The organism is Kitasatospora sp. NBC_00240 (assembly GCF_026342405.1).
Classification (GTDB): Bacteria; Actinomycetota; Actinomycetes; order Streptomycetales; family Streptomycetaceae; genus Kitasatospora.
Genome location: NZ_JAPEMU010000001.1, coordinates 1,145,562 through 1,203,232, shown reverse-complemented (window position 1 = coordinate 1,203,232; position 57,671 = coordinate 1,145,562). Strand labels below are relative to the sequence as shown.

Here is a 57,671-nt window from a genome sequence, read left to right as displayed (position 1 = left end):
CGCGAACTGGATTGGCTGGCACCATGGGTGTGCTGGTCGACCAGAAGGGGCCCGAACCCGGGCTGCGGAGGTCTGGTCACCGGCTGGGAAGGCTCGGGGCGTCGCTTCCTCCGGCGGAATCTCCTTCTGCGCCCGCATCGAGGACGGGCTTCGTGCTGGTAGCGGCGGAAGACTCGCGCGAGGGGCTGGGAGGAGGAGAAACCGAAGGCGTAGGCGACGCTGGTGGGACTTACTCCGGCGCCGCCGACCCGGCTCCTCGGTGAGGTGTTCGAAGGCGCGCCGCAGTGCGGCGGGGACCCCGCTCCCGGGCTGCCCGGACGCTTGGCCCCGATGCCGCCGGCAGGAGGCCCGTGGCCGAAGTGGTGCGGGCAGCCCGGGAGCGGCGCGGCGGAGCCGGAGGCGAGGGGGCGTTCGACTGCCGGTCCGGGCTGCGTGCTGCTCTCCGGTCCCCCGTGCCGGCCCCGTTGGCCCCCGTCATCGGCTTCCGGCCAGCAGGGTCCGGGTGTGCTCGCGGATGGATGTCATCAGCAGAAGGGCGCGTTCGGCTCCTTGCCTACTGAAGGGCAGCACCGTCAGTGCCGGAACGGTGGCCGCCGTGACGAGCAGGAGCGGGAGGATCGCCAGGGCGACGAGGAGCACTCGCTGCAGGCGCGTCAGCGCGGCGGGGGAGGCGTGGAGCATGGCGTACTGCCTTTCGGTCGACGAGTCGGCCGGTAGCGGCCGGCCCTGTCAACCATCCTTTTGTTCTTGGTTGTTCGGCCCGGGCCGGGCGCTTTCTGCAGATAGGGTTCGGACAATGGCGGGTTGTTCGGGGGTGGGGCTGAACAATGGTCGAGGAATGGGACGGACCGCCACGGCGTGGCAGACCGTGGGGACCTGTCCGTGCCGAGACGCCGGAGGCCCGTGAACTCGCCGAGTTCCTGCGCCGGCAGATCGACCGGCGGGGTCTCCCGCTGGCCAAGGTGGGCGAGCTGATCCACATGAGCAGCTCCCAGATCAGCGTCGGCGTCAACGGCTCCGTCCCGACCGAGCGGTTCGTCCGCCAGCTGCTGCGAGCGACCGCGCCCGAGCCGCAACTGCGCCGGCACCTGCTGGTGGAGGCACTGAACCTCCTGGAGAAGGCCCGCCACCCTCGGGGCCGCACCGGCGTCCCCGGCCTGGCGGGCAGCGGGACGAGCGGCGGTGACCTCGTCCCTCGCGACCTGGTCCAGCAGCTCGTCGACGCCAAGGACCAGGTGAACGAGCTGGCCCAGATTCGTGGTGCGTCCCAGCTCCTGATCGTCACGCTGCTGGGGATGCTGCAGCACCTTCACCGCACGGTGGAGCAGTTGGAGGCCGAACGGGACCACCTGCGCGAAACCCTGCCGGCTCGGACGTCGGAGCATCCACCGGGCCGGCAGCCGGACGATCCGGAGGAGATCGGCCGACGATTGAGCCGCGCCGTGGAGCAGCGGGAGGAGACGGAACGGCGCCTGCGCGTCGCCGAGGGCCGCCGTCGGCGCGCCGAGCGGCTCGCGGCGTATGCCCGTGCGGACGTCGAGCGATTGACCACCCAGCTGAGCGCGTTCCGGCTCCCGGCCACCACCGCCACCGCCCCGCCTGCCGGCGAGCCGCAGGCCGATGAGCACGACCCCGTGGCTGACGACATCGACCAGGCACTTCAGCGGGTGGACCGGCGTCTGGAGACCGACGGCGAGGTCCTCGACCGCATCGAGGCCGGGCGGCGGGCTCTGGACGCCACGACCAGCGCATCCGCCACGACCACGGCCTCGGCCGCGACTCCGGCGATCGAGAAGGCATCGGGCCCTTGGTGGCACCGGGAGGGGCCGCTTCGGTGGACGCGCGGCAGACTCCGCCCCACGGCCCTGGTCGCCGCGTTGATGCTGACCGCCGGCCTGGTCGGCTGGTTCGAGCAGCCCGCCAGCACGCGCTGCACCCACGACGCCGGCGAGCGCGCCTGCGTCGGCCTGACCGACGGCAGCGTCGCCTTCTCCACGGATCTGGCAGCAGTGTCCAAAGCCATTCACGGGGAAAATCTGAGCACGGCCTCAACCGGCAAGCCCTGGGTCACCGTGGTGTACCTACTGAACATGGCTCCCGGGAAACGCGATGACACCGGCGAGTCGGTGCGCCACGAACTCGAGGGCGCGGCCGTCGCCCAACGGGAGGCCAATCGCGAGGCGGGCGACACCCGCCCCCGGATCCGGATCCTGCTCGCGCACACCGGCGCAACCACTGCCCAACGCGACTACACCCTGCGGCAGATCGAGTCCCGGCGGGCCGTGGAGCACATCGTCGCCGTCGCGGGTCTCGGCGCCGGCACCGAGACCACTCGGACGATGATCGGCCTGCTGCCCCGTCAGGCGATGGGCCTCGTGGCAACGGTGATCACTTCGGATGCCATCACCGGTGTCAGCGGCCTCGTGCACGTGGCGCCCTCCGTTTCCGACGAGGCGGCCGCGGCTGCGGGCTACCTGCGACAGACTGCCCCGGACGCGAAGGTGCTCCTGATCCAGGACCGGAACCACGACGATCTGTACAGCAACGCCCTCGGGGACGCGTTCCGCAACATCTACCCGTCCAGCCGATTCCTGGACCGGGTGATCCTTTACGACTCGTCGGCCTCCGATCAGAACGGCTACCTCCAGCAGGTGGACGCCTGCGACTCCGCCCCGGACGCGGTGTTCTTCGCCGGCCGCAGCACCGACCTGCCGAGGCTCTTGGATACGCTCTCACGCCGCCCGTGCACCCTCAGGCCGCTTACCGTGATGACGGGCGACGACGCCTCGCAGACTGTGCAGGACTGGGCCATGGGCGACATCACGGCCGCTTTGCGGCAGGGCAACCTGCGACTGCTCTACACCGCTCTGGCACATCCGGGCGCCTGGTCGGCGCGGCCGCAAGCCTTTGACAGGACCGCCATCGCCGCGTTCGCAGCCGGAGGCGCGTTCATGACCGCCTTTCCCCAGGAGCGGCTCGAAGACGGCCGGGCGGTCATGGGTTACGACGCCATGCGGATCGCGACGGCTGCCGTCAGCGTGGTGTGGCCGGTGGCGGGGGGCGACCTCACAGCCATGGGCCCCACCGTGGCGGCAGCGCTGTCCCTGCTCCATGGGGTTCGAGCGGTTGCGGGCGCCAGCGGCATGATCTCGCCGGATTCCGCCGGTGTTCCGGCGAACAAGGCGATCCCGATCGTCGAGCTCGGCCCGGACGGATCGACCCGCACGCTCACCGTGACCTCCCGTACCGGGACCCCGCCGGACTCCCCCCGATCGGGTAACTGACCCGGTGGCCAACGGTCTGCGGTCGCCACCCTGGACCCCGACGATGTCGGTGCTACGGCTCACCACCCGAGGCCACGTGGTCTGCCTGCGGGGCGGCGGGGGCAGGAGGCGGAGCACGGGTGCCGGCCGTGGCCGGATCTGGTCGGGGAGGCCTGGGGTTGACCGCGGGGCATGGTGGAGGCCGAGTTCGGTGGCCTGCTGGTACAGCTCAGCCCCGTCAACCCCGGACAGGTCCTGTCGGGCCGGCCCACCTCCACCCATGGGCACTCCGACGAACACGGGGGCTCATACGGGCGTGATAAAACGAGTCCAAGCATCCCATTCGCACAGGTGGGACAGGGGAGTCGGAGGGGAGGTACGACATGGCCGTTGCCCGCTATCCGTTGCCGGTGGTCCCGTCGGAGCAGCGACTGCAGGTCGTCCGGCGCCTGGTTGCCGAGGCCACCGCGTCCGACGCCCGCCGCCACGGAGATTGGCGTGAGTCCCTGCACGTCCGGAACGCCGCGATGGTGACGCTCGCGATCACGACCGGCGCCCGGTCCGGGGAGGTCTCGACGATCGACCTGGCCGACTGGCACCGACGGCGCTCCACCGTCACCCTGCTCCGTGACCCGGCCGGCCGCGGACCGGCCTTCCAGGAGGAACAACCGGTGGACGACACCACGGCCGCACTCCTACGGATGTGGCTGCCCCACCGCGCCCGCATCCTGGCGACCCTCGACGGAGGCGACGTTCCGGCACTGTTCGTCTCGCTGCGCCCGAACTCACGCGGCGGCGTACTCTGGCCGGCCGGGATGCGGTTGCACCGGTACGGCGTCCGGGACGCCTGGCGCCGCACCGCGCTCCGCTGGCACACCGATGGCGAACACTGGACCTGGGTACCGACTCGGCTGGAACAGCTGCGCCGCCCCGGGCCCCACTGAATCGACACTGCTCCACCGGCAGCCGGCCTGATCGGACGGGACGTCACCGCCGAGCGTCCGGAAGAGCGATGGTCCGGGCGACTTCGCGTACATCTGAGCCATCGGCGCCCCTGGTTCCCGGCCTGGGTGATCGACCCTTCGCTCGCGTCGAGTGCGGGACGGTCGATGACCCCTGCATACGGGCCGAGCCGGTCGCCGACGCGCTCCTGGCCGCGACGGACGCCCGGAGCGGTGATGTCACCGGAGTGATCTTCCACGCGGTTGGCGGGGCCCGCCGCGGGGCCGCTCTCGCTCGGGCCCGCGGCCGAGGGGCCGCCGCCGCACAAGGGGACGGGGCAGCTCGAGCAACGACAACGTCCAGGACAGCGGTACAGCCCGACGGAGGCGCCTTGGACAATGTCGCGGCGTGCAGGACCGCCATCGGCGACGCCCGTGGATGGGCCACGATGCTGTGTGAACGCCTCGAACGCCCGGGCTGTGGCGTCTCCTGGCGGGTGGAGAATCTCCAGGCGTGTGCCGGGTGCGCCCGCTACACCTGCTACGAATGCGCAGGCATAGATCATCGAGGAGGTTCTGCGAGATCGCGGGACAGCGGACGTCGCCCGGAGGCGGTGGACCCTGGGGCGCGGCTTGAACGGGGCCGGTCGCCTTTCTGGAAGGCCACTGCTGCGAAGGCGAGCGAGCCTGGCGCTTGCAGTTGCGGGCTGCCCCAACACTGATACAGCAGCCCTCCCCGCACTGGATCCTGGACGGCGCCGTCCCGGCCTCCGCCGGCTGAGCGGGGCCGGTCCGGCGACCTCCTCCGCCTTGCCCCGGCCGTGTGGCGAGCGGGGCTCAGGACACGGTGAACAGCTGTCGGGAGGAGCCGTCGAACGGTCGCTGTTCGAACCGGCCTCCCTGGGCCGTGGCAGCCGTCAGGTAGAGGGCGCTGTAGCGGTTGGCGAAGCGGATCCTCCCGTCACCGGCGTCCTCCACCAGCCACTCGTCGTTGGTCTTCGCCCCGCTTGCGTAGACGCACTGGAGGATCCCGGCGCCGGCGTCGCGGGAGGCACCGAGGACGACCAGGTCCTCGCCGCTGCCCTTGTTGACGATCCGGACGTAGCCGTCGCCGAGGGGCCGCAGCTCGAAGTTCCGGGCGTCGCTGCCGTCGCCCGGACGACCGGTACGCCGCAGCCGGCGGGGCCGCCGACGGCGGCGGCGTCGGTGCTCCCCGCGACCGTGAGGGTGTGGTTGCCCGTGGGCAGCACGGCGACCCGGGTGAGGTTGACCACGTGGCCGCCGCGCGTGACGGCCGGAACGCTCAGGGTGTCGCCGGCCCGGATCACCCGTGCGGTGCGGACCAGGCCGTCGGTGCCGTCGGTGGTGATCTCGGCGACCCAGCTGCCGCTGCCGAGGAAGGAGGTCGGGTAGGCGATGGTGCCGGCGTCGCCACCGGTGACGGCGCCGACGAACCAGCGGTCGCCGTCGCGGCGGGCGATCACCGCGCCGCCGACGGGATCGCCCTGGACGAACCGGGTCTCGTCCCAGACGGTGGGGAGCTGCCGCAGCCAGCGCTGGGCCTCGGGCCGGGCCCGGTAGTCGGAGACCTTGGCCCCGGGCAGCATCAGGGCGCTCTCGTACAGGACGCCGAGGGCGAGTTCGGCGCCGTCGCTGTCGGGGCTGGCCCGCTGGAAGCTCATCGGGGAGTAGTCGGCTGCGCCGAGCGCGCCACAGGTGAAGGGGACGGCGGTGACGTGCTCGACTGGTTCCGAATGGCTCCCACGCCTGGGGATCGGTGCTGGATCCGCCTTTCTAGATCATCACCCGCGCGGACCCCGGGGCGCGGCCCCCCGCCCGCCGGCGCCTGTGTTCTGTCCGGGTGTGTCGTCTGTGACTACGCTGATGAGCAGCAGGGTGGCTGGAGCATCATGCTCCAGCCACCCTCGTCTGTCTCTCAGCAGTCATGGACTCCCCGCCGGCGCGGTGGCACCGACTTCTCCAGGATGGCCGCCGTCGCGATCCGAACCTCCCGGTGGGCGGTCCCGAGGTACCGATCCCGCGCATGTCGCGGTTGAACGCCTCCCTCTCCGGCGGCCGTCGTGCGGAGGTCTCGTCGGTGGCGGTCAGCCTGGCCGGTGCACCAGCGGGGAAACAGCATCTACTGCGCTACTGCGGTTGCATCGGCAGCCAGGGGGTGCGTCAGCAGCTGACCGGTGTAATGGTGGAAAGGTAAGACATCGCGCGAGAAAGCGGTCCGTAAGGCCGCGACGCCTGGCTGGAAGAGCGTGATACCAGTGCCTGCTGACTCCAACCTGACTGACGCTCAGAGAAGAATTCTCACCGATCTGGATGAGGCCGAGGCTCGATATCAGGACGTGAACAAGAAGGCACGTGAGCTGTTCGAGCTGGCCGATGGGGCCTGCGTGAAATGCTTTGATCCTGACTATCCCTGCCCTTCCTTCAAGGGATCCGGGCTAACTTGCACTCGCGACACCTGCGGTCATCACTTGCAGCACCACCTCATTTCCTGACCCCCGGTATCTACGGCCTCACCGGCCCCGGCAAGCTGGAGTTCGCGTTCTTCGCTGCGACGGCGGAGACCGAGCGATGGCGGTGACCCTCACCGTCAGCCTTGGGTGAGACTTCCCGCCTTGTCGGGTTAGCGTGAGAGGGCCCGAGTAGGAGCTCCACCCTGGTGACCAGCCTCAAGCCGTCCGCGTCCGTCCCGGTCCCTGGGCCGAGGCACTGTTCCTTCAGCCCCGCGTACAAGCTGCGGATCGTGGCCTGGTACGACGCCGCACCCAAGAACGAGAAGGGTGCGGTCCTGTGCCGTGAGCGCCTGTACCACTCGCATGTCACCGAGTGGCGGGCCGCGCGCGATGCCGGAGCCCTGGAAAAGCTGGTCGACCGGCGAACGAGCCCGGCCCGCCCGAAGAAGTCCGCCGCCGATGCGGAGAACGAGAGGCTGCGCCGCCAGGTGGAGCGAATGGAGAAGGAGCTGGCGCGGAACAGGGCCGCGTCGGAGATCCCGGGAGAAGCTTCGGCGCTCTTGGAAATGATCTCCGAGAGCGCGGACTGAAGCACGCCACCGATCCCGCCGTCGACGAGGCGTTCACCAGCGTCGAGGACGGCCCTCAAGCCCGAAGAGCGGTAATCTGTCGTGGAGTTGATGAACAGCTCCGAGTACGCCGAGCCCCCGCCCGCACAGCTTCGGGCCCGCGAGCCGGACGCCGGGCGCTACCACTGCGCCGTCAGCCCAGGTGGGTAGGAAGAAGGACGTGCCATGACTCGAATCCTTGCACGAAATCGAGTCCCACCGAACCCGAGGCGGTTCACTTTGCTCTGACCGTCACCATGGTCGAGGGCGGCGGTGAGCAGACCGAACGCGAACCGCGCAACCGCGCGCTGTCCCTGGTGCACTGACGCACCTCGCGTTCTGACCCCGCGGGACGGAGAAACGCGAGCCGGCCCGGTCTCCGCGAGGGCGGGCGGAGCACCCTTGTCAGCCTCTGCCTCGCTTCCAGAACGCACCGGCCGCACACACCCCGAGGCCCGCGATCAGATACCAGTAGGCGTCGAAGCGCCAGGCGTGAGCCACCGCGAGTGAGCAGCTGCCGCCTATGAAGGATCCGACCGACGACCCCAGCGCCGTGACCGCCATTCGGCTCTTCACCGAGGAAAGAGTGTCCAGGTCCCCCTTCACCGCCATGAACGACTGGTCGTTCACCGCACCGAGGATCGTCTCGCCGACGGTGAAGATCAGAATCGCCAGTACGAGCCAAGCGATTGCCAGATGGGAGAGCCCCGTCAGGAGAAGGGAGGCCGCCATGCAGGCGGACACCGCCGCGAACATCCGCAATCCACCGCCACTGCGCGCCATCCTCCGTCCGGCCCACCTCCCGACCGGCATCTGCAACAGCACCACGAGCAGCGCGTTGACGAGGAACACCGAACCGGCCACGGCAGGTTGGGCGATGTCGAAGAGGTACAGCGGCATCGCCGAGAAGAGCTGGGAGTACAGGATGAAACACGTGAACGAGGCAAGCGCGACCCGGCGCAGGTCGCGGTTGCGCAGTGCGCCCCGCCACCAGCTCCGGTCCTTGGGGCTGCGGTGAGTCGACAGCGTCAGCCCCTTGGGCACTGCCAGAAGAGTCATCGCGGCGGAGACACCGAAGATCAGGGCGGTGACCAGCATCCACGACCCGGCCGACCGGAAGTACAGCAACGCGCCCAGCATGGGACCGCCGGCCGAGCAGAGATTGGTCACCACCTGCAGGCGTGAGAACGCGCCCACGCGTTCCTCCGCGGCCTCCACGAAATCACCGATGCAGGTGCGCACGGTCACCGAGTTGATACTCATGCAGACGGCCACGCCGAAGATGAGCAGCACGACGGCGGTCCGTACGCCCCTGAGCAGCACCGCTGTGCCCATCAGCCCGGCCGCCACAGCCAACGACATGGTGAGGGTCAGCCTGACCCGGCTGAGATCCAGCCGGTCGACCACGATGAATCCGCAGAACCTCAGGGCGCTGAAGACGAAGAGCACACCGCCCACGGTGACCGGCCCCGAATGCCAGCCCTCCATGAGGACGGGCAGCATCGGGAGCAGTGAGTAGCAGGCGATGCTGGTGATGCCGAAGTTGAGGAACAGGGCGAGGAGCAGGCGACGGACGGTGGCAGCGGGTACGGGGGACTTGCCGGTTGCCTCTGCCTCGGGGAGCTCGAGCGTACTGGTCTCGTCGGTGGTCACTTACGGCTCAGCTGTCACTTCGTGAGGATGCCGCGGCGGCTGCAGGCGGGTTGGCGTCCCGAGGTTCCCGGCGACGCCGCCCCCTCTCATCGGCACGGGACATCTCCACACCGTCGAGGTAGGCGTCCTCCATCGACGCGTCGCCCACGAACGCCGACCACACCTCGGCGCCCCGGAGTGCCGAGCGAGCGAACTCGGCGCCGCGGAAGTCGCTGTGGCTCAGGTCGACCCGCCGCAGATCCGCTTCCCGCAGGTCGGCATCGATGAGGTTCGTCCGCTTCAGTACGGCGCCACGCAGATCGGCACCCTGAAGCAACGCACCCCGCAGGTCGGCGCGTTCGAGGTCGGCACCCCGCAGATCGGCGCCCCGGAGATCGGCGCCGCGCAGATCGGCATGGGCGAGGCCGGCACCCCGCAGATCGGCCCGTCGCAGATCCATGCCCGGGCCGTCACGGCGTATCAGGTTCCAGCCGTCGACGACGGTGTGCAGCACCAGGGTCTGCTGGTCCGCGCCGTCGAATTCCTCCGAGACCAGGGCAAGTGTCCGCAGCCCCAGCCCTGTTCCGCTCAGCTCTCCCGCGCTCCTGCCGGTGACAAGAGGAAGAGTCGGACGGAACGCGGTGTTCTGCAGCCCGGGCGTCACCACGTCCTCGCCCTCGCAGGTGAGCAGCGCCCCGGACAAGGGGATCAGCGCGAGGCTCGGTACCTCTGCGTCCGGAACTTCGGGACGACATCCCCTCGCGACCGACACCAACGAGCGCACTGCGGCCACCTACTTTCCGATTCGGCCGTCATGGAGGGAGACAGGTCCCTGCGACGACACCTCGTTGAAGAAGAAGTTGTGTGTGAGCCGGGCCGTTTCAGGGGAGTTCCCGCAGCCTCCCAGGGAGGCGTGATACAGCTCGCTGCCTCGAAAGAGAATCAGCCTGTTGTAGACCGGAGCCACCCACTCGACGAGTTCCCAGGCAGTCACGTTCGCGTAGTCGGGGATGATGGCCCGTTCCTCGAACGAGAAGGCGTCCCCGTATCCCGCGGCCCGCGCCTCCGCATCGGTCGGCGGACGTTCGAGTCCGGTCGCCCGGTGCCGGAAGAAGCCGGTGCCCGCATTGTCCGGCGCATTCGGCGTCAGGTAGACCATTCCGGCCCAGTCGGCGGCCTGGTCCGCGTGGACGTTCGCGAGCCGCCCGGTCTCCTCCGTGGCCAGTCTGAACCCGCCGAAGGTGAACGAGTCGAAATCCACCACCGCGGCCGCGCCGATGAGTTCCGAAAAGGCCTCGACGAGTGCGGGGCTCTGCACCATCTTCTCGCTCTGCCAGCCCGGATAGTTGAAGGCGGCGGCGCTTCGGTATTTGTGGGAAAGGGCGAAGTCACGGGTCTTGTCAGGGTCGGCGTAGAAGTGGTCCACGACGATGATTCGGTCTCCGCCGCTCATGCCCCAGCACCTTCCGTCCGTGCGCCCCACTGCGGTTCAGGCGAGTCCGGCAGGAGCCCCGGCTTGCCCGGAGGCACGTACGACACGCCGGCATGAGCGCGGTCGCAGAGAACCGTGCGGCCTGGAGAGAGGCGGACCAGCGCCGAACCCGGCGCGTTGAGCACCACCCAACCCGCAGCAGTTTCACCCCTGTTGACCAGGGCGATCCACTCGCCTTCGGCCATCTCGAACTCAACCGGCAGATCGACTGCCACCCGTTGCACGTCGAGACGTTCACCCGTCGCCGCCCGCGTCAGCCGCTCCACGCGGCGGACGACGGAAGCCCTGTCCATGCCCACGATGTCGGAGTCCGGCATCCTGACGCTGAAAACCCCTCCGTCCGGGTTCGGCGCCATATCGGGCCCGTTCATCGAATAGAACGCGCTACGCATTCCGCATACCTCCGCTCCCACTCCCCGGACCACCGGGGCGGACCCTGTGGGCCCGCCCCGGACGGCGTACACAAGTGATTCAGATTCAGCCGATGGCGATGGCCTGCTCGGCCGACGCCTCTTCCGACTGCGTCAGCGGCGCGAAGTCGGTGAACCGCATCATGTTGTTGATCGACGAGTTGTTGAACTCGGTCACGTCGAACTCGGCCAGAATCGTTTCCTGATTCATTCTCTCCACCAATCTTTCGTTGACTGAACTCCTGGACATCCCCAACCGTGAGTACAGCCGGAGAAATCAGCGCCTCACCGGTGCTCGGCGGGCGTTGACGTACGTGGACTCGGGGTGGTGGACGACGAACACGTCGGTGGACTGCTCCGAGTGGAGTCGGCGCGAGCGAGAAGCGGGCGCCGGGGTGCGTGGGGGCGGGCCATGAGCCGGACCATGCGCACTGAGGGTGGCTCAGGATGCAGGGAAACTTCTCATGCGCATTGACCACGCCCCGTTCGTCCATGGCTGCTGTCTCTGAGCTCTTCAGCTCACGGCGCCATTGACGTGAGAACTTCCCAGCCAGGGGCGGACAACCGGATCTGACCGTCCCCCCCGGGACCGTGGAAATGGATCGTAGCGGTGCACCCACCAGCCGTCCATAGCGATATCTCGAGATGCGAGACGGTGATCAGGACGCGAACGGGGTATTTCGGCTGTATTGCAGACGTGTTGAGGGGCTACGCCCTCGGAGCGGAGGCGTTCGCCGGGTTGCGGCCGGAGCGGGCCTGGCTGGCAACTCGAGCAGCTCAGAGGCGATTTGCGCCTCTCCTCCGCGTGGGCCCCGCCTTCCCTCGCAGGCCGGCGGTGTTGGTCCGGCCGGCTGCTCGGAGGGTGCCGCGCACGATGTCGCTCAAGGTGGCCACGACGGCGGGGCGTTGCGGGTGCGGATGGGGTGCGGGCGTCTCTCCGAAGGTGACGTCTCTGATCCAGTGCGCGCGCGGCGCTGCGGCGCAGGACCGGAATCCGTTCCCAGGGAGGGGACTTGAGCTGGCAGGCGAGGTTCTTCTGATTGTCCTTGGGACTGAGCAGGTAGTGCGCCCCGCGCTCCTCGACCAGGTGGCGGGCGTGTTCGCGCCGGGCGTCCAGCGCGTCCGGGGTGATCACCGTTCCCTACCATCCACTGACCGGCCAAGTCCGTTGCCCGGACGAGAAGACCCTGCGTGACGCCTACGGCACAGCCCAGGGCGGACAGGACCGGCTGGTCACAGCGATGCGCCCATTCACCCATGGAGAGAGTGGAGTTGTGGTACGCCGTGGTCAATCGCGCAGTCACCGATCGAGAGCAGGGTGGCCGGCCGGTAGTGCACCCCGCGCGGACCTCGCGGATCAGGGGCCTGAGCGAGAACGTCCAGCAGCCCCTCGGGGACAACCGACTCCCAGGACGCCGGCAGCGCGGTCGGGCAAGGCCCATCCGGCGGCGCCAGAGGGAAGGTTGGAGCGACGAGCACGGCCCTTGCAGATCGTGGCAGCGTAGAGAACTCCGTGATCCACAAGCGCCGTGCTCGTTCTGCGTCCAGGCGCCCACCAAGATCATCAGATCAAACCAGACATCCCGGGACACTCTGGGGTCGTGACTTGATCCTGTTGCAGGAGAGTGTCTATCGTGACCAAACGTCAGCGGGACATGTCACGTTGGCCATTCTGGACGCTGCGATTCCGCAACGAAGCTCACTTGGGACGGCTCTCCGTGTCCACCCCCATCCGATGGGTGGCCACGTACATGCGTGATGGTGCAGCGACGCCAATGACTCTCCTGCCTCAGCCACCGCCGTCTGAGGTCCCTCCAGCGGGCCACTCAGGCCCGGCGTCCGAGCCGGCGCGAACCGGTCGCCCTCCTCGAAGACACCCCCAGCAGCGACGGCGACCGTCGCCTCCGCACGTCCCGTAACAGAACCGACGGAGAGTTGATCATATGGATACGAATCGGTCGTATGTCCTTCTCTTGGGGCTCGGCACGAGCTACTTCCTGCGCGAGCGCTCCTTCTCGGGTGCCAAGGACGCGAGTTCCATGCCCGTGTGGATCACAGCGCTCGATCCGTTGCGATTCCCCCAGCGCTTCTTCGACCGCGTGATAGCGGCGGATGACGGCTACGCCGATTCCGTGCTCGCGGCGGTGGCCGAGTGGAAGCAGCGCGGCTGGGACCTTGCGGCAGTCGTGCCCATCAACGACTGGGGCGTGCCGTCGGGGAGTGCCGTCGCGAAGGAGTACGGACTGCCCGGACTCTCGGCCGATTCGGCACATGTCACACGTGACAAGTACGCGATGAAGGCGCGTTTCGAGGCGGCGGGCCTGCCGACCCCGCGCTCCATCTCCGTCGCCTCCGAGGCGGAGATGCTGGCGGCGACCGAGGAGATCGGGTTCCCGGTCGTCCTGAAGCCCGTCGACTTCAGCGGCAGCGGCGGAGTCAGCCTCGCCCGTACACGTGCCGAGGCGATTACCGCCTTCGCGGCCTCGGTGGAGCACATCGAGCGCTACCGCGACGATTTCCCCATCGACGGCACCCGCTACTTGGTGGAGCAGTACGTGGACTCCCAGGAGGAGGTCTCCGTCGAGGTGCTGTGCCACGGTGATCGGCGCACAACGCTCGCGGTCACCGAGAAGTATCTTTCGCCACCCCCTGTCTTCGCCGAGGTGGGCCACCTCGTGCCCAGCCACCGTACGGGTGACACGGCGTTGACGACCTTGGCGGAGAAGGCGTGCGAGGCCCTCGGAATCGATCGCGGGGTCGCGCACGTCGAGATCAAATTCGACAGCAAGGGCGCTCCGTGGCTCATCGAGGCGGCAGCTCGTCCCGGCGGCGACGGCATCATGGATCAGGTGGAGCGTGCCTACGGGTACAACCCCTACGCCCTGCACGTGGCGTCCTACCTGGGGATCGATCCCTTCCCGCTGGTGCAGCGCGATCCCGTCCGAAGCAGTGCCGTGGCGTTCCTGAAGGCACAGCCGGGGGTGATCGCCTCGGTGGGGATTCCCGAGGACCTTCCCGAGAGCGTGGTCTCCGTCTCCGTGTCCAAGAAGCCCGGCGATGTCGTGAAGCCCGTCGCGGACTGGAGCACCCGGGACGGCGTGGTCGAAATGGTGTGGGACGAAATCTTCACCGAGCGCACCACGATGCCTGTTGAGCTGGCGGAGAAGCTCTCCGCCGAAATCTTTGGGTGATCAGAAATCGGGCACATGAGGAAGGTCTCGGCGGGGCGTTTATGATTCGATATACTATTGTTTCAACCCTGTACCGCTTCTTTGCCGGCACCTTCCTCGTGGTGATCAACTGGCAGATCGCGACTGCTGAGGCCGGCGGTTATTGGCGGCTGGTCATTTCGACGCTCCTGTCGTACGGGCCGGCGCTGGCGGTGCCCCTCGTGATCCGCCGCATAACGATGTCGGGGCAGCGTCTGACCGTGTTTTCCCTGCTCTACGTGGCCGTGGTTTCGCTCGTGGTCAGTTTCTTCGTGGAGAACACCACCGTGCTGGTGGTCGCGAACTTCTTCATGTGGGTCGGTTTCTTCTCGCTGGAGGCGAGCTGGGAAAGCTGGTTCAATGAGGAGAAGCGGCGGCAGGACGTGTCGTGGGCCAGCTCCGTCACCATGTCGGGCAATCAGGCGGCGCTGATGATCGGGCCGCTGTTCGCCCCCGTGATCATCCAAGTGGTGGGCATTCACGGCATTGTGCGGACGCTGACGGCAGGTTTCGTGCTGGTTGCCGCGCTCAGTTGGGCGGGCGGCGCACGTGCCGCTGCGGTCGCCGACACAGCTGTCGAGGCCGAGGCCGGTGTCGCCGCGAAACCTGTGGCTCCGCTGCGTCTGATCGCCACGTTCGCGCTCGTCTGGCCCGTGCTCGGCGCGTTCAATCTGATGCTTCCGCTCCAGGTCAGTGACCGTGGCGCCGGCCTGGTCGCGGTCGGTGTCGTCGACGCCTGCTTGGGCATCGGCGTCATCGTCGCAGGGGTGGTTTCGGCCCGGGCGAAGCTGTCTTCCACGATGCTCTCGACGCTGGTGATCGCCTGCACCCTCGTCGGCGGGGTGTTGTGGGCGCTGCCGGCGGGTGGAGCCTCCGTGGTCGCGATGGCGCTCTCCACCTTCGCGCTGGGGGTCGGCTTCGGCGCGCTGCGCATCGCGCTGCGGGAGTACACCGCCACCCACTACGACGCTGCCGTCACCAGTCAGGCGGTCGCTCTCGGCAATGCCACGGCGATTCCCATTCTGGCCGTCGTCTTCCTCGTCTTCGGTGTTGCGCAACCGCTGGTGTGGGTTGCGCCGTTCCTACTCGTCATCGTTATGTCCTACTCGTTCCAAGGGATCCGGACATGGAAAACATTGTTGAAGACCTCGTAGCCCTCCGCCTCGATCCCCGCACCCTGCGAAGATCCGACCCGTTCCACGGCCTCGTTGTCGCCGCCGAAGGCGTCACCAACATGGAGGCGGAGCGATGTCGTGAGGCAATCGAAATCCTCGAAGCCATTGCGCCTTCCACTCTCGACCCCGAGTTCCGCACCATTCGCGACGCGGTGCTGAGCTGGGCACGTGGGGACCTGCTGAGCGCTCGCGAGATGCTGGCGAGCAGCCTGCGCAACTCCAGAGGAGTACCTGCGCTGCTCACCGGCTTCCTCGCCCACATGGTCGATTTCTCTCTGGGGGACAACGAGGGACTTCTTGAGACGGGCCGGGTTCTCAATGATCTGCGCCCCACGATGTCCCGCCGCGCCACCGGCCTGAGCGACGGTCTCTTCGCCTTCGCCCTGGAGGAATGCGGGCACTATTCCGACGCGATCTCCGCCGCGGAGCGCGCAATGAGCATCAATCACGACGACGTCTACGCGCTGCATGCCAAGGTGCACGTGTTGCAGAGGCTGCGCGAGTACGAGGCGGCGAAAGAATCCATCTCCCGCTACTCCAACGGGTGGGGCGCGGCGGAGCCGATGCGCATCCACATGTGGTGGCACTTCGCCATAGGGCTGCTCGGCGAAGGCGAGTTGGACGAGGCTCTGCGCTGCTACCAGCTGGAGGTCCGCCGCAAGACGAGGGCGGGAGCCTGGGAAGACCTCGATGCGGTCGCACTGCTGTGGCGGCTGGAGATGCTGGGAGGGCCGGATCTCTCCGAGATGCTGGTGCCCCATTGGCAGAAGCTCGCGGAGGCCTGGGCCGCCTATGCGGCAGACCCCAATTACATCTTCAACGACCTGCACGCTGCGATGGCGTTCGCGAAGGCCGAGGACTACCGCCTCTTCGACAGGATCGTGAACTCCTGTCGCGATCGTGAGTCTCCGGAGTTCTTCGACCTGGTGTGCCGGCCGCTCTTCGACGGAATCGCAGCCTTCGCGCGGCGCGACTACGCGACGTCCGCGCGGATGATGCGATCCGCTCTGGAGCGGCAGCAGTTGCGCATCGGCGGCAGCAAGGTGCAGCAAAACATCTTCCACCGGACCCGGGATGCGGCCGACGCCTATCTCCGTGGCAGCACCCCCCGCGACCTCCTCAACACTCACACACGAACGATCGGGGAAACGAATAATGACTCAGAAACTCACGGTTCTCATGGACACGCAGGAATTGGTGCAGCTCGACTATCCGGAGCCGGCGTCGCTGACGGTTAGGCGGGGCAGGATCGGTTTCTACCGGCTGCCTGACGACGGTTATTCTGAGGATGAGTTGCGCGAGGGCGTGACGGTCGTCGGTGTCGGCGAAAAGATCAGCATCGCGGCCGGAGAGAAGCTCTTGCTGACGGCCGTGCATCCGGATACGGAGTACATCAGCGACGCCACGGTGGAGCCGCAGCGATGTACGGTCCCGGCGGACTATCCGATTTTCTCCGCGATGCACAAGTACGTTGCGGAAAAGGGCTACTACTTCGGCTACGAAGACCGCTATGCAAAGGTCTACGAGCATGGTGCGGTGTCCTGGGAGGCCCTTTCCGAGAACGCGAGCCTGCGGGAGATCCTGGTACGTCATCCGGAGGTAATTCAGGGTGACATTCTGGACCTGGGCACAGGTGAAGGGCGCGACAGCCTCTTTCTGCTGCGCGGCCGTATCGGTCGCAGCGTGACCTCTTTCGACGTCTCGCACAGCGCCCTGGAAAGGGCGCGTGGACGGGCGCGGGAGGAGGGGCTTCCCGCCGATGGATTCATCGAGAAGGACATCATCTTCCTGCGCGATGTGGCGGCGGAGTCCTTCGACGTGGCCCTCAACATGGGTGCACTGCACATGCTCGACCGGGCGGAGGACCGGGCGCGTCACATCGCCCGCGTCTTCGAAGTGCTTCGTCCTGGCGGCTACTTCGTAGTCGACCACTGTGCCTCGGAATGGGGCCGTGGCTTCCACACCATCAAGGACTACGACGCCGTCGCTGCCGATCTGGTGCCGGGACGCACCATCACGCGCTACGTCGAGATCGATGGCGAGCGTAAGCCCATCGACCTCGAGGTGTTGAACTACGCCGAGCGTTCCGGGGAATCGCTGCTTTCCGAGCTGACCGCCGCGGGCTTTGAGGAGTTCGCCCGCCTGGACACCGACACGGAAGCCTTCGGCAACTCGACTCTGCAGGTAGTTCGGAAGCCGAAGAAGGGCTAGGTAGATGACACCCGAAAACCCGGGCACCGTATCGGCCAAGACGAGTGTGCTGGCGGTGGTGAACAGCCTGGCTGAGGGCGCGATCGCGCGTGACCTTGCCCGAGAGCTGCCGCGGGAGCAGGTGCGTGCCGTCGCTGAAGCGGGTTTCAGCCGGCTGCGCATACCGAAGGAATTCGGCGGCGACGGGCTCACGATCCCCGAGTGGGGAGACGTGCTCATCGAGCTGGCTGCGGCCGATTCCAACATTCCGCAGATCTTTCGAGCCCACATCGCGTTCGTCGAGGACATAGTGCACCACCCCGACGAGGATTATCGAAAGCTGTGGCTGGGCCGGCTTCTCGACGGAGACATGGTGGGCAACGCCTGGGCAGAGGCGGGGCCGATCACGATGGGGCAGAAGAAGACGTCCTTCACCTGCAAGGACGATGAGCTGACGGTCTCCGGTCGGAAGCAGTACACGACCGGTTCCATCTTTGCGGACTGGGCGGACGTCTCAGGAGTCCACCAGGGGCAGAACGTGGCCGGATTCGTCGCGCTGCATCAAACGGGCGTCACGGTCCAGGACAATTGGGACGGATTCGGCCAGCGCACCACGGGCACGGGCACGTTGTTCCTCAACGAGGCGAGCGTCGACGCTAGCGGTCTCGCCCCCCTCGGGGAGCGCATCCGCTATCAAGCGGCGCTCTACCAGTGGATATTGCTCGTCGTGCAAGCGGGCATTGCGGTTGCCGTTGAGCGAGACATCACCGAAGCGGTGCGAAGTCGCGGGCGCAACTATTCACACAGCTCCGCCGATCTCGCCAAGGACGACCCTAATATCCAATCCGTCGTGGGGGAGATCTCGTCCATAGCCTTTACGGCGCGGGCGCTGGTCCGAGGAGTGGGGGAGGCCTTGCAGCGGGCCTCGGAGACGGGCGTCGCCGGGCGTGATTCGGAGGAGGACCGTGAGGCGAACATCGTGGCGGAAATCCGCTCCGAGCAGGCGCAAGTGATGCTCTCCGAGTTGGTACCGCGCTCGGCGACCCTGCTGTTCAACGCGCTCGGCGCCTCGGCAACGAGTGTCGGCCGCGATCTCGACCGGCACTGGCGCAACTCGAGGACGGTCGCCAGCCACAACCCCGTGATCTTCAAACAGCGGGCCATCGGAGACTGGCTTCTCAACGGCAATCCGCCGCCCGTCGACTGGGAGGTGGGAACCCCCGCCACGACGAAGACGGCGACCGAGTAGGGGACGCCGACGACGGTGACTCCCGACGGGCTTCCCCGGTCGGCCCGTCCGCCGACCTCTACGCCCGAGTTCCGCAGCTCGTGGCCACGGCGTTCCAAGGTGGCGCGGGATGTTCCCGCGGGCCGCGGGATGCCGCAGTGATGCCCCCGGTCGTCGACAGGCCGGCCGCCCCGTGCCTGGTTGGTCAGGCCGTCGCGGCCGGCCTGACCGACGCCGGGGACGGGCCGACTCCCATCGGCACGACGTTGCTGCCCCGTGCCGGCGTGTGAAATCGCGTCGTCCGGTTGAGCGAGGACTCGCGGCGGTATACGAACCGGATCCACCTCCTGCCTCAGAACCTTCGTGCGTCAGGAGGTGCCGTCCTGAGCGTCCACCTGCCGCTTTCCCTGCTCCGGTACACCCCGAAAGGCGAGAAAACCGATGGCCTTCGCACCTTCAGAGTTCACCCGGGCCATGGCTCGTGTCCCCGGTCCGGTCACGGTGGCCACCACGGTCGACGCCACGGGACAGCGCTGGGGCTTCACGGCGAGCTCGTTCCGCTCACTGTCCCTGGACCCGCCTCTGGTGCTGATCTGCCTGGACAAGGCGGCCAGCACCCATGAGGCCTTCACCTCCACCGACCGCTTCATGATCAATGTTTTGCGCGGGGACCAGTCGGACATCGCCCGTCGCTTCGCCACGTCGGGAGTGGACCGGTTCGCCGACGGCGTCACAGCGCCGCTGGAACTCGGACTGCCCGGCATACCCGAAGCCCTGGTCCGGGTGGCCTGTTCACTGCACCAGGTCGTCGACGGCGGCGACCACTCCATCCTCATCGGACGCGTCGAGGCGACGTACACCGGCGACGGCGCACCGCTCGTCCACTGCGACCGCAGCTTCCAAGGCCTGACCGACAACACCCCACGGTTCGCCACCCACTGACCAAGCTGTGGACCTCGTTCGCCCTGACGGTCAGGGGGATCGGGTCGTCCAGCCTGGGCGCACGGTCCGCGCGCTCCGTGGCGAACGCCTCGGTGTCCTGCTCATGCTCGGAATCGGTGGACTGCCGCACTTCCTCCTCTCCGCACCCGGCGGACGTCTGACTCCGCCGCGCTCATCGGTCTCCTCGTCCCCGGCACGGTCCCGCTGTTCGTCACTGTGTCCCCAGTGAAGATCGTCTGGCTGGGTGACCGGGGCGGTGGATGAGGGGTCGGGCGGTCCGGAGAACGATTTCACCAACCGCAACACCACCTTCATGACCTGGAACCCGCTGCACCTGGCCCGGATGCTCAAGGACGCCGGCGGCATCCCGGCGCACCGGTAACCAGCGCTCCGAGTGGGACGCGGGCTGCCGCTTCGACTTCGAGAACCCCGAGCACCGCTGAGCGCGCTTCGGTTCGCCTCCGCCCGCCTTGTCCGTCGCCGCCCGCCGTGTGGTGGGACTTCATCGGCCGATCCGGCGAGGAGGTCGTCCGGTTCACGAGAACGCTGGGAGGAGTGCGGCGGCCGTCGGTCCGACGCGGTGGGCGGCGGTGGGTGGCGGGCTGTCGTGCGGAGCGTCGGTGCGCCGTCAGGGGGTGGCGCGGTGGCCGGTCCCGTCGTCGCCGTTTCCCCGGAGGCGGGCGGTCACGAGGTCGCCGACCACCTTGCTCATGACGGACCGCTGTGCGGTCGGGTCGGCGGCGGCGGCGATGGACACACCGGCCTGGTGGAGCGCGCCGTAGAGCAGGTGGGTGAGGGGCTCGGCCTGTTCGGCCGGCAGGATCCCGGACCGCGCGGCGGCAGCGAGCCCCGCGCGGAGCAACTGGCGTGCACAGTAAGGGTCGTCGAAGCGCACCGACCGCTCCCAGCCGAGGACGAGGGGGCCCTCCAGCAGCAGGATGCGCTGGACGGGCTTCTCCAGGCACGCCGTCAGGAAGGCATCCATGCCGGCCATCATCCGGGTGACCCGGTCGCCGTCCGCGGCTTCCGCGGCCGCCGCGCAACGGGCGTGGACGTCCGCCTGGAGTGCCAGGTAGGCGGCCTCGAAGAGGTGCTCCTTGTCGGGGAAGTGGTGGTACAGCGCGCCCCGGGTGACGCCGGCGGCCTCGACGATCCTGGTGGTGGAGGTGTCCGCGTAGCCGTGCGCGGTGAACAGGGCGATCGCGGCCCCGACGAGCTGCCGGCGCGTCGCGTCGCCCTGTTCCGCCTTCTTCGTCATGGCCTCATCGTACGGAGTACACGTTGAAGCTTTCGTCGAGGCCGAGCAGCGCGGGGTCGAGACGTCCGGTGGCGACGAGGAGGAACTGCAGCGGGTCCCCGCCGACGACCGGGCCGCCGCTGCCGATCTCCAAGGTTTCCAGGCCGGTGAGCTTGAGGGTGGCTGGCCCGCGCTCCAGCCGGTCCAGTTCGGACCTCAGCCAGTGCACGCCCGCGGCGAGGCCGGGGCCGCGGCCGGAGGGCTGCCCGAGGGCGGCGCGGATGTCGTCCGCGTGCACGAAGGTGTCGTACCACAGGGTCAGGACGCCGTTGAGGACCGTCCGGCCGGTGCGGGGGAGCACCGTGGCCCAGCGCGCGTCGTCGAACCCGTCGAACGCCGTGCCGAGGCGGGCCGCCGCCGCCCCCAGTGCGGCGGCGAGCTCCTGGGGCGTGCTGTCGCGCAGTGCCCGGGCCTGCTGGTCCGGGGTGCGCGCGCCGATGGTGCCGTCGGCCGAGTCGATCGCCGTGCCGGTCACGTGCCCGACGACATCGCGGACCTGCCAGCCCGTGCAGCGGGTCGGTGCCGACCACGCGGCCGCATCCAGTTGCGCCACCAGCTCGGCGAACGCCGCGTACTCGGTGGCGAGGCCCTCGGTCACGTGTGCCTTGCCGATCTCTGTCATGTCGTCAACTCCCTTTGCTCCGCTGCTTCTTGTCGGGGCGCTCAAGGCTCGACCATACATACATGCAGTCTGTATGTATAGAAGGAGTCCCTTTCGCGTGCTTGCCTCCCCGCCCGCAGGGATGGCCACCGGTCAGGAAGGGCGGTACTCCGCACGGCCCCATGGGGCCGCCCCGCAGGGTCCTGCGCAGGGGCCGACCGGCCATGGCGCGGCGCGTTGTGCCGCGCTTCGGCCCTCCCGACGGGCAGACTCACGGCAGGAGACCGGCGGATCGCGGACGAGCGGAGGTGGGCAGGTGGGCAGGGTTCCCCTGTTGTCGCTGCGCGGGATCTCCAAGCGGTTCGCCTCCCTGCAGGCGCTCAACTCCGTCCACCTCGACATCGGCCCCGGCGAGATCGTCGCCCTGGTGGGCGACAACGGGGCCGGCAAGTCCACTCTCGTCAAGACGGTCTCCGGCGTCCATCAGCCGGACAGCGGCGTGATCGAGTGGCGCGGCCGGCCGGTCGATGTCCGCCGGCCGCTCGACGCCCAGGAGTTGGGCATCGCGACGGTCTACCAGGACCTCGCGCTCTGCGACGGTCTGGACGCCGTCGCCAACCTCTTCCTCGGCCACGAACTGCGCAGGTTCGGGCTGCTGCGCGAGGTCGAGATGGAGCGCCGGGCCCAGGAGGTGTTCGACAGCCTGTCCATCCGCCTGCCCAGCCTCCGGATCCCGGTCGCCTCCCTCTCCGGCGGCCAGCGGCAGGCTGTGGCGATCGCCCGCTCCCTGATCGGCCGGCCCGATCTGGTGATCCTCGACGAGCCGACCGCCGCGCTCGGACTGGAACAGACCGCCCAGACCCTGGAACTGATCCGCCGACTGCGCGACCGCGGTCACGCCGTGATCCTCGTCAGCCACAACCTCGACGACGTGCAGGCGGTCTCCGATCGCGTCGCGGTCCTCCGCCTCGGGCGCAACAACGGTGTCTTCGAGGCCCGTTACACCACCCAGGAACAGCTGGCCGCGGCGATCACCGGCAGTCAGGCCATGGCGATGACCCTCCAGCGCAGCCTGCTGCCGCGGGGCCTGCCCGCGCAGAACGCCGTGGACGCCGCCTTCCGCTACCTGCCGGCCCACGCGGGTGTGGGCGGCGACTGGTTCGACGTCATCCCGCTGTCGGGCGCCCGGGTCGCCCTGGTGGTCGGCGACGTGGTCGGGCACGGCGTGCACGCCGCGGCCACGATGGGCCGGCTGCGCACCGCCGTGCACAACTTCTCGGCGCTGGACCTGCCGCCCGACGAGCTCCTCACCCACCTCGACGACGTCGTCAGCCGCATCGACGAGGAGGAGACGGCCAGCGGCACCGACGTCGTGGTGGGCGCCACCTGCCTGTACGCCATCTACGACCCGACCTCCCGGCGGTGCCAGATCGCCCGGGCCGGCCATCTGCCCGCCGTCCTGGTCCACCCGGACGGCACGGTCGAGATCCCCGACACGCCCGTCGGCCCCCCGCTGGGCTTCCGCGGCCTGCCGTTCACCACCGCCGAGGTGGAACTTCCCGAGGGCAGCCGGCTCGTCCTCTACACCGACGGCCTGGTGGAGGCCCGCACCCGGGACATCGACATCGGGCTGCGACTGCTCAGCGAGGCGCTGGCCCCACCCGGCCGGACCCCGGAGGAGACCTGCCAGGCCGTCCTGGAGGCGATGCTGCCGGCCCGTCACGAGGACGACGTCGCCCTGCTCGTCGCCACCACCCGGGCCCTGCCACCGGACCGGATCGTCGAGTGGGAGGTGCGCTCCGACCCGGCCGCCGTCGCCGAGGCCCGCGCCGCCGCCACCCGCCAGTTGGAACGGTGGGGCCTGGACGCACTGGTCTTCGGCACCGAGCTGATGCTGAGCGAACTGGTCACCAACGCGGTGCGCCATGCCGCCGGCCCGATCGGCGTGCGACTGCTCCACGACCGCCGGCTGATCTGCGAGGTCTCCGACGCCAGCAGCACCGCCCCGCACCTGCGGTACGCCGCGGCCAACGACGAAGGCGGCCGGGGGCTCTTCCTGGTCGCCCAGCTCAGTGCGCGCTGGGGCACCCGCTACACCAGCACCGGCAAGGTCATCTGGTGCGAGCAGGACATTCCCCGGCCGCAGCCACAGGGCTGATCGGCCGTCCGTTCCGCCGCCGACGAGCCCCGCCTAGACGGCCGGTCGAACCGCCACCGTGCTCGGCCCGAAGGGCTACGGCGCCGTCCAGGTCGCCCCGCCCGCCGACTCGATCAAGCTGAGCGGGGCCCACCCCTGGTGGGAGCTCTACCAGCCCGTCTCGTACGGCCTGAGCAGCCGGATGGGTACCGAGGCGCAGTTCAAGGCCATGGTGACGGCCTGTCACAACGCCGGGGTGAAGGTCTACGCCGACGCGGTGATCAACCACACCGGCGGCGTGAACCGGAGCAGCACCAGCTCCTACGGCGGCGCGAGCTTCAACACGGCGACGTACACGTACAACGACATCCCCTACAGCCGTGCGGACTTCCACGGCTCGCCGCCGTGCCCGAACGCGGACCTGGGCATCAACGACTGGAACAACGTCACCCAGGTCCAGGAGTGCCAGCTGGTCTCCTGTCGGACCTGAACACCGAGTCGGACACCGTCCGGGGCAGGATCGCCGGCTACCTGAACGGCATGGTCGACGCGGGGGTGGACGGCTTCCGGGTGGACGCGGCCAAGCATGTCGCCCAGGCCGACATGGCGAACATCCTCTCCCGGGTGCGCGACACCACCTGGGGCGGGCGGCCCTACGTCTACCAGGAGATCTTCCCCGGCAGCGGCGGTCAGCTCGCGCCGGCCGCGTTCGAGGGCAACGGCAGCGTGCTGGAGTTCACCTACGCCTACAAGCTGAAGGACCAGTTCAACGGCAACATCGCCAACCTGAGCACCTTCGGCCGGAGCTGGGGCTTCGAACCGAGGGACAAGTCCGCGGTCATGGTGACCAACCACGACCTGGAGCGCGACCGGACCACACTCACCTGCAACAGCGGCTCCAAGTGACAGCTGGCGCACATCTTCGAACTGGCCTGGAACCACGGCACCCCGCAGGTCTACTCCGGCTTCCGCTTCGCCGACAAGGACGACTCGTCGCCCGCCGACGGAGACGGCTACGTCACCGACGTCAACTGCGCCGACAACACCTGGACCTGCACCGACCGCGACCGGGGCATCGCCGACATGGTCGGCTGGCACAACGCTGCCCGGATACCTGCCCGCCGACCTGGCCGACGCCGCCCGGTACCAGAACCTGCTAGCGGCAGGGCACAGCCCGGCCCAGGACACCACCTACGAGATGAACATCCCGCTGCAGGCCCTGGGCATCGACCGGGCCACCCTGGAGAGCCGGGGCCTGGGCATCATGCTGATCCCCACCTTCGGGCAGTCGGCCATCGGCTCCCTGCCCCAGGACCCGACCGTGCTGGACGCGGCGACCGCGCCGTACAGCGCGGACCCCTCCACCTCCCACGAGAAGGACGACCATGACACCTTCCGGGTGCCCTTCGCCCGCGTAGGACGCTGGCCTCCGGGCCTGCCCCGGGCGGCGTCCCGCTCGGGGCGGACGACGGAAGTGCCTTCCGGGCTGGAGCGACAGGGCTTGACCAAGCTCCCGTCGTTCCAGCAGGAAGGCACTTCCCGCGTGCCCGCGCAGGGGAGTTGCGGCGGCGGCCTACGGCCGGGCGCGCGCACGGTGCACCGGGCCCCGCGCCGCCGTCACTGCTGGAACGGGCTCGGTTCCCAGCCTTGTCCGCCGATCGGGTGGACGTACAGCGGCCGGCCCTTCACCGCACTGGCGCGGAACGGCGTGCCGTGGCCGAGGTCGACGAGGAGCGTCCCCTTCCGGTCGCCGCTGGACCACTCCAGCTCCAGGTACCAGGACACGTCGTGGGAGTTGGTCCGTGCGGTGACCTCGATGACCTCCGGGTCGTGCTCGCTCACCTTGAGCGGCAGGCCGGTGCTGCCCTCGGTGACCACCGGCCGCGGGCGGGCCGCGTCCAGATCGAGGTCGTAGGAGTGGCGGTCGACTCCTCCGCCGCAGCCCTCGCCCATGGAGTAGGCGTTCCAGGCGAGGGGAGCCGCGATCCGGGTGACCCGGACGTTGAGGCCGGACAGCACCACGGTGTCCCCGCCGGTGCCCTGCACGATGAGCTCGATCGACTGGTAGCGGGCGGGAACCGCGCCGAGCCGGGAGACCCAGCCCGCCACGTCCGCGACCGCGGGCGGTCGAGGGACCTCGGACGGCGGGCGGTTGACCACGTACTGATCGCACGGGGTGTCCCACCCGGACGGCCGGACCGACACTTTGACAGGAGCGCTGGTGTCCGTCCCGCCGGTCGGCCCCTGCGAGCCCGCGCCCGCGCCCGCGCCTGCTTCGGTGGAGGCGAGGGCGGGGGAGGACGGCGAGTCGGTGCTGCCCGGGGCCGCAGATCCGGCGGGCGACCCGCGGTCCGCGGCCCGCGCGGAATCGGTGTCACCACCCGTGGCCGAGTTCAGCCCCGTGGCGACGGCCCCGATGGTGGCCAGCACCACGGCGACCGCCCCTGCGGCCAGGATCCCGCGGTGGCGGGCCCGCCACCGCGGCCGCGTCGCGCCGGGGACAAGGTCCGGTTCGGGGCGGGAGGAGACGGCCGGTCCGGCCTCGACGCCACCGCTCCTGTCGGGCGTCGCCTCCGCCTCGGTCCCGTTCGGACCCGTCGGTTCGGCTACGGGTGACGTTCTGCTCCCCCGGGTCGCGTGGACGACGACCCACAGTCGGTACAGCTCGACCAGTTCGTCCGGCGTCGCCCCGCACAGCCGCGCGAGGTGGTCCAGCGGGGCGAACTCCGTCGGCACCACGTCGCCGTTGCAGTAGCGGTGGAGCGTCGAGGTGCTCAGATGCAGTCTCTTCGCCAGCGCGCCGTAACTGAGCCCCGACCTGCTCTTCAGCTCCCCGAGCAGCCGCGCTGTCTCGTCCCGCTCCCTCAACTCCCGGACCCCCTCTGACACCGTTCCTCCGCCCCGCTCCTGCATCCCGCTCCTGCATCCCGTGGTGATCGCGCCTCACAGTCCCCGGCCGCCACCGGCGGTCGGGCTCGGCGCTGTCGCGTCCCCTGCGGGCCGGACCACGTGAAGTGATCGTCGGGACAGAAGCACGCCGCTCACGCTCCCGCGGTTCCCGCTGCCGGCCAGGCCGTTTCGCCGTCCCAGGGACGCGTCCCAGGAAGGGTACGTCTTCCCAGCTCAAAGGAGGTAAAGGCGTCCCAGCGTCCCAGATCGGGCGCCGGCCGTTGCTACTGGGACGAACCGGCCGACAAGCTTTCGGCGAACACCGAGAAGGAGCAACAGTGAGCATTGTTCAGGCGACCCGGACCGCGATACGCACCGGCGACCGTTTCAACCGCGGCGCGGTGGCGCTGACGATGGGCGGCATCCTGCTGATGACCGCGGCCTGCGGGGACGGCCAAGGCGAAGGGGGCGAGGCCCCCCGGGCAACGGGCAGCGCTGCCGTCGGCGGCCCGGCGGCCCCGACTGCGGACACGACGGCGGCCGCGGCCGCGCCGAAGGCGTCGGCCGCGGTGCTGAACGTCGAGCCGAAGGACGGCGCCCAGGGGGTCGCCCCCGACGCGCTTCAGGTGTCCGTCGCCCACGGCAAGCTCACCACCGTCGACGTGACCGACAAGAACGGCAAGCCCGTCCCCGGCTCGATCACCCCGGACGGCACCGGTTGGAAGCCCGCCGCCGCGCTCGCACCCGGCACGGCGTACACGGTGAACGCCCAGGCGACGGACGTCGACGGCCTTGCGGCGGCTTCCACCACCGCGTTCACCACGCGCACGCCCGACAAGCAGGTCTCCACCAACGACAACATCGCCGACGGTGGGACCTACGGCGTGGGCATGATCGTCAAGGTCGAGTTCAGCACGAAGATCGCGAACAAGGACGCCGTCGCCAAGGGCATCACCTTCGAGACCGACAACGGCACCGAGGTGAAGGGCCACTGGTTCGGCGACGGCCGGCTGGACTTCCGCCCGGCCGAGTACTGGAAGCCCGGCACCAAGGTCACCATCCACTACCGGCTGAAGAACGTCGAGGTCTCGCCGGGCGTCTACGGCGACGTGGACAAGGACGAGCCGTTCAGCATCGGCCGGTCGCAGGTGTCCACCGCGGACGCCGCCGCGCACCAGCTCACGATCGTCCGGGACGGCAAGACCACCACCGTGCCCGCCACCCTCGGCGACGAGAAGCACCCGTCGTGGGGCGGCACCATGGTGATCATGTCCAAGGAGAAGGTCACCCACATGAACTCCCGGACCGTCGGCCTCGGCGACGAGTACGACATCCCCGCCGTCCCGCACGCGATGCGGCTGACCGGGAGCGGCACCTACCTCCACGGCAACTACTGGTACAAGGGCGACCCCTTCGGCAAGGCGAACACCAGCCACGGCTGCGTCTCGCTCAAGGACGTGGAGGGCGGCAGCGACACCTCCGTCGCGGGCGCGTTCTTCAACAGCTCGCTTATCGGCGACGTGGTCAAGGTCGTGAACTCGAAGGAGAAGATCGTCGCCCCCGACAACGGACTCGGCGGCTGGAACCTCCCCTGGGCGAACTGGTAGACCCACCCACCCGTCCGTACCGCTCGTGACGAACCGGACGGGCGATCGCCGCACCGGGTGCTTGCGGCGGGAGGGGCCTTCACCGCGCACCCTGCCGGCGCCGCCCGGCCCGTGACGGTCCGTCGTGGTCGGCGGTGAAGGGTCCCTGGTCGACGAAGCGGCGCAGGAGACGGGCGACGGCGCGGGTGTCGGCCTGCGGCCGGGTGGCGGGCGTGTCCCCGCCACTGTCACAGCCACCCCGCCGCTCGCCGACCCCGTCCAGCACGTCCCGCCCGACACCGCCCATGCCGCGCCGCGTCTGGCCCGGGGAGACCGGCTGCTGATCGAGGTGACCGACACGGGGCGCGACCGGGCTCGCGCCGGCGCCGTTGACCAGGACGCCGAGCTCGGTGCGGCCGTGGCCTGCTGACGGTCACGAGCATCGCCGACCGGTGGGGCGTCGGCCCGTCCCCGGGGCAGGGGGCGCCGGGCGGAGGCCGCGCTCCCCACCCACGGCAGCCTTCCCCGCTCTCACCTGCCGGGCCCGGACGTCCGGGCCCGGCGCAGCCGGTCGGTCACCCGCAGCAGGGCTTGCACTCCTTCACCTGGACGTTGTCGATGACCGGGCCGTACGCCCCGGCGACGGTGCTGGTGAAGCTCAGCGTGGTGGACGCGCCCTGCGCGACGAAGCTGAACTGGTGCCCGACGTAGCCCATGGCGGTCCTCGTCCGGCCGGTGATGTCGAAGGTGAAGTCCTGGAAGTTCTGGCCGTCGATCAGCGCCCGGCCGGTTCGCAGGGCCACCCCGCCCTCCGGGTTGCCGGCGAGCGCGTAGGTGACGGAGTAGGTGGCGCCCGGGACGGTGGTGAAGCTCTGGGCGACGGTACCGCTGCCGGAGCCGTTGAGGTCCAGCGACTGGTCGCCCTCGGCGGCCTGCCAGAAGCCGGCGCCGATCAGGTCCACACTGCCGGCGGTGACCTGCCACGGGCCGATGGCCTGGCCGGCGGTCAGGCCGGTGAAGGCGTTCGCCGGGGCCTTGGGCGTCTCGAAGCTGCCGTCGTCGAAGTGGCTGAGAGCGCGGTGGCCGCCGGCGGCCTGGGCCGGGGCAGCCAGTGCGGTGGTGCCGGCGACGAGCACGGCGGCGACGGCGAGGCGGGTGCGCGAGAACGACATGGAGGGTCCTCCAGGGCTGGTGGATGAGGCCGGTCGGCGATCGGCCGTGCACAGAGCTTCTGTGGTCGCGGTGATCTCTGCCAAGACCGGACGAGGGGTGCCCGGTGTTGCGTGGAGTCTGCGGGTGAGCTCTCGCGCGCCGGTTTCAACGGGTCGGAGCCCGCCGCGCCGGGCCGGGCGGCCCTGTTCTGACGGTCGGTCCGGGTCGGACGGGCAGTCCCCTCCGGGGCGCGGGACGTATCGTGCACGCCCCTCTCGGGCCGTGCACTCAAAAACCCGTTGGCGAGTCACGGGGAGCATTGCTAACCTGCCGGAGGCCGTACGAGAGAGAGCGAGGAGGTGGTACCCGTGAACGTATTGACGTGGGTGCTCTCCTCCGGGGTCACGGTCGGGCGATAGGTCGTCCGGGAGCGCCGTTCACAAGCACTCCCGAAAGGCACGACCATGCAATTCACTTCTGAGCAGCGCCTCGACGACGGCGTCCTCGAGCGCGAATTCACCCTCGGCGAGATCCCCGGCATCCTGTGGACGCCCGGGGCGGCATCCGCGTCCGCGCCGGTGCCGCTGATCCTGCTCGGCCACCCCCCGCTCGGGCTGCGCGGGATGTACCCCCGGCTGGTGGATCGGGCCCGGCAGGCCGCGGCGGACGGCTTCGCCGCCGCCACCATCGAGCTCCCGGGGAGCGGTGACCGGCCCCGTTGGGCCGCCGCCGAGCAGGCTCGCGCCGAGCTGCGCCGGGCCATGGAGGCCGGCGAACCGATCGGTGACGAGATCATCGACGCCCTCGTCCTCCCGCTGGTCGAAAGGGCGGTCCCGGAATGGCAGGCCGCCTTGGACGCGCTCCTCGCGCTGCCCGAGATCGGCGGTCCGGTGGGGTACTCGGGGGGAGTGATCTCCATCGGGACCAGGCTGGCGGTGGTCGAGCCGCGCATCTCGGCCGCCGTTCTGTTCGCCGGGAGTTTCGTTCCTCGCGCGATGTTCGAGGAGGCCCGCCGGGTCACCATTCCGCTGCACGTCCTGCTGCAGTGGGACGACGAGGGGAACGACCGGCAGGCGGCCCTGGATCTGTTCGACGCCTTCGGCTCCAAGGAGAAGACGCTGCACGCCAACATGGGTGGGCACACCGGCGTCCCGCAGTTCGCGGGGGACGCGGCGGCCCGATTCTTCACCCGGCATCTGAGCTAGCCGCCCACCACCCCCGCCGTCGGGCCGGCAGCAGACGGTAGGCCGGACCGGCCGGGATGATGCTCGTCGAGGGCACCCGGCTCTCCTCGGCGGCTCTCCGCATCGTGGGCTCCTGCCAGTTCGGCAGGGGCCCACGGTGCCCGGGGCCGTGAACATTTCGATTTTGGTGGAGCTTCGAGTGCCGGCCGGACTCGTGCACCGGCGCTACGGCTGCTCAGAACCAGCTGTCGAGCCACAGTCTGGCGCGCCAGTCGGCGTACGGGATGCTCTGCCCCGTGTAGAGCGGGACGAAGTGGACGAAGTTCCAGCCGATCAGCAGGACGAGCACCCCGGCCACCAGCACGCCCCGCACACGGCGCCGGTCGCTCGCCCCCGGCGGCCCGGGCAGGGCTCCCAGCATCATCGTCACGGCCAGGCTCAGGTAGGGCACGAAGGCGACCGCGTAGAAGGAGAAGATCGTGCGGTCCTGGTAGAGGAACCAGGGCAGGTAGCCGGCCCCCACCCCGCACAGGACGGCGCCGGCGCGCCAGTCGCGTCGCAGCGCCCACCGGAAGAGGAGGTACACCAGCGCGCAGCAGGCCGACCACCACAGCAGCGGTGTTCCCAGGGCGAGGATGGTCTGCGAGCAGGCGGTCGCCGCGGGGCAGCCGGCCGTGCCGGGCTCCGCCTGGGTGTGGTGGAACAGGACGGGGCGCCCGAGGACCAGCCAGCTCCAGGGGTTCGATTCGTACGGGTGGGGCGTGTGCAGCCCCACGTTGAACTGGTAGACGTCGTACTCGTAGTGCCACAGGCTGCGGAGCGGGGCCGGGATCCAGGACCAGGTGCCGCCGCGGCCGTCCGCCCAGTGCCGCCCGTACCCGTGGTCGGAGCGGAGCCAGCCGGTCCAGGTCGCCAGGTAGGTCAGGGCGGTGACCAGGACGAGGGACAGTGCCGACCAGAGGTCCTTGCGCAGCACCGCGCGGTAGGGGTGGTGCGCTCCCGCGGTGCGGCGGGCGCCGGCGTCCCACAGCAGGGTGAGGACGAGGAAGAAGGCGAGGAAGTACAGGCCGTTCCACTTGACCGAGGCCGACAGTCCGAGGAAGAGGCCGGCCGCGAGCCGCCAGGGGCGCGGGCCCGTCCCGGCGCGGGCGGCGGTGTGCCCGTCCGGGTGTGCCCGGTCGTCCCCGTCCCCGCGCCCGGCCCCGCCGACCGGCAGGGCGGCGGCGAGCCGGTCCCGCGTGCGGTCCCGGTCGACCAGCAGGCAGCCGAACGCCGCCAGGGCGAAGACCATCACGACGAGGTCGAGCAGCGCGGTGCGGCTCATCACGTAGTGCAGGCCGTCCACCGCCATCAGTGCCCCGGCCAGGCAGCCCAGCAGGGTGGAGCGGAACAGGCGGCGCCCGATGCGGCACAGCATCAGCACCGAGAGCGTGCCCAGGGCCGCCGTCATGAAGCGCCAGCCGAACGGGCCGAGGCCGAACATCCACTCGCCGAGGGCGATCACCCACTTGCCCGCCGGTGGGTGCGCGACGAAGGCCCCGGCGTCGGAGAGCGGGATCACCTGGGGGCGGCCCAGGATCTGCGGGTCGGCGACCAGGCGGTCCGGCCAGCTGCCCTCGTAGCCGAGCCGCAGCAGGGACCAGGCGTCCTTGGCGTAGTACGTCTCGTCGAACACGACCGCCCGCGGGCTGTCCAGCCGCCAGAAGCGCGCCAGCCCGGCGAGGAGGGTCACCAGCAGCGGCCCGCCCCAGCCGGACCAGCGCGCCAGGCGGCGCAGCGCCGCCGGGGACAGCCGGGGCGGGCGCCGCATCCGCGACCCGGGCTCGGGGAACGGCGTCACCAGGCGGTCGCGCACGGAGAGCTGCGGGCGCGCGGCGTACCCGGCGCGGTGCAGCTGCCGCTCCCACGGGGTCGGCCGGCGGTCGGCCGGCTGCCGCTGTGGGCCGGCCGGGGCGGTCGCGTTCTCGGGGATCACGTGGTGGGCCTTCTCCTCGGGGAGGCTTGGACGAGCGGGGACGGGGTGCCCGGCGGCCGGCGGTTCACTCACGGGCCGGGGCGTTCCTCACCCGACGGGACCGCCCGCACCCGGCCGGGGCGCCGGCCGGGTGGCCGAGATCCGGTCCGGCCCCGTCGCCGGCCTCGGCGTCGACAGGCGGTACGGTGCCGGCGCCCCTTCGGCGGTGGAGGCCGGGCGGCCGGGTGACGTCATCGTCACCGACTCGGCGGAGACCAGGGGCCGGGGTCGGGGGCCGGCCGGCCCGCCCCGGGAGAAGGAACCCGCGAGGACCAGCAGCGCGACGCAGAGCCCGGCGGCGGTCAGTACCGACCCGGCGGCCGTCCACGCCGTCCGGGCCCGCTTCCGCGCCTGCACGCCGGCGTGCAGGCGATGCCGGTGGCGGTCCTCGTACGGCTCAACCTCCTGCTCCTCGCGCATCATCCGTACCAGCTCCTGCTCGAAGCGATCCATGGCTCCCCTCCTCACACGACCCCCCTCACACGACCCACCTCGTCCGGCCCTCGGCGCACGGCCCTCGGCGCACGGCCTTCAGCACCGGACACGTTCCTCACTCGACCGGGCTGACCGCCTCCGCCAGCAACTGCCGCAACCGCGCGACGCCACGGGCCGTCAGCGACCGGGCGGTACCCACCGGGCACCCGAGCACCTCCGCGACCTGACCCTCGGGCAGGTCCTGGTAGTAGCGCAGCACCACCGCGGCCCGCTGCCGGGCCGGCAGCAACGCCAGCACGGCCTCCAACCTGGTCCGCTCGTCCACGGCCGCCGCCTCGTCCGCCGCTCCGGGCGGGTCGGGCAGCCGGCCGACGGGCTGCTCACCCCACCAGCGCCGCCGCGCCGAGCGGGCCGCCGCACGGGCCAGCACCTTCCGTACGTACGCCTCGGGCGCCTGCTCGGCCACCCTCGGCCAGGCGAACCAGAGCTTGACGAGCGCCTCCTGCAGCAGGTCCTCCGCCCGGTGCCGGTCCCCGCCGGTGAGCAGCCGCGCCAGGTGGAGCAGCGCCGGCCAGCGAGCCGCCACGAAGCGGTCGAACGCGTCGACCCGCGCCTGCCCCGTCACCCTCGACCCCTTGCTTCCCCGCCGAGCGCGCCGACCCCTGCCGCGCTCCCGCCGAGCCGAGGGCCGCGCGCGTCGTCGCCCACGCGCGCCGCCGCAGGACCGCGGACGCGCTCCTGTACACCTGATAAGACACTGGGCCCCACGCCGCTATGCACCCCGCACCTGTGGCGTGGGTCACATCCGGGGCGCGGGGTGGCCGCACCCCTCGGCACCGACCCGGCCGCGGACGACTTCCCGCCTGTCAGGTGGCGGGACGTCATCGGCCGATCCGGGAGGGGCCGTACAGGTACGGGCGCCAGATCCTGGCCGGACTCGGCACCGACGCGATCGCGGGCGGCGACACGGGGGCCGCCTGCGCCTGGCCATGCGGCCCGTGGGCGTGCGGGACGGTCCGCGGGAGTCGGGAAACGACGGTCCGCAGGCGTCGGGAAACGACGGTCCGCAGGCGTCGGGGAGGGACGGTCCGGGCGGTCGACACCGGTGCCGTCCGCGGTGGTTGGGCTTCGCGGGCGAGCGGGCGAGCGGGCGAGCGGGCGAGCGGGCGAGCCCGGGCCCGGGCGCCGGGCGCCGGGCGCCGGGCCGGAGGCCCGCCGCTATTCGGCGACGAACGTGCTGTGGCTCCAGGTGAAGACCCGCAGGCGGTCGGCCCCGGACCGCAGGGTCTCGGGGGTCGGGCGGTAGTGCTCGTAGCGGTTTCCGCGGAACAGCTTCAGGGTGGTGTCGAGGTCCGTGACGTGGTGGATCCGGTGGTCGTCGGGGAGTTCACCGGCGGGGCCGCCGAGCAGGATCACGTTGGGATGCTTGTCGATCATGCTGAGCCTTTCGGTCGACGCGGGAATCAGGGGTGGCCCGTGGTTCAGCCGACGGAGGTGCCGAGGGCGGCGGAGAAGCGGTCCACCAGCTCGTCGAGGGCGGTGGCGGCGGCCGGTGCCAGGTCGGTGGCGCCGTCCGGCGTGGCGAGGATGTGGCTGTCCAGGACGAACCAGCCCTGGGTGACGTGCGCGGCCCCCATCGAGGACAGGACCGGGCGCAGCGCGTAGTCCACCGCCAGGACGTGCGCCGGGGAGCCCCCGGTGGCCAGCGGCAGGACGGTCTTCCCGGCCAGCGCGTACTGCGGCAGGAGGTCGAGCAGGCACTTCAGCAGGCCGGAGTAGGCGGCCTTGTAGATGGGGGTGCCGACCACCACGCCGTCGGCCTCGCGGATGAGTTCGGCGATCTCGGCGACCGCCGGGTGGTGGACGTCGGAGCCGGTGAGAACGTCGGCGGGCAGCCTGCGGACCTCGACCGCGGTGACCTGGTGGTGCTGTGCGTCGAGGCGGCGGGCGGCCTCGCCGAGCAGTCGGGTCGTTCTGGACACGGCGGACGGGCTGCCGGAGAGGGTCAGGACACGGGCCATGGGAACCTCGGGGGAGTGGGGCGCGGCGGGGTGGATGTCGATGGCGGGGCGTGCGCCGCGGGGTGTCAGGCGGCAGGCTGGGCGGAGGCGATCTCGAAGACCTCGGCGATGGTCCGGGCCTCCAGCAGGTCGGGGAGCGAGAGCCTGCGGCCGGTGACCCGCTCCAGGGCGGTGAGCAGGGTCAGCAGGTGCAGGGAGTCCCAGCCGGGGAGTTCGTCGAAGTCCACGGTGGCGTCCTGCGGTGCGATGTCCAGGCCCAGTTCGTCCCCGGCCACGGTGATCAGCTCCCGCAGCCCGTCGGTGTCGCTCATGCGTGCGCTCCTTCCAGAAGGCCGGCCGGGTCGGCGTCGAGCCGCAGGTGGCCGGGCGGGTGCAGTGCGGTGCTCAGGTCGTGGCGGAAGGCGAGGCCCTCGCTCACGGAGGTGTCGGTGCCGTTCTGCACGGGGGTGAACCCGTAGCGGGGGAAGAGGTCCTTGACGACGTGGTTGCGCGGGGTCGGCCGGTAGTGTCCGGTGACCGCGTGCAGGCCGGCGCCGTCGGCGAGGCCCAGGACGGCGGAGAGCACGCCCTGTTCGATGCCGCGGGAGAACACCCGGCAGCTGAGCAGGAAGTTGTCGATCCGCAGTTCGCCGTCCCTGCGCTCCAGGAAGACGGCGCCCACCAGGCCGTTGTCGCCGAACCGGTCGGCGGAGCGCACCGTCAGGATCCCGGAGCCCTCCGCCGCGGCGTACGCGGCGACTTCGGCGGGTTGCAGTCTCCGGGTGGTCAGGTTGAACTGGTTCGTCCGAAGGGTGAGTTGGGAGACCCTGGGCAGCTCCTCGGAGGTCACCGGCCGCAGCCGGACCTTGACACCGAGTTCGTCCAGATAGTCCGCGACCGAGGCGAAGCCCTGCAGGAAGTCGCTGCGGGCCACCTCGCCCCGGTAGAGCTCGGCCCGGGTGCGGTCCTCGCCGGTCAGCCGCCGGACGTCGAACCAGCCGTCCCGCAGCAGCCGTTCGACGTGGAGGGCGGGCTCGTCGTCGACGGCCACCACGGCCACCTCGGGCAACTCATGTCGGACCAGCCCGCGTTCGAAGGTGGAGTCGTCGACGAAGACGAAGCCGCCGGTGGCGAGATTGAGCGCCTTGGCGAGGGCGGTGATGCTCTCCGACTTGGGCCGCCAGTCGGCGGTCACCCGGACGAAGTCCTCATGGCGCAGCGTCATGTCGGGGTGGTCGCGCAGCACGTCGAGCACCGGCTCGCGGTCGTTCTTGCTGACGGCGGCCAGCAGCACGCCCTGCGAGCCGATCTGCTTGGCCACCCGCTGGAACGCCCGGAACGCCTCGCCCCGGTGGCCGCCGGCGACTTCGATGCCCTCCGGGCCGTCGTCGCCCAGGATCCCGCCCCAGACGGTCTGGTCCAGGTCGAGGACGAGCACCTTGCTGGTGAGGCCGGCGACATGGCGGGCCAGGTGGCCGATCTCGCGGGCGTAGGCGGCCAGCAGGGGCTCGGACAGGTGCACCTTGGCATAGACGTCCAGCCGGGGATCGGCGGCGGGGACGCCCTCGGCGAGCAGCGGGTCGAGGTCGATCACGACCACCGAGGCGTTGTCCGCGCCGAGGCGCAGCAGCCGGGCGTTCGCCTCCCGCCAGAGCGCGCCCAGCTCGGCGCGGGAGCGGTGGTCGATCAGCTGGGCGGTGTACCGGCGGGGCAGGGGCAGGGTGTTGAGCACCAGGGTGCCGCGCGCGGTGTCCGCGAAGCGGGCCGCCAGCTTCTCGACCAGGGCGGTCTTCTCGGCGAGCACCCGGGCCACGTCGGCCGGCCGCCAGGGCAGCGGCACCTCGTCGAAGACCACGGTCGGGTCCAGCAGGCAGAGCGCCAGGTCGGGGGAGGCCGCGTAGAGCGCGCTGCCCGGGTCCGACAGCTCGAACACCCAGCTGTCGAAGACGCCTTGGTAGGGGCGCAGCAGTAGTCCGTGCCGGGCCAGCTCGCCGGTCAGTGGACCGAGCAGCGGGCCGACCGTGCCGTGGCCGACGACGGCCACGGTGAGTGCGGGGGTGCCCGGGTGGGCGGCCAGCACCTCGTCGGGGTCGAGTCCGCCCAGCACCCGGCCCGCGTGCGCCGTCTGCCGGGCGTCCGCCTCGGCGAGCAGCGCGCGGACGGCCGGGTACTCGGCGGCGAGCCGTCCGCCGCGGCGGAGGTCGAGCAGGGTGCGCGCCGGATCGGCGGCCACGGGCGTCTCCATCGGGTCCTCTCCTGGGTGCGTCGGGGCCGGGCCGCCCGGGACGGGTTGCCCCGGCGGGGGCCGGTGCGGGGCGCGGCGTCGGGAGCACGCCGGGGGCCGCAGGGCCCATCGTGGGCGGGCCGGCTGAAGCGAGTCTGAATCGCGGGGGCCCACCCGTGGGGGCGGGGGCGGGCGGACCCGGCCCGGGCGCGGCGAAGCTCTTTGGCCGCGGTTGAGGGGTGGTTTGGCGGACCCCCGGAAGGTGGTCCGGTGCGCGCGCCGCCGCACTTCAGGACCATCACAAGAGACCGGGAGGCACCGGTTGGACCCGCTGGAACCCGTGCGGCCGCCGCGCCGGCGAAGAGCCGGACGGTGGGCGCTGGATCACCTTCTGCTGCCGATGCGGTGGTACGCCGCAGGCTGGGGGGTGCCGGTACCGCTCTTCGACGGTACCGAGCAGTGCGATCCGCAGACCTCCGATCCGCAGACGTCCGACCCGCAGACGTCCGCCGGCGCCGGCCCGCCGGCCGGGCACCCCGAGCGGCTGGTGCCCGGCGTACCGCCCACCCCCGTCGAACGGGACCTGTGGGAGCGGCTCGCCAGGCTCTCCTGACCCGGAGCGGACGCAGACCGACGTTCAGGGGCGGTTTAGCCGGCCCGCCGACCATGACCGCACGGGCGGGGCCCACCGGCGCCGCCCGTGCCCCCCAGAGCCTCGACGAGGAGCACGCACCCCGCGATGACCGCCAAGCCCGAGCACTCCGCAGCCGCCCCCGTCCCTGCCCGCCCCGCCGCGTCCGGCGCCGAAGCCACCGGCCCGCGCGCGGTCCCGTCGCCGCCCCTCGCCGTCGCCGTGGTCGGCCTCGCCGCCCGTCTGCCCGGGGCCTGCGGGCCGCAGGCGTTCTGGACACTGCTGCGCGAGGGCCGGGACGCCGTCGGGGAGCCGCCCGCCGACCGGTGGCCGCAGGACACCCCGGGCGTGCCGGGGGCCGGTGCGTTCCTGGACCGGATCGACACCTTCGACGCCGGCTTCTTCGGGATCTCGCCGCGCGAGGCCGCCGCCATGGACCCGCAGCAGCGGCTGGCGCTCGAACTCGGCTGGGAGGTGCTGGAGGACGCCGGCACCGTGCCCGCACGGCTGCGCGACAGCCGCACCGGCGTCTTCGTCGGCGCCTTCCTGGACGACTACGCCGCGCTGGTGCACCGGCGCGGCCCCGACGCGGTGGACCGCCACACGCTGACCGGTCTCAACCGGGGCATGCTCGCCAACCGGCTCTCCTACCAGCTGGGCCTGCGCGGGCCCAGCCTGACCGTGGACACCGCCCAGTCCTCCTCGCTGGTCGCGGTGCACCTGGCCTGCGAGAGCCTGCGCAGCGGCGAGTCGGACCTCGCCGTCGCCCTCGGCGTGAACCTGATCGCCGGGCCCGACAGCACGCTCGGGGCCGCCCGCTTCGGCGGCCTGTCACCGCACGGCCGCAGCCGGCCCTTCGACGCCGCGGCCGACGGCTACGCGCGGGGCGAGGGCGGGGTCGCCGTCCTGCTGAAGCCGCTGGCGGCGGCGCTCGCCGACGGCGACCCGGTGTACGGCGTCGTCCTCGCCAGCGCCACCGGCAACGACGGCGCCACCGACGGACTCACCGTTCCCGGCGCCGACGGCCAGGCCCTGGTGCTGGAGGCCGCCTACCGGCAGGCCGGGGTGGACCCGGCGCGCGTCCAGTACGTCGAACTCCACGGCACCGGAACCGCCGTCGGCGACCCGGTCGAGGCGGCCGCCCTCGGCCGGGTGCTCGGTGCGGGGCGCGATCCCGGAGCGCCGCTGCTGGTGGGCTCCGCGAAGAGCAACGTCGGACACCTGGAGGGTGCCGCCGGGCTGGTCGGCCTGCTGAAGACCGTCCTCTCCCTGCACCACCGCGAGCTGCCGCCCACCCTCCACCACGAGAACGCCGATCCGGCCATCGACCTGGCGGGTCTGCGGCTGCGCGTGGCGACCGACCTCGTCCCGTGGCCGGCCCCGCCGGCCGACGCCGGGGAGGGCGGGGACGGCGCCCTGCTGGCCGGGGTGAGCTCCTTCGGCATGGGCGGCACCGATGTCCACGTGGTGCTGACGTCCGCCCCGCCGGCGCCCGTCGCGCCCGCGCCCGCCGCGCTGCCCGCGCCCGTGCTGCTCTCCGGCCGCGGACCGCGCGCCCTGCGCGGGCAGGCCGCCGCCCTCCGCGCCCACCTGGACGCCCACCCCGCGCTCGGCCCCGCCGAGATCGCCGCCCCGCTGGCCACCGCCCGCACCGCCTTCGAGGACCGGGCCGCCGTCGTCGCCGGGGACCGCTCCGGCCTGCTCGCCGCCCTGGACGCCCTCGCCGAGGGCGAGGACGCGCCCGGCCTGACCGTCGGCAGCGCCGGGACCGTCGGCGGGACGGCCTTCCTGTTCCCCGGCCAGGGCAGCCAGCGACCCGGCGCCGGGCGCCAACTGCACCGCCGTTTCCCGGCGTTCGCCGATGCGCTGGACGAGACCGTGGCCGCCCTGGACCCGCACCTCGACCGCCCGCTCGGCCCGCTGCTCCTCGCCGAACCCGGCAGCCCCGAAGCCGGCTTGCTGGACGACACCGCGTACACCCAGCCGGCCCTGTTCGCCCTCGGCACCGCCCTGCACGCCTTGCTGCGCTCCTGGGGGGTGGTGCCGGACGCCGTCGCCGGGCACTCGATCGGGGAGATCGCCGCCGCGCACGCCGCCGGGGTGCTGACCCTCGCCGACGCCGCCGTGCTGATCACCGCACGGGGCCGGCTGATGTCCCGGCTGCCCCGCGGCGGCGCGATGGTCGCCGTCGAGGCGGCCGAGGAGGAAGTGCTCCCGCTGCTCTCCGGGCGGGAGGAGGAAGTGGGCGTCGCCGCCGTCAACGGCCCGCGCGCCGTGGTGCTCTCCGGCACCGAGCAGGCGGTCTCCCAGGTCGCGGAGCGGCTCGCCGCCCTCGGCCGCCGGACCCGTCGCCTGCGGGTGAGCCACGCGTTCCACTCGCCCCTGATGACGCCCGCTCTCGCCGAGTTCCGTACCGTCGCCGCCGGGCTGACGTACGCCCCGCCCGGGGTGCCGCTGGTCTCCACCCTCACCGGCCTGCCGGTCGGTCCGGACACCCTGGCCGACCCCGAGCACTGGGTCCGGCACGCCCGGCAGGCCGTACGCTTCGCCGACGGCGTCCGCAGCCTGCACGGCCTCGGCGTGCGCACCCACCTCGAACTCGGGCCGGACGCCGTCCTCAGCGCCCTGGCCCGGAACACCGCCGTGGCCGACGGGCTCGGGACGGAGGTGGTCGGGGCTGCCCTGCTGCGCTCCGGACGGCCGGAGGAGGCCACCGCGCTCGGCGCGCTCGGACTGCTGCACGTGCGGGGCGGCCGGGTCGACTGGCCGGCCTACTTCGGGACGGGGACCGGCCCTGCGGCGGCCCGGCCGACGGGGCTTCCCACCTATGCGTTCCAGCGGGAGCGGCACTGGCTGACCGCCGGGCCCGAACTCCCCACCGCCGCACCGGACACCGGTCCTGACACGGCCACGGCCGGGCCCGGACCGGTGGCCGAGCCCGTACCCGCCGCCGGTCCGGAGCCGCGCCGGCGGCCCGGGCGCGACCTGCTGGAGCTGGTCCGCGCCCAGGCGGCCGTCGTGCTCGGCCACGTCACCCCGCACACCCTCGGCGGGGGCAGGACCTTCAAGGACCTCGGCCTGGACTCGCTCGGCGCCGTCGAACTCCGCGACCGCCTGGCGGCGGCCACCGGGCGGGACCTGGCCGCGTCCGTCGTCTACGACCACCCGACACCCGAGGCGCTGGCCGAGCACCTGCGCGGCGACGACCGCGCCGACGGCCTGGCCGGGGTGGCGGTTGCGCCTGTGGCGGTGGACGAGCCGATCGCGATCGTGGGGATGGCCTGCCGTTATCCGGGTGGGGTGGGTTCGCCGGAGGATCTGTGGCGGCTGGTGGCGGAGGGGCGGGACGCGATCTCCGGGTTCCCGACCGATCGCGGCTGGGACCTCGACGGCCTCTACGACCCGGACCCCGACCGGCCCGGCACCACGTACACCCGGCACGGCGGATTCCTGGACGCCGCCGGCGGCTTCGACGCGGAGTTCTTCGGGATCTCGCCGCGGGAGGCGGCGGCGATGGATCCGCAGCAGCGGTTGCTGCTGGAGTCGTCCTGGGAGGCGCTGGAGCGCGCCGGGATCGACCCGGCCGCCCTGCGCGGCACCCCGGCCGGCGTCTACGTCGGCGCGACCGCGATGGAGTACGGCCCCCGCCTCTACGAAGGTGCGGACGGCGGGGACGGCTATGTGCTGACCGGCAGCACCACCAGCGTGATCTCCGGCCGGGTGGCGTACGCGCTCGGTCTGGAGGGGCCGGCGGTGACGGTCGACACGGCCTGCTCGTCCTCGCTGGTGGCCCTGCATCTCGCGGGCCAGGCGCTGCGCTCGGGTGAGTGCTCGCTCGCGCTGGCGGGCGGTGTCACCGTGATGGCCACCCCTGGCATGTTCGTGGAGTTCAGTCGGCAGCGGGGTCTGTCGGCGGACGGTCGGTGCAAGTCGTTCGCGGCGGGTGCGGACGGGACGGGGTGGAGCGAGGGGGTGGGTGTTCTCGTTCTTGAGCGGCTTTCCGATGCTCGGGCGAGGGGGCATCGGGTGTTGGCGGTGGTGCGTGGGTCGGCGGTGAATCAGGACGGTGCGAGTAATGGTCTGACGGCGCCGAACGGTCCTTCGCAGGAGCGGGTGATCCGGTCGGCGTTGGCGTCGGCGGGTCTGTCGGCCGGTGATGTGGATGCGGTGGAGGCGCACGGGACGGGGACGCGGTTGGGTGACCCGATCGAGGCGCAGGCGCTGCTGGCCACGTACGGCCGGGGCCGCGCGGAGGATCGGCCGTTGTGGTTGGGGTCGTTGAAGTCGAACATCGGGCATGCGCAGGCGGCTGCGGGTGTCGGTGGTGTGATCAAGATGGTGCGGGCGATGTCGGAGGGGGTGTTGCCGGCGTCGTTGTACGCGGATGAGCCCTCGCCGTTGATCGACTGGTCGTCGGGCGGGGTGGAGTTGTTGTCGCGGTCGCGGGAGTGGCCGGAGGTGGGGCGTCCGCGGCGGGCGGCGGTGTCGTCGTTCGGGATCAGCGGGACGAACGCGCATGTGATCCTGGAGCAGCCGCCCGTGGAGCCTGCAACGGAGTTGGAGTCGGTCGCGGCTCCGGTGACGGTGTGGCCGGTGTCGGCGCGCACGGAGGGTGCGTTGCGGGAGCAGGCGGGGCGTCTGCTGGCGTGGGTGGCGGAGCGGCCGGAGCTCGAAGCTTCCGGTGTGGGGCGGGCGTTGGTGTCGTCGCGGTCGGCGTTCGAGCGTCGGGCGGTGGTGCTGGGGTCGGACCGGGCCGAGTTGGTGGCGGGGCTTGCGGCGTTGGCGTCGGGGGCGGAGTCGGCCGGGGTGGTCCAGGGCGGGGCGCTCGGTGGGCGGACGGCGTTCGTGTTCACCGGTCAGGGCAGTCAGCGGGTCGGTATGGGGCGTGAGTTGTACGAGGCGTTCCCGGTGTACGCGGCGGCCTTCGACGAGGTCTGCGCGGCGTTCGAGCCGCATCTGGAGCGTTCGCTGCGGGAGGTGGTGTTCGAGGAGACGGGTCTGCTGGACCGCACCGCCTACACCCAGCCCGCCCTGTTCGCCGTCGAGGCCGCACTCGTCCGGCTGCTGGAGTCGCACGGCATCACCCCGGATCTCGTCGCGGGCCATTCGATCGGCGGGGTGGTGGCGGCCCATGTGGCGGGGGTGTTCTCGCTGGCCGACGCGGCGGCGCTGGTGGCCGGTCGTGGCCGGTTGATGGAGTCGGCGCGGGCCGGTGGTGCGATGCTGGCGATCGAGGCCGCCGAGGAGGAGGTGCTGGCCGAACTGGCCCGCCGCGAGGGTGTGTTGTCGCTCGCGGCGGTGAACGGCCCGCGCTCGGTGGTGGTCTCGGGCGACGAGGACGCCGTCCTGCATCTTGCCGAGGTGTGGCGCGAACGCGGGCGTCGGGTAAGGAGGCTGACGGTCAGTCATGCCTTTCATTCGCCGCACATGGACTCGGTGCTGGCGGAGTTCCGGGCGGTCGCCGAGACGGTCGAGTACCGGGAGCCGCTGATCCCCGTCGTCTCGGACGTGACCGGAACCCTCGCCACGGCCGCCGAACTGGCCGACCCCGGCTACTGGGCCGGGCACATCCGCTCCGCCGTCCGCTTCCACGACGCCGTCCGCGCCCTCCGCGAACAGGGCGCCAGCACGATCGTCGAGATCGGCCCCGACGCCGTCCTCACCGCCTTCGTCCGGGACACGCTGGACGACGACACCGGCACGGCAGCCGTCCCGCTGCTCCGCCGCAACCGGCCGGAGGCGCACGGCCTGGCCCTCGCACTCGCCCGGCTGCACACCGCCGGCGCCCCGGCCGACGTGCTGCTCCCGCTGCTTCCCGGGCCGACGCCGGCCCTCGACCTCCCCACCTATGCCTTCCAGCACACCCACTACTGGGTGTCGCCCCGGCCGGCCGCCGACGCCGCCGCCCTCGGCCTGTCCGAGGCGGATCACCCCCTGCTCGCGGCGGCCGTCGGACTCGCCGACGACGGGGGGCTGCTGCTCACCGGCCGGATCTCGCTCGCCGACCGGACCTGGCTCGCCGACCACGACATCCTCGGCACCCCGCTGCTGCCGGGCACGGCGTTCCTCGAACTCGCCCTCGCCGCCGCCGGGCGCCTCGGCACGGACGCGGTCGACGAGTTGACCCTGCACGCCCCGCTGCCGCTGCCCGCCGGCGGCTCGGTCCAGCTCCAGATCGCGGTCGGCCCGCCGGACGAGCAGGGCCGCCGGACGCTGGCGATCCATGGCCGCCCGCACCGGTCGGGCCAGGGAGCCCAGGACGACAGCGAAGGCTGGACCCGGCACGCCGACGGTCTGCTCGGCGCCCCCCAGGCCGTTGCGCAGGCGCCGACGCCGACCGCCTGGCCCCCGTCCGACGCCGAACCGCTGGACGTCGACGCGCTGTACGGCCGGCTGCTCGGCCACGGCTACGCGTACGGCCCGGCCTTCCAGGGCGTCCGCGCGGCCTGGCGGTGCGGCCCGGAGCTGTTCGCCGAACTCGCGCTCGACGACCAACAGGCCCGGGACGCCGCCGACTACGGCGTCCACCCCGCCCTGCTGGACGCCGCCCTGCACCCGCTCGTCGACGCCGAGGCGGCCGGGCAGGACGTCGGCGCGACGGGCCTGCCGCTGCCGTTCTCGTTCGGTGCGGTCCGGCTGCACGCCCAAGGCCCGGACGTCCTGCGCATCCACTGGGCGCCCGCCGCCGAGGGCGGCTCCACGCTGACCGCCGCTGACGCCGAGGGCCGGCCCGTGCTGTCGGTCGGGGCACTGGCCCTGCGCAGTGCACCACGTGTGGCCGCGTCGGCGACCGACAGCCGGGGCGCCCTGCACCGCGTCGACTGGCAGCCGCTGCCCGGCGGCGCCCCCGTCCGCGACGCCGCCGTCGGCCGGGTGCTGGTCCTGGGCCGGGCACCGGAGGGTCTGACGGAGCTGCCCGCCGTACCCGACCTGGAGACGCTGCTGTCCGCCCTGGAGGCGGGCGAGCCCGCACCCGACGCCGTCCTCGCCGTCCTGTCCGACGCCGCCCTGTCCGACGCCGGCCCGGACGCACCCGGCTCGGAGCAGCCCGGCCCGGACGTGCCCGACGGGGAGACCGCCGGCCCGGACGTCCCCCGGGCCGCTCGCGGCCTGGCCCGCGCGGCCCTGCTCCTCGCCCAGCGCTGGCTGGCCGAGGACCGGCTGACGGGCAGCCGGCTGGCCTTCGTGACCCGTGGGGCGGTCGGCGCGCTGCCCGGGGACACCGTGGCCGCACCCGCCGCCGCCGGCGTGTGGGGGCTGGTCCGCAGTGCGCAGACCGAGAACCCGGGCCGACTGCAGCTCGCCGACCTCGACGACGAGCCGTCCTCGGCGGCGGCCCTGCCGGCGTCCCTGGCCACCGGGCTGCCCCAACTCGCCCTGCGCCGGGGAGTCGCACTCCTGCCGGTCCTGGTACCGGCCGCCCCCGCTCCGGCGGACCCGTCGCCCGATGCCGGTCTCCCCGACCTCACCGCCGGCACGGTCCTGATCACCGGTGGTACCGGAGGGCTCGGCGTACTGCTCGCCCGCCACCTGGTCACCCGGCACGGGGTGCGGCACCTGCTGCTGGCGGGCCGCCGCGGCGGTGCGGCCGAGGGCGCCGAAGCGCTCGCCGACGAGCTGTCCCGGCAGGGCGCCGAGGTCCGGTTCGCCGCGGCGGACACCGGCGACCGCGAGGCCCTGGCCGCCGCCCTCGCGGCGGTGCCCGCCGACCGGCCGCTCACCGCCGTCCTGCACCTGGCGGGCGTGCTGGACGACGGCACGCTCGCCACCCTCGACGGCGAGCGGCTCGACCGCGTGCTCCGCCCGAAGGCCGACGGCGCCTGGCACCTGCACGACCTGACCGCCGGGACGGACCTGAAGGCCTTCGTCCTCTTCTCCTCCGTCTCCGGCATCACCGGCACCGCCGGGCAGGCAGGCTACGCGGCCGCCAACACGCTGCTCGACGCCCTCGCCCAGCACCGCGCGGCCCGCGGCCTGCCCGCCACCTCGCTCGCCTGGTCGCTCTGGGCGCAGGAGGAGGGCATGGCCGGCGCGCTGGACGCGGCGGGCATCCGCCGCTGGGAGCGGAGCGGCCTGCCGCCGCTGGACGTCGCGCGCGGCCTGGAGCTCTTCGACGCCGCCCTCGCCGACCCCGCACCGCTGCTGGTACCGGCCAGGATCGATCGTGCGGCGTTGCGTGCCCGCGCCGCCGAGGGTCCGCTGCCCGCCCCGCTGCGCGGCCTCGTTCCCGGTCAGGCCCGCCGCAGCGCCGCCGCCCGGGGCGCCGGCGCCGCGGCCGGCGGGTGGGCCGAACGCACCGCCGCGCTGCCCGAGGCGGAACGGGCGAGGGTGGCGGGCGACCTGGTCCTGTCCGTGGTGGGCGCCGTCCTCGGGCACGACGGCTCCGGTGTGGTGGAGGCCGGCCGGCCCTTCAAGGACCTCGGGGTCGATTCGCTGACCGCGGTCGAACTCCGCAACCGCCTGAACGCCGTGACCGGCCTGCGCCTGCCCAGCACCGTCGTCTTCGACCAGCCCTCGCCGGCCGCCCTCACCGCCAGGCTGCTCGACGAACTCGGCAGCGCCCGGACGGCCGTGCGGCCGCAGGCCGTTCAGCGTGCGGTGGCGGTGGACGAGCCGATCGCGATCGTGGGGATGGCGTGCCGCTATCCGGGTGGGGTGGGTTCGCCGGAGGATCTGTGGCGGCTGGTGGCGGAGGGGCGGGACGCGATCTCCGGGTTCCCGACCGACCGTGGCTGGGACCTCGACAACCTGTACCACCCCGACCCCGACCACCAGGGCACGTCCTATTCCCGTGAGGGCGGATTCCTGCACCGCGCGGCCGACTTCGACGCGGAGTTCTTCGGGATCTCGCCGCGGGAGGCGGCGGCGATGGATCCGCAGCAGCGGCTGCTGCTGGAGTCGTCCTGGGAGGCGCTGGAGCGCGCCGGGATCGACCCGGCCACCCTGCGCGGAACCCCGGCCGGCGTCTTCGCCGGCGTGATGTACAACGACTACGGATCCAGGCTCCAGCGTGCCCCCGAGGGGTACGAGGGGTACCTGCTGACCGGCAACACCTCCAGCGTGATCTCCGGCCGGATCGCCTACACCTTCGGCCTGGAGGGGCCGGCGGTGACGGTCGACACGGCCTGCTCGTCCTCGCTGGTGGCCCTGCATCTCGCGAGCCAGGCGCTGCGCTCGGGTGAGTGCTCGCTCGCGCTGGCGGGCGGTGTCACCGTGATGGCGCGGCCGGACACCTTCGTGGAGTTCAGTCGGCAGCGGGGTCTGTCGGCGGACGGTCGGTGCAAGTCGTTCGCGGCGGGTGCGGACGGGACGGGGTGGAGCGAGGGGGTGGGTGTTCTCGTTCTTGAGCGGCTTTCCGATGCTCGGGCGAGGGGGCATCGGGTGTTGGCGGTGGTGCGTGGGTCGGCGGTGAATCAGGACGGTGCGAGTAATGGTCTGACGGCGCCGAACGGTCCTTCGCAGGAGCGGGTGATCCGGTCGGCGTTGGCGTCGGCGGGTCTGTCGGCCGGTGATGTGGATGCGGTGGAGGCGCACGGGACGGGGACGCGGTTGGGTGACCCGATCGAGGCGCAGGCGCTGCTGGCCACGTACGGCCGGGGTCGCCCCGAGGGCCGGCCGTTGTGGTTGGGGTCGTTGAAGTCGAACATCGGGCATGCGCAGGCGGCTGCGGGTGTCGGTGGTGTGATCAAGATGGTGCGGGCGTTGTCGGAGGGGGTGTTGCCGGCGTCGTTGCACGCGGATGAGCCCTCGCCGTTGATCGATTGGTCGTCGGGTGGGGTGGAGTTGTTGTCGCGGTCGCGGGAGTGGCCGGAGGTGGGGCGTCCGCGGCGGGCGGCGGTGTCGTCGTTCGGGATCAGCGGGACGAACGCGCATGTGATCCTGGAGCAGCCGCCCGTCGAGCCCGTGCCGGAGCGGGAGTCCGTCGCGGCTCCGGTGACGGTGTGGCCGGTGTCGGCGCGCACGGAGAGCGCGCTGCGCGCGCAGGCCGGACGGCTGCACGAGCACCTCGCCGAGCGGCCCGGAGTCGACGCCGGCCGGGTCGGCCACGCCCTCGCCGCCACCCGCGGCGCGCTGGAGCACCGCGCCGTCCTGGTGGGCTCGGCCCGGCCCGACCTGCTCGACGGGCTGCGCGCGCTGGCCGCCGGCGAGGACAACCCGAGTGTGCTGCGCGGCCGTACCGCCCCTGGGCGCACCGCCTTCCTCTTCACCGGCCAGGGCAGTCAGCGGGTCGGTATGGGGCGTGAGTTGTACGCGGCGTTCCCGGTGTACGCGGCGGCCTTCGACGAGGTCTGCGCCGCGTTCGATCCCCATCTGGAGCGTTCGCTGCGGGAGGTGGTGTTCGAGGAGACCGGTCTGCTGGACCGCACCGCCTACACCCAGCCCGCCCTGTTTGCCGTCGAGGTCGCGCTGCACCGGCTGGTGACCTCCGCCGGGGTGCTGCCCGACCTGGTGGCGGGGCATTCGATCGGCGGGGTGGTGGCGGCGTACGTGGCGGGGGTCTTCTCGCTGGCGGACGCGGCGGCGCTGGTGGCCGGTCGTGGCCGGTTGATGGAGTCGGCCCGTGCCGGTGGGGCGATGGTGGCGATCGAGGCCGCCGAGGAGGAGGTGCTGGCCGAACTGGCCGGCCGGGAGGGTGTGTTGTCGCTCGCGGCGGTGAACGGGCCGCGCTCGGTGGTGCTCTCGGGCGACGAGGACGCCGTCCTGCAGCTTGCCGAGGTGTGGCGCGAACGCGGGCGCCGGGTGCGGAAGCTGACGGTCAGTCATGCCTTCCACTCGCCGCACATGGAGCCGGTGCTGGCGGAGTTCCGGGCGGCCGCCGAGAAGACCGGGTTCGGGGAGCCGCTGATCCCCGTCGTCTCGGACGTGACCGGAACCCTCGCCACGGCCGCCGAACTGGCCGACCCCGGCTACTGGGCCGGGCACATCCGCTCCGCCGTCCGCTTCCACGACGTTGTCCGCACCCTCCACACCCAGGGCGCCACCCGGTTCCTGGAACTGGGCCCCGACGCCGTCCTCACCGCCTTCGTGCAGGCCACCCTCGGCGACGCGGTCCCGGTCGGCACGGCGGCCGCCCTGCGCCGCGACCGTCCCGAGCCGCAGACACTGGCCACCGCGCTGGCCCGGCACGCCGCCGACGGCGCGGACGTCGACTGGGCGGCCCTGACCGGCGTGTCCGGCCGGATCGCCGACGCCCCCGACCTGCCGACCTACGCCTTCGAGCACCGTCGCTTCTGGCTCGACCCCGACGCCGTTCCCGCCGACCCGCACGGCGTCGGCCTCGACGCCGCCGGCCATCCGCTGCTCGGCGCCGAACTCCACCTGCCCGAGAGCGGAGGCCTGCTGCTCACCGGCCGGCTCTCGCTCGCCGCCCTGCCCTGGCTCGCCGACCACGCCGTCACCGGCGGTGTGCTGCTGCCCGGCGCCGCCCTGGTCGAACTGGCCCTGCGCGCGGGCGAGCGGGCCGACGCCCCCTACCTGGAGGAGCTGACCCTGGAAGCACCGCTCGGCCTGCCGGCCGAAGGCGCAGTCCAGATCCAGCTCTCGGTGGCCGCCCCCGCCGACGGCCGCCGGGCGCTCGCGGTGCACTCCCGCCCCGCCGGGGAGGACGAGGCCCCCTGGACCCGGCACGCCTCCGGGGTGCTCGCCACCGCCGGCCCGGCCGACGACGAGAGCCTGCCGTCCTGGCCGCCCGCCGAGGCGGCCGCCCTGCCGCTCGACGACGTCTACCACCGGCTCGCCGACGACGGGTACCACTACGGCCCGGCCTTCCAGGGGCTGCGGGCCGGCTGGCGGGCCGAGGACGGCACCCTCTACGCCGAGGTCGCGCTGCCCGAGGAACAGGCCGGTACGGCCCCCGCCTACGGCCTGCACCCGGCGCTGCTGGACGCCGCCCTCCACCTGGTCGCCCGGTACGGCCGCGCGGTCGTACCGGACGGCGCCCCCGCGCTGGTGCTGCCCTTCGCGTGGAGCGGCGTCGCCGTGCACGCGGTCGGCGCCGCCGCCGCCAGGGTCCGGCTGCGCCCCGTCGACGGCGGGTACGCGCTGACCCTCGCCGACGCCGCGGGCGCCCCCCTCGCCTCGGTACGGCGGCTGGACCTGCGCCCGGTCGAGCCGTGGGCCCTGACCCGGGCCCTGCGGAGCACCGCCGACCGCTCGCCGGAGCGCTCGCTGTACACCCTGGTCTGGCAGCCGGAGTCCATGGGACCACTCACCCCTGAATCGTCCGCAGCGCCGGCCGGCGAGGCCGCCGTGCTGGCCGTGACCGGGGAGCCGCCGGACCTCGCGCTGCTGCCGCGGACGGTCGCCGTCACCGGCCTGGCCGCCCTGCGCGCCAGCGCCGGAGCGGGCGCCCTGCCGCCGGCCGTCCTGCTGCCCTACAGCACTCCGGCCGGCGCGGCCGACCCGGCCGCGGCCGCCCGGGAGGCCGTGCGGCAGCTGCTGCCGGTGCTCCAGGAGTGGCTGGCCGAGGAGCGCTTCACCGGCTCCCGGCTGGTGCTGCTCACCCGGGGCGCGGTCGGCACCGCCGACGGCGGGCACGAGCCGGACCTCGCCGCCGCCGCGGTGCGCGGCCTGTTCCGCTCGGCGGCCGCCGAACACCCCGGCCGGGTCGCCCTGCTGGACGCCGAGCCCGGCGTGCCGGTACCGCCCGCGGCCTGGCACCCCGACCGCGAGCCCGAGGTGACGGTGCGCGGGCACGACCTGCTGGTGCCGCGGCTGGCCGGGGCCGAGGCGCCGGCGGAGCAAACCGGCGAGGACACACCCGCGTTGGGAGAAGGGACGGTGGTGCTCACCGGCGCCTCGGGCGCGCTCGGCGGCCTGGTCGCCCGGCACCTGGTGCACCGCCACGGCGTCCGCGGTCTGCTGCTGCTGAGCCGCCGGGGCACCGTCGAACCGGGCCTGGCCGAGGAGTTGACGGCGGCCGGGGCGACCTTGGTGGCCGCCGCCTGCGACGTCGCCGACCCGGACGCCGTGCGTGCCGCGCTGGCCCAGGCCCCCGAGGGCCTGCCGGTCACGGCCGTGCTGCACGCTGCCGGAGTGGTCGACGACGGCGTCACCGAGGGGCTGACCGCCGACCGGATCGCCGGCGTGCTGCGGCCCAAGGCCGACGGCGCCTGGGCGCTGCACGAGGCCACCAGGGACCTACCGCTCGCCGCCTTCGTCCTGTTCTCCTCGGTCGCCGGTCTGCTCGGCACCGCCGGCCAGGGCCCGTACGCCGCCGCCAACTCCTTCCTGGACGCGCTCGCCGTGCACCGGCGACGGCTCGGCCTGCCCGCGCTCTCGCTGGCGTGGGGCCTGTGGGACGGTGACGGCATGGGCAGCCGGCTGGCCGCCGCCGACCTGGCCCGCCTCGCCAGGACGGGCATCGCCCCGCTGCCACCGGCCGAGGCGCTCGCCCTGCTGGACGCCTCGCTGGCCGCGCCGGAGCCGCTGCTGGCACCCGTCCGGCTCGACCTGACCGGCGGCGTGGCCGCCACGTTGCCCGCGCCGCTGCGGGCACTGGTCCGACCCGCCGCCCGGCGCGCCGCGGCCGCCGCGCCGGCCGCCCCGACCGGCGCCGCCAGCCTGGCCGCGCGACTGGCGGCCCTTCCCGCCGCCGAGCGGGGCGTCCTCCTGCGCGACCTGGTGCGCGGCGCCACCGCCGCCGTCCTCGGCCACAGCGGGCCGCACGCGGTGGAGGAGGACCGCTCGTTCACCGAGCAGGGCTTCGACTCGCTGGCCGCGGTCGAGCTGCGCAACCGCGTCAACGCCGCGACCGGCCTCAGGCTGTCCAGCACCCTCGTCTTCGACCATCCGAGCCCCGCGGCGCTCGCCGCGCACCTGCTGGCCGAACTGCTGCCGGAGGAACCGCTCGGGAAAGGCCCGCAAGGCGCCGAGGCACCGTCGGGGCCGGCCGCCGGAGCGGGCGCACCGGACGAGGACCCGATCGCGATCGTCGGCATCGGCTGCCGCTACCCCGGTGGGGTGCGCTCACCGGAGGACCTCTGGCGGCTGGTCGAGGGCGGGGTCGACGCCGTCGGTCCCTTCCCCGAGGACCGCGGCTGGAGCCTGGAGCGGCTGTACCACCCCGATCCCGAACGGCCCGGCACGTCGGCCGCCCGGGAGGGCGGATTCCTGTACGACGCCGCCGACTTCGACCCCGCCTTCTTCGGCATGAGCCCGCGCGAGGCGCTGGCCACGGACCCGCAGCAGCGGCTGCTGCTGGAGACCGCCTGGGAGGCCGTGGAGCGGGCCGGGATCGACCCGGCCGCCCTGCGTGGCACCCTGACCGGCGTGTTCGCCGGGGTCATGTACGACGACTACGGCTCCCGGCTCAGCCAGGCCCCGGTGGCCCCGGACGGCTACGAGGGCTACCTGGTCAGCGGAAGCGCCGGGAGCGTCGCGTCCGGCCGGGTGGCGTACGCGCTCGGTCTGGAGGGTCCGGCGGTGACGGTCGACACGGCCTGCTCGTCCTCGCTGGTGGCCCTGCATCTCGCGAGCCAGGCGCTGCGCTCCGGCGAGTGCTCGCTCGCCCTCGCGGGCGGTGTCACCGTGATGGCGACGCCGGCCACCTTCGTGGAGTTCAGCCGGCAGCGCGGCCTCGCCCCCGACGGTCGCTGCAAGCCCTTCGCGGCTGCCGCGGACGGCACCGGCTGGGCGGAAGGAGCGGGCCTGCTCGTCCTGGAGCGGCTCTCCGACGCCCGGCGCAACGGACACCCCGTGCTCGCGCTGGTCCGGGGTTCCGCCGTGAACCAGGACGGCGCCAGCAACGGCCTCACCGCGCCCAACGGACCTGCCCAGCAGCGGGTGATCCGGGCGGCGCTGGCGTCGGCCGGCCTGTCCGCGGAGGATGTCGACGCGGTCGAGGCGCACGGCACGGGGACGCGGTTGGGCGACCCGATCGAGGCGCAGGCGTTGCTGGCCACCTACGGCCGGGAACGGCCCGAGGCCCAGCCGCTGTGGCTGGGGTCGATCAAGTCCAACATCGGTCACACCCAGGCGGCCGCGGGCGCGGCCGGCGTGATCAAGATGATCGAGGCGATCCGGCACGGGCTCCTGCCCGCGACCCTGCACGTGGACGCCCCGAGTCCGCACGTCGATTGGTCGTCGGGTGGGGTGGAGTTGTTGTCGCGGTCGCGGGAGTGGCCGGAGGTGGGGCGTCCGCGGCGGGCGGCGGTGTCGTCGTTCGGGATCAGCGGGACGAACGCGCATGTGATCCTGGAGCAGCCGCCCGTGGAGCCTGCACCGGAGTTGGAGTCCGTCGCGGCTCCGGTCACCGTCTGGCCGGTGTCGGCACGCACGGACGAGGCGTTGCGGGAGCAGGCGGGGCGTCTGCTGGCGTGGGTGGCGGAGCGGGGGGATGTCGAACCTGTTGCGGTGGGGCGGGCGTTGGTGTCGTCGCGGTCGGCGTTCGAGCGTCGGGCGGTGGTGCTGGGGTCGGACCGGGCCGAGTTGGTGGCGGGGCTTGCGGCGTTGGCGTCGGGGGCGGAGTCGGCCGGGGTGGTCCAGGGCGGGGCGCTCGGTGGGCGGACGGCGTTCGTGTTCACCGGTCAGGGCAGTCAGCGGGTCGGTATGGGGCGTGAGTTGTACGCGGCGTTCCCGGTGTACGCGGCGGCCTTCGACGAGGTCTGCGCCGCGTTCGATCCCCATCTGGAGCGTTCGCTGCGGGAGGTGGTGTTCGAGGAGACCGGTCTGCTGGACCGCACCGCCTACACCCAGCCCGCCCTGTTCGCCGTCGGAACGGCACTCGTCCGGCTGCTCGCCGGGTTCGGCGTGCGGCCCGACGCCGTCCTCGGCCACTCGATCGGCGCGGTCGCCGCGGCCCACGCCGCCGGGGTGCTCACCCTGACCGACGCGGTCGCCCTGGTGGCGGCCCGCAGCCGGCTGATGGACGCGCTGCCGGCCGAAGGGGCCATGCTCTCCTTCCGCGCCGATGAGGCCCAGGTCGCCGCCGCGCTCGACGGATACGAGGCACAGGCCGCGGTGGCCGCCGTCAACGGCCCGCTCGCGACGGTCGTGTCGGGCGAGGAGGACGCCGTGCTGGCCGTCGCCGCCCGGCTCTCCGCCCAGGGGGTGAAGGCCAAGCGGCTGAAGGTCAGTCACGCCTTCCACTCCCCGCTGATGGAACCGATGCTGGACGACTTCCGGACGGCGCTCGCCGGGCTCTCCTTCGCCCCGCCGGCCGTCCCCTTCGTCTCCGACCTGACCGGCCGCAGCACGGACCCCGACGAGACCGCGGCACCCGACTACTGGGCCCGGCACGTGCGTGGGGCGGTCCGGTTCGCCGACGGCGTCCGGACCCTGCGCGGGCTCGGCACCACGCGGTACCTGGAGATCGGCCCGGACACCGTCCTCACCACGCTCGTCCCGGACATCCTCGCCGCCGACCGGGCCGTCGACCCGCAGCAGCCCCCCGCCGTCACGGCGGCGCTGCTGCGACGCGGCCGGCCCGAACCGGCCGCCCTGGTGGGCGCACTGGCCGCCGTGCACACGGCGGGCGGCCGCGTCGACTGGAGCGCCCTGCTCGGTACGCCGAGGCCCGGCGCCGACCCGGCGGCCCAGCTGCCGACCTACGCCTTCCAGCGCACCCGGCACTGGCTCGACGCCCCCGCGCCGGCCGGTGACGTGACCGCTGCCGGCCTCACCACCGCCGATCACCCCTTCCTCGGCGCCGCCGTGGAACTCGCCGACGGCGCGGGCACCCTCTTCACCGGGCGGCTCGCCCTGCGGGAGCACCCGTGGCTCACCGGGCACACCGTCGCCGGTGCGACCGTGCTGCCCGCCACCGCCCTGCTCGACCTGGCCCTGCACGTCGGGCTGACCACGGGCGTGCCGGTCGTCGCCGCCCTGGACCTGCACGCGCCGCTGCTGCCGCACCCCGAGGAGGCCGTCCGGCTCCAGATCACGGTCGGCCCGGCCGGCGCCGACGGCGAGCGGGAGATCCGCGTCCACGCCCGCCCCGACACGGCGGCCGAGGCGCCCTGGGTGCTGTACGCCTCCGGGGTCCTCGCCCCGGCCGACGGCACCGAACCGTCCGTCGCGGCCGGCAGCTGGCCCCCACCCGGTGCGGAGCCGGTCGGCCCGGACACGCTCTACCCGGCGCTCGCGGCCCACGGCCTCGGGTACGCGGGTGCCTTCCGCGCCGTCACCGCGGCGTGGCGTCATCCCGACGGCAGCCTGTCGGCCGAACTCGCCGCCCCCGACGAGGGCGGACGCGCCGCCGACCGCCGCTTCGCCGTGCCGCCCGCCCTGCTGGACGCCGCCCTGCACCCCTGGGCCCACGCCGGCCTCCCCGAGGACGGCCGGCCGACCCTGCTGCTGCCGTCCGCCTGGCGCGACGTCAGGCTGCACCCGGGCACGGCCACCGGGCCGCTGCGGGCACGGGTGGTCCCCGAGGACGCGCACCGCGCGGCCGTGACGCTTTACGACGGGACGGGCACCCCGCTGCTGCACGCCGGGGCGCTGGAACTCGCCGAAGTCCCGGCCGAGCGCTTCGTCGCGGCGGGCGGCGGAGACCCGCTGCTGGTGCCGGGCACCGCCGTGCTGGCCCTGCCGGCCACGGACGAACCGGTCGCCGTCGTCGGCGCGCCCGGGCTCGCCGAGGCGCTCGCCGCGTCGGGGCGCCCGGCCCGGCCGTACCCGGCGCTGCGGGAGCTGGCCGCCGACGCGGGCCACCCGGTGCCGCCCACGGTGCTGCTGCCGCTCCCGGCCGGACCGGCGGACGCCGCCGTGCCCGACCGGGTCGGGGCCGCCACCGCATGGGCGCTGACGGCGCTCCAGGAGTGGCTGGCCGAGGAGCGGTTCGAGTCCGGCCGGCTGGCCGTACTGCTGCCGGGCACCGAGCCGGGCACACCGCAGGCCCTCGCCGCCGCCGCGGTGGGCGGGCTGGTGCGCTCGGCGGCCACCGAGCACCCCGGCCGGGTCCTGCTGGTCGACACGGACCTGCCCGCCGACGACCTCGGGCGGCTGCCGGCCGTCCGCTGGCCCGACGACGAACCGCACGTGCTGCTCCGCGAGGGCCGGCTGCTCGCCCCCCGGCTCGGCCGCTCCGGCCCGGGGACCTCCGAGCCCGCCCGGCCCGCGTCCGGCGGCTTCGGCGACGGCACCGTGATCGTCACCGGCGCGTCCGGGGCCCTCGCCGCGACCGTCGTGCGCCACCTGGCCGCCGTCCACGGGGTGCGCTCCCTGCTGCTGCTCAGCCGCGGCGGCACGGTGGCCCCGGGGCTGGCCGAGGAACTGGCCGGGCAGGGCGTACAGGTGCTCGCCGCCGCCTGCGACGTGGCCGACCCGGCCGCCCTCGCGCGTGTCCTCGCCCTGCTGCCGGCCGGTCCGCCGGTCACCGGGGTGCTGCACGCGGCGGGCGTGCTGGACGACGGGCTCGTCCAGGGGCTGACCGCGGAGCGGGTGGACGGCGTGCTGCGGCCCAAGGTCGGTGGCGCCTGGGCGCTGCACGAGGCCACCAAGGGCCTGCCGCTCGCCGCCTTCGTGCTGTTCTCCTCGGTCGCCGGCGTGCTGGGCACCGCCGGGCAGGGTGCCTACGCGGCCGCCAACTCCTTCCTCGACGCGCTGGCCCTGCACCGGCACGCCGAGGGGCTCCCCGCGCTGTCCCTGCCCTGGGGACTCTGGGAGGGCGAGGGCATGGGCAGCGCGCTGGGCGCCGCCGACCGGGCGCGGATCGCCCGGGTGGGCATCGCCCCGCTGTCGCCCATCGGCGCGCTCGCGCAGCTGGACGCGGCGCTGACCGCGGGTCGGCCGGTGGCGGTCGCCGTCCGGCTGGCCGCGCCCGGAGCCGGCGGGCCCGGCTCCGGTCCGGCCGCGGCGCTGCGCGCCCTGCTCCCCGTCACGGGCGCCCCCGTCGGCCGTCCGGCCACCGCCGGCGCCGCCGCGGGCCAGGACCAGGCGGCCCGGCTCACCGGGCTGGACCCGGCCGAGCGCGGACGCGCCGTGCTGGACCTGGTGCGCCGCTACGTCGGCGAGGTGCTGGGCCACGCCGACCTCGGGGCCGTGCCGGTCGACCGGGGTCTGCTGGACCTCGGCCTGGACTCGCTGACCGCCGTCGAACTGCGGGGCCGGCTGGGAGGCGCGCTGGGCCTGCGGTTGCCCAGCACCCTCCTGTTCGACCACCCGACCGCCGGCGCCCTGGCCCGGCATCTGGAGGGCCTGCTGGCCCCGCCGGCCGAGCGGGCGGGCGTCGTGGCGCCGGTGCTCGCCGGGATGGCGGAGCTGGAGTCGGTGCTCGCCGACCCGGCCGCGCCGGCTGCCGACGGCGCCGAGCTCGACCTGCTGGCGGACCGTCTCCAGTCGGTCCTGGACCGGATCCGGGCCGCCCGCGGAGGGAACGTCACCGGGTTCGCCGACCAGCTGGACGGCGCCGACGACGACGAGCTGTTCGACCTGATCGACGGGGAGCTCGGCCGCCAGTGAGGCATCGCCCCGCCGGCCCCCGGGCCGGCGGGGCGGCCACGCCGCGCTCGGCCGGCGGGGGGGAACACGCCGAAGCCGGGGTGGTCGGGCGAACACACCGAAGCCGGGGTGGCAGGTCGGAGGAACCGACCTGCCACCCCGGCTTCGTGCTCGGACGCGACCGGGATCAGCGGGCGCCGGCGGGCGCGAGGCGGCCGCCGAGCAGATCCAGCAGCTCGTCCTGGAGGTTCTCCAGGTAGAAGTGGCCGCCGGAGTACACCCGCAGGTCGAAGGAGGCCGTCGTGCGGCGGTGCCACGCCGCGGCCTCGCCGGGGGTGACCCACGGGTCGGCGTCCCCGGTGATCGCGAGGACGGGCGCGTCGACCGTGGCGCCCGTGGCGACCTGGTGGCGGTCCACCGCGGTGAGGTCGGCGCGGACGGCGGGCAGGATCATCTGCAGGGCCTCCTCGTCGGCCAGCAGGCGCGGGTCCGTGCCGCTGAGCTCCCGCAGGTGCGCGGTGAGCGCGGCGTCGTCCACCAGGTGGGCGTACTCCTCGGTGCGGACGTCGGAGGGCGGCCT

General features: G+C 72.7%; 36 protein-coding genes and 4 pseudogenes (1 of these 40 only partly in view). 19 read left to right on the top strand and 21 right to left on the bottom strand.

The genetic code is table 11. The features are described from left to right. Positions 1-474 precede the first annotated feature (474 nt). Complete coding sequence (locus OG689_RS05020; RefSeq protein ID WP_266318103.1) at positions 475-681, bottom strand: dTMP kinase; 207 nt, start codon at positions 679-681, stop codon at positions 475-477. Between the two features lie 413 nt (positions 682-1,094). Between OG689_RS05020 and OG689_RS05015 the strand changes: the two genes are divergently transcribed. Next, positions 1,095-3,284, top strand: coding sequence for a hypothetical protein (locus OG689_RS05015; protein ID WP_266318102.1), 2,190 nt, complete (start codon positions 1,095-1,097; stop codon positions 3,282-3,284). 362 nt (positions 3,285-3,646) lie between these two features. After that, complete coding sequence (locus tag OG689_RS05010; protein ID WP_266318100.1) at positions 3,647-4,207, top strand: hypothetical protein; 561 nt, start codon at positions 3,647-3,649, stop codon at positions 4,205-4,207. Between the two features lie 834 nt (positions 4,208-5,041). Here the strand turns inward: OG689_RS05010 and OG689_RS05005 are convergent. Together OG689_RS05005 and OG689_RS05000 are read right to left on the bottom strand one after the other, a co-directional pair. Then, positions 5,042-5,299, bottom strand: a complete 258-nt coding sequence (locus OG689_RS05005; protein WP_266326870.1) for an RICIN domain-containing protein — start codon at positions 5,297-5,299, stop codon at positions 5,042-5,044. A 227-nt stretch (positions 5,300-5,526) separates the two neighbouring features. Then, a pseudogene (locus OG689_RS05000) lies at positions 5,527-5,811 on the bottom strand (glycoside hydrolase family 97 C-terminal domain-containing protein); the annotation flags it as partial. A 1,070-nt stretch (positions 5,812-6,881) separates the two neighbouring features. Between OG689_RS05000 and OG689_RS04995 the strand changes: the two are divergent. Then, positions 6,882-7,265 (top strand): hypothetical protein, encoded by a 384-nt coding sequence (locus OG689_RS04995; protein ID WP_266318099.1) that lies wholly within the window; start codon positions 6,882-6,884, stop codon positions 7,263-7,265. A 423-nt stretch (positions 7,266-7,688) separates the two neighbouring features. Here the strand turns inward: OG689_RS04995 and OG689_RS04990 are convergent, their stop codons facing one another. From OG689_RS04990 to OG689_RS04970, 5 genes are all read right to left on the bottom strand, one after another. After that, on the bottom strand, positions 7,689-8,936 hold the full coding sequence (locus tag OG689_RS04990) for an MFS transporter (RefSeq protein ID WP_266318098.1): 1,248 nt from the start codon (positions 8,934-8,936) through the stop codon (positions 7,689-7,691). Between the two features lie 7 nt (positions 8,937-8,943). After that, the gene (locus OG689_RS04985; protein WP_266318097.1) at positions 8,944-9,699 is read right to left on the bottom strand and encodes a pentapeptide repeat-containing protein; all 756 of its coding nucleotides are present in this window, start codon (positions 9,697-9,699) and stop codon (positions 8,944-8,946) included. Positions 9,700-9,708: 9 nt separating this feature from the next. Beyond that, entirely contained in the window at positions 9,709-10,368 is a 660-nt protein-coding gene (locus OG689_RS04980) for a DUF6445 family protein (RefSeq protein WP_266318056.1), read from the bottom strand. Beyond that, positions 10,365-10,799 carry a hypothetical protein gene (locus OG689_RS04975; protein ID WP_266318055.1) on the bottom strand — a complete coding sequence of 145 codons (435 nt, stop codon included), beginning with the start codon at positions 10,797-10,799 and terminating at the stop codon, positions 10,365-10,367. Before OG689_RS04975 ends, OG689_RS04980 begins: the two co-directional genes overlap by 4 nt. 85 nt (positions 10,800-10,884) lie before the next feature. Further along, positions 10,885-11,028 (bottom strand): hypothetical protein, encoded by a 144-nt coding sequence (locus OG689_RS04970; protein ID WP_266318053.1) that lies wholly within the window; start codon positions 11,026-11,028, stop codon positions 10,885-10,887. Between the two features lie 1,732 nt (positions 11,029-12,760). On the opposite strand from OG689_RS04970, the gene OG689_RS04965 reads away from it, so the two are divergent. The 7 genes and pseudogenes from OG689_RS04965 to OG689_RS04935 all read left to right on the top strand — a co-directional run. Continuing rightward, the gene (locus OG689_RS04965) at positions 12,761-14,008 is read left to right on the top strand and encodes an ATP-grasp domain-containing protein (RefSeq protein WP_266318051.1); all 1,248 of its coding nucleotides are present in this window, start codon (positions 12,761-12,763) and stop codon (positions 14,006-14,008) included. Continuing rightward, complete coding sequence (locus tag OG689_RS04960; protein WP_266318050.1) at positions 14,005-15,180, top strand: hypothetical protein; 1,176 nt, start codon at positions 14,005-14,007, stop codon at positions 15,178-15,180. Before OG689_RS04965 ends, OG689_RS04960 begins: the two co-directional genes overlap by 4 nt. After that, entirely contained in the window at positions 15,153-16,439 is a 1,287-nt protein-coding gene (locus OG689_RS04955) for a hypothetical protein (protein WP_266318048.1), read from the top strand. The genes OG689_RS04960 and OG689_RS04955 overlap by 28 nt, the downstream gene beginning before the upstream one ends. Next, complete coding sequence (locus tag OG689_RS04950) at positions 16,381-17,412, top strand: class I SAM-dependent methyltransferase (RefSeq protein ID WP_266318047.1); 1,032 nt, start codon at positions 16,381-16,383, stop codon at positions 17,410-17,412. The genes OG689_RS04955 and OG689_RS04950 overlap by 59 nt, the downstream gene beginning before the upstream one ends. A gap of 4 nt (positions 17,413-17,416) precedes the next feature. Continuing rightward, positions 17,417-18,640 (top strand): acyl-CoA dehydrogenase family protein, encoded by a 1,224-nt coding sequence (locus tag OG689_RS04945; RefSeq protein WP_266318045.1) that lies wholly within the window; start codon positions 17,417-17,419, stop codon positions 18,638-18,640. Positions 18,641-19,093: 453 nt separating this feature from the next. After that, on the top strand, positions 19,094-19,561 hold the full coding sequence (locus tag OG689_RS04940; protein ID WP_266318043.1) for a flavin reductase family protein: 468 nt from the start codon (positions 19,094-19,096) through the stop codon (positions 19,559-19,561). Between the two features lie 256 nt (positions 19,562-19,817). Further along, positions 19,818-20,004, top strand: a pseudogene (locus OG689_RS04935) (flavodoxin family protein); the annotation flags it as partial. A gap of 185 nt (positions 20,005-20,189) precedes the next feature. On the opposite strand, the gene OG689_RS04930 reads toward OG689_RS04935, so the two are convergent. Together OG689_RS04930 and OG689_RS04925 are read right to left on the bottom strand one after the other, a co-directional pair. Next, positions 20,190-20,819 carry a TetR/AcrR family transcriptional regulator gene (locus tag OG689_RS04930; RefSeq protein WP_266318042.1) on the bottom strand — a complete coding sequence of 210 codons (630 nt, stop codon included), beginning with the start codon at positions 20,817-20,819 and terminating at the stop codon, positions 20,190-20,192. A gap of 4 nt (positions 20,820-20,823) precedes the next feature. Further along, the gene (locus OG689_RS04925; RefSeq protein ID WP_266318041.1) at positions 20,824-21,480 is read right to left on the bottom strand and encodes a maleylpyruvate isomerase family mycothiol-dependent enzyme; all 657 of its coding nucleotides are present in this window, start codon (positions 21,478-21,480) and stop codon (positions 20,824-20,826) included. Between OG689_RS04925 and OG689_RS04920 the strand changes: the two are divergent. From OG689_RS04920 to OG689_RS04905, 4 genes and pseudogenes are all read left to right on the top strand, one after another. Continuing rightward, positions 21,479-22,279, top strand: a pseudogene (locus OG689_RS04920) (ATP-binding cassette domain-containing protein); the annotation flags it as partial. The gene OG689_RS04925 and the pseudogene OG689_RS04920 overlap by 2 nt on opposite strands. 225 nt (positions 22,280-22,504) lie before the next feature. Next, positions 22,505-23,617: pseudogene (locus OG689_RS04915) on the top strand (SpoIIE family protein phosphatase); the annotation flags it as partial. Positions 23,618-23,675: 58 nt separating this feature from the next. Beyond that, positions 23,676-24,086 (top strand): alpha-amylase family glycosyl hydrolase, encoded by a 411-nt coding sequence (locus OG689_RS04910; protein WP_266318039.1) that lies wholly within the window; start codon positions 23,676-23,678, stop codon positions 24,084-24,086. After that, positions 24,059-24,502, top strand: a complete 444-nt coding sequence (locus OG689_RS04905; protein ID WP_266318037.1) for an alpha-amylase family glycosyl hydrolase — start codon at positions 24,059-24,061, stop codon at positions 24,500-24,502. Before OG689_RS04910 ends, OG689_RS04905 begins: the two co-directional genes overlap by 28 nt. Positions 24,503-24,787: 285 nt before the next feature. Here the strand turns inward: OG689_RS04905 and OG689_RS04900 are convergent, their stop codons facing one another. Then, on the bottom strand, positions 24,788-24,988 hold the full coding sequence (locus OG689_RS04900) for a hypothetical protein (RefSeq protein WP_266318035.1): 201 nt from the start codon (positions 24,986-24,988) through the stop codon (positions 24,788-24,790). A 225-nt stretch (positions 24,989-25,213) separates the two neighbouring features. Next, entirely contained in the window at positions 25,214-26,485 is a 1,272-nt protein-coding gene (locus OG689_RS04895) for a transcriptional regulator (RefSeq protein WP_266318034.1), read from the bottom strand. Between the two features lie 338 nt (positions 26,486-26,823). Here OG689_RS04895 and OG689_RS04890 point away from each other — a divergent pair, with 338 nt between their 5' ends. Beyond that, positions 26,824-28,092 (top strand): Ig-like domain-containing protein, encoded by a 1,269-nt coding sequence (locus OG689_RS04890; protein ID WP_266318032.1) that lies wholly within the window; start codon positions 26,824-26,826, stop codon positions 28,090-28,092. Between the two features lie 124 nt (positions 28,093-28,216). Further along, complete coding sequence (locus OG689_RS04885) at positions 28,217-28,501, top strand: hypothetical protein (RefSeq protein WP_266318030.1); 285 nt, start codon at positions 28,217-28,219, stop codon at positions 28,499-28,501. A 145-nt stretch (positions 28,502-28,646) separates the two neighbouring features. On the opposite strand, the gene OG689_RS04880 is transcribed toward OG689_RS04885, so the two are convergent. Next, the gene (locus OG689_RS04880) at positions 28,647-29,243 is read right to left on the bottom strand and encodes a choice-of-anchor C family protein (RefSeq protein ID WP_266318028.1); all 597 of its coding nucleotides are present in this window, start codon (positions 29,241-29,243) and stop codon (positions 28,647-28,649) included. A gap of 444 nt (positions 29,244-29,687) precedes the next feature. Between OG689_RS04880 and OG689_RS04875 the strand changes: the two genes are divergently transcribed. After that, a complete protein-coding gene (locus tag OG689_RS04875) occupies positions 29,688-30,428 on the top strand; it encodes an alpha/beta hydrolase (RefSeq protein WP_266318026.1) in 741 nt (246 codons plus the stop codon). Between the two features lie 214 nt (positions 30,429-30,642). On the opposite strand, the gene OG689_RS04870 is transcribed toward OG689_RS04875, so the two are convergent. The 7 genes from OG689_RS04870 to OG689_RS04840 form a co-directional block, all read right to left on the bottom strand. Beyond that, complete coding sequence (locus OG689_RS04870; RefSeq protein ID WP_266326868.1) at positions 30,643-32,217, bottom strand: phospholipid carrier-dependent glycosyltransferase; 1,575 nt, start codon at positions 32,215-32,217, stop codon at positions 30,643-30,645. Between the two features lie 252 nt (positions 32,218-32,469). Next, positions 32,470-32,874: a hypothetical protein gene (locus tag OG689_RS04865; RefSeq protein ID WP_266318025.1), complete on the bottom strand. Its 405-nt coding sequence runs from the start codon at positions 32,872-32,874 to the stop codon at positions 32,470-32,472. A gap of 97 nt (positions 32,875-32,971) precedes the next feature. Beyond that, on the bottom strand, positions 32,972-33,481 hold the full coding sequence (locus OG689_RS04860) for a SigE family RNA polymerase sigma factor (RefSeq protein ID WP_266318024.1): 510 nt from the start codon (positions 33,479-33,481) through the stop codon (positions 32,972-32,974). Between the two features lie 593 nt (positions 33,482-34,074). Continuing rightward, on the bottom strand, positions 34,075-34,293 hold the full coding sequence (locus OG689_RS04855; protein ID WP_266318022.1) for a DUF5988 family protein: 219 nt from the start codon (positions 34,291-34,293) through the stop codon (positions 34,075-34,077). Positions 34,294-34,337: 44 nt separating this feature from the next. Beyond that, the gene (gene ssuE, locus OG689_RS04850; protein ID WP_266318020.1) at positions 34,338-34,877 is read right to left on the bottom strand and encodes an NADPH-dependent FMN reductase; all 540 of its coding nucleotides are present in this window, start codon (positions 34,875-34,877) and stop codon (positions 34,338-34,340) included. Positions 34,878-34,942: 65 nt separating this feature from the next. Further along, complete coding sequence (locus OG689_RS04845) at positions 34,943-35,188, bottom strand: phosphopantetheine-binding protein (RefSeq protein WP_266318018.1); 246 nt, start codon at positions 35,186-35,188, stop codon at positions 34,943-34,945. Continuing rightward, positions 35,185-37,101, bottom strand: a complete 1,917-nt coding sequence (locus OG689_RS04840; protein WP_266318017.1) for an HAD-IIIC family phosphatase — start codon at positions 37,099-37,101, stop codon at positions 35,185-35,187. Before OG689_RS04840 ends, OG689_RS04845 begins: the two co-directional genes overlap by 4 nt. A gap of 406 nt (positions 37,102-37,507) precedes the next feature. On the opposite strand from OG689_RS04840, the gene OG689_RS04835 reads away from it, so the two are divergent. Continuing rightward, positions 37,508-37,693 carry a DUF6059 family protein gene (locus tag OG689_RS04835; RefSeq protein WP_266318015.1) on the top strand — a complete coding sequence of 62 codons (186 nt, stop codon included), beginning with the start codon at positions 37,508-37,510 and terminating at the stop codon, positions 37,691-37,693. 126 nt (positions 37,694-37,819) lie between these two features. After that, positions 37,820-57,112, top strand: a complete 19,293-nt coding sequence (locus tag OG689_RS04830) for a type I polyketide synthase (RefSeq protein ID WP_266318014.1) — start codon at positions 37,820-37,822, stop codon at positions 57,110-57,112. Positions 57,113-57,278: 166 nt separating this feature from the next. Here the strand turns inward: OG689_RS04830 and OG689_RS04825 are convergent, their stop codons facing one another. Next, a protein-coding gene (locus tag OG689_RS04825; RefSeq protein WP_266318013.1) for an alpha/beta fold hydrolase crosses the window boundary here: on the bottom strand, positions 57,279-57,671 show its 3' portion. 480 nt of this gene lie beyond the right edge of the window; only the last 393 of its 873 coding nucleotides appear in the window; its start codon lies beyond the right edge, outside the window; the stop codon is at positions 57,279-57,281.

Coding starts and splice junctions, on each gene's coding strand:
- OG689_RS04880 (WP_266318028.1), bottom strand. CDS start 29,243: ATGTCGTTCTCGCGCACCCGCCTCGCCGTCGCCGCCGTGCTCGTCGCC.
- OG689_RS04975 (WP_266318055.1), bottom strand. CDS start 10,799: ATGCGTAGCGCGTTCTATTCGATGAACGGGCCCGATATGGCGCCGAAC.
- OG689_RS04980 (WP_266318056.1), bottom strand. CDS start 10,368: ATGAGCGGCGGAGACCGAATCATCGTCGTGGACCACTTCTACGCCGAC.
- OG689_RS05020 (WP_266318103.1), bottom strand. CDS start 681: ATGCTCCACGCCTCCCCCGCCGCGCTGACGCGCCTGCAGCGAGTGCTC.
- OG689_RS05010 (WP_266318100.1), top strand. CDS start 3,647: ATGGCCGTTGCCCGCTATCCGTTGCCGGTGGTCCCGTCGGAGCAGCGA.
- OG689_RS04830 (WP_266318014.1), top strand. CDS start 37,820: ATGACCGCCAAGCCCGAGCACTCCGCAGCCGCCCCCGTCCCTGCCCGC.
- OG689_RS04965 (WP_266318051.1), top strand. CDS start 12,761: ATGGATACGAATCGGTCGTATGTCCTTCTCTTGGGGCTCGGCACGAGC.
- OG689_RS04945 (WP_266318045.1), top strand. CDS start 17,417: ATGACACCCGAAAACCCGGGCACCGTATCGGCCAAGACGAGTGTGCTG.
- OG689_RS04930 (WP_266318042.1), bottom strand. CDS start 20,819: ATGACGAAGAAGGCGGAACAGGGCGACGCGACGCGCCGGCAGCTCGTC.
- OG689_RS04870 (WP_266326868.1), bottom strand. CDS start 32,217: ATGCGGCGCCCGCCCCGGCTGTCCCCGGCGGCGCTGCGCCGCCTGGCG.
- ssuE (WP_266318020.1), bottom strand. CDS start 34,877: ATGGCCCGTGTCCTGACCCTCTCCGGCAGCCCGTCCGCCGTGTCCAGA.
- OG689_RS04970 (WP_266318053.1), bottom strand. CDS start 11,028: ATGAATCAGGAAACGATTCTGGCCGAGTTCGACGTGACCGAGTTCAAC.
- OG689_RS04845 (WP_266318018.1), bottom strand. CDS start 35,188: ATGAGCGACACCGACGGGCTGCGGGAGCTGATCACCGTGGCCGGGGAC.
- OG689_RS04875 (WP_266318026.1), top strand. CDS start 29,688: ATGCAATTCACTTCTGAGCAGCGCCTCGACGACGGCGTCCTCGAGCGC.
- OG689_RS04940 (WP_266318043.1), top strand. CDS start 19,094: ATGGCTCGTGTCCCCGGTCCGGTCACGGTGGCCACCACGGTCGACGCC.
- OG689_RS04950 (WP_266318047.1), top strand. CDS start 16,381: ATGGACACGCAGGAATTGGTGCAGCTCGACTATCCGGAGCCGGCGTCG.
- OG689_RS04840 (WP_266318017.1), bottom strand. CDS start 37,101: ATGGAGACGCCCGTGGCCGCCGATCCGGCGCGCACCCTGCTCGACCTC.
- OG689_RS04865 (WP_266318025.1), bottom strand. CDS start 32,874: ATGGATCGCTTCGAGCAGGAGCTGGTACGGATGATGCGCGAGGAGCAG.
- OG689_RS04925 (WP_266318041.1), bottom strand. CDS start 21,480: ATGACAGAGATCGGCAAGGCACACGTGACCGAGGGCCTCGCCACCGAG.
- OG689_RS04955 (WP_266318048.1), top strand. CDS start 15,153: ATGGAAAACATTGTTGAAGACCTCGTAGCCCTCCGCCTCGATCCCCGC.
- OG689_RS04855 (WP_266318022.1), bottom strand. CDS start 34,293: ATGATCGACAAGCATCCCAACGTGATCCTGCTCGGCGGCCCCGCCGGT.